The 57671-nt window shown below is 33.5% G+C and carries 47 protein-coding genes and 4 tRNA genes (2 of these 51 cut by a window edge); 33 read left to right on the forward strand and 18 right to left on the reverse strand.

What is annotated here, in order from left to right; genetic code table 11:
- Both AC4FQ3_RS19930 and AC4FQ3_RS19935 read left to right on the forward strand, forming a co-directional pair.
- Window positions 1-76, forward strand: partial view of an NAD(P)H-dependent oxidoreductase gene (locus AC4FQ3_RS19930; RefSeq protein ID WP_491183030.1) — the 3' portion only. The gene continues 506 nt to the left of window position 1, outside the view; the window shows 76 of its 582 coding nt (coding positions 507-582); its start codon lies beyond the left edge, outside the window; its stop codon occupies window positions 74-76.
- A 165-nt stretch (window positions 77-241) separates the two neighbouring features.
- Window positions 242-1933, forward strand: coding sequence for a hypothetical protein (locus tag AC4FQ3_RS19935; RefSeq protein ID WP_491183031.1), 1692 nt, complete (start codon window positions 242-244; stop codon window positions 1931-1933).
- A 74-nt stretch (window positions 1934-2007) separates the two neighbouring features.
- Here the strand turns inward: AC4FQ3_RS19935 and rnhB are convergent, their stop codons facing one another.
- Window positions 2008-2667, reverse strand: a complete 660-nt coding sequence (gene rnhB / locus AC4FQ3_RS19940; protein ID WP_491183032.1) for a ribonuclease HII — start codon at window positions 2665-2667, stop codon at window positions 2008-2010.
- A gap of 170 nt (window positions 2668-2837) precedes the next feature.
- Here rnhB and AC4FQ3_RS19945 point away from each other — a divergent pair, with 170 nt between their 5' ends.
- From AC4FQ3_RS19945 to AC4FQ3_RS19965, 5 genes are all read left to right on the forward strand, one after another.
- Complete coding sequence (locus AC4FQ3_RS19945; RefSeq protein WP_491183033.1) at window positions 2838-4805, forward strand: putative porin; 1968 nt, start codon at window positions 2838-2840, stop codon at window positions 4803-4805.
- A 49-nt stretch (window positions 4806-4854) separates the two neighbouring features.
- Window positions 4855-6216, forward strand: coding sequence for a pyridoxal-phosphate dependent enzyme (locus tag AC4FQ3_RS19950; RefSeq protein ID WP_073397278.1), 1362 nt, complete (start codon window positions 4855-4857; stop codon window positions 6214-6216).
- Window positions 6217-6294: 78 nt separating this feature from the next.
- Window positions 6295-6777 (forward strand): 3'-5' exonuclease, encoded by a 483-nt coding sequence (locus AC4FQ3_RS19955; protein ID WP_073397280.1) that lies wholly within the window; start codon window positions 6295-6297, stop codon window positions 6775-6777.
- 74 nt (window positions 6778-6851) lie between these two features.
- Complete coding sequence (locus AC4FQ3_RS19960; protein ID WP_491183034.1) at window positions 6852-8123, forward strand: DUF2851 family protein; 1272 nt, start codon at window positions 6852-6854, stop codon at window positions 8121-8123.
- A 113-nt stretch (window positions 8124-8236) separates the two neighbouring features.
- A complete protein-coding gene (locus AC4FQ3_RS19965) occupies window positions 8237-8464 on the forward strand; it encodes a PspC family transcriptional regulator (protein WP_042564002.1) in 228 nt (75 codons plus the stop codon).
- Window positions 8465-8533: 69 nt separating this feature from the next.
- Here AC4FQ3_RS19965 and AC4FQ3_RS19970 read toward each other — a convergent pair whose 3' ends face one another.
- Window positions 8534-10003 carry an APC family permease gene (locus AC4FQ3_RS19970; RefSeq protein WP_042564003.1) on the reverse strand — a complete coding sequence of 490 codons (1470 nt, stop codon included), beginning with the start codon at window positions 10001-10003 and terminating at the stop codon, window positions 8534-8536.
- 269 nt (window positions 10004-10272) lie between these two features.
- On the opposite strand from AC4FQ3_RS19970, the gene AC4FQ3_RS19975 reads away from it, so the two are divergent.
- The 19 genes from AC4FQ3_RS19975 (at window position 10273) to AC4FQ3_RS20065 (ending at window position 27930) form a co-directional block, all read left to right on the forward strand.
- The gene (locus AC4FQ3_RS19975; RefSeq protein WP_491183057.1) at window positions 10273-11163 is read left to right on the forward strand and encodes a ComEA family DNA-binding protein; all 891 of its coding nucleotides are present in this window, start codon (window positions 10273-10275) and stop codon (window positions 11161-11163) included.
- A gap of 13 nt (window positions 11164-11176) precedes the next feature.
- Window positions 11177-12319, forward strand: a complete 1143-nt coding sequence (locus tag AC4FQ3_RS19980; protein WP_042564004.1) for an acyl-CoA dehydrogenase family protein — start codon at window positions 11177-11179, stop codon at window positions 12317-12319.
- Window positions 12320-12577: 258 nt separating this feature from the next.
- Window positions 12578-12772 carry a 30S ribosomal protein S21 gene (rpsU, locus tag AC4FQ3_RS19985; protein WP_026985791.1) on the forward strand — a complete coding sequence of 65 codons (195 nt, stop codon included), beginning with the start codon at window positions 12578-12580 and terminating at the stop codon, window positions 12770-12772.
- 149 nt (window positions 12773-12921) lie between these two features.
- Complete coding sequence (locus AC4FQ3_RS19990; RefSeq protein ID WP_491183035.1) at window positions 12922-13815, forward strand: tyrosine-type recombinase/integrase; 894 nt, start codon at window positions 12922-12924, stop codon at window positions 13813-13815.
- 34 nt (window positions 13816-13849) lie between these two features.
- A complete protein-coding gene (gene hpf / locus AC4FQ3_RS19995; RefSeq protein WP_042564006.1) occupies window positions 13850-14152 on the forward strand; it encodes a ribosome hibernation-promoting factor, HPF/YfiA family in 303 nt (100 codons plus the stop codon).
- Window positions 14153-14243: 91 nt separating this feature from the next.
- Window positions 14244-14317, forward strand: a tRNA-Thr gene (locus tag AC4FQ3_RS20000).
- Window positions 14318-14371: 54 nt separating this feature from the next.
- Window positions 14372-14452 (forward strand) — tRNA-Tyr (locus AC4FQ3_RS20005).
- Window positions 14453-14536: 84 nt separating this feature from the next.
- A tRNA-Thr gene (locus AC4FQ3_RS20010) sits at window positions 14537-14608 on the forward strand.
- Window positions 14609-14662: 54 nt separating this feature from the next.
- Window positions 14663-15850 (forward strand): elongation factor Tu, encoded by a 1188-nt coding sequence (gene tuf / locus AC4FQ3_RS20015; RefSeq protein WP_042564007.1) that lies wholly within the window; start codon window positions 14663-14665, stop codon window positions 15848-15850.
- A 60-nt stretch (window positions 15851-15910) separates the two neighbouring features.
- Window positions 15911-15981: transfer RNA gene (locus AC4FQ3_RS20020), tRNA-Trp, on the forward strand.
- An 18-nt stretch (window positions 15982-15999) separates the two neighbouring features.
- On the forward strand, window positions 16000-16197 hold the full coding sequence (gene secE, locus AC4FQ3_RS20025) for a preprotein translocase subunit SecE (protein ID WP_041517377.1): 198 nt from the start codon (window positions 16000-16002) through the stop codon (window positions 16195-16197).
- Window positions 16198-16207: 10 nt separating this feature from the next.
- Window positions 16208-16759: a transcription termination/antitermination protein NusG gene (gene nusG, locus AC4FQ3_RS20030; protein WP_029273444.1), complete on the forward strand. Its 552-nt coding sequence runs from the start codon at window positions 16208-16210 to the stop codon at window positions 16757-16759.
- A gap of 67 nt (window positions 16760-16826) precedes the next feature.
- Window positions 16827-17264 carry a 50S ribosomal protein L11 gene (gene rplK / locus AC4FQ3_RS20035; RefSeq protein WP_029273445.1) on the forward strand — a complete coding sequence of 146 codons (438 nt, stop codon included), beginning with the start codon at window positions 16827-16829 and terminating at the stop codon, window positions 17262-17264.
- 13 nt (window positions 17265-17277) lie between these two features.
- The gene (rplA, locus tag AC4FQ3_RS20040) at window positions 17278-17967 is read left to right on the forward strand and encodes a 50S ribosomal protein L1 (RefSeq protein WP_017496725.1); all 690 of its coding nucleotides are present in this window, start codon (window positions 17278-17280) and stop codon (window positions 17965-17967) included.
- Between the two features lie 22 nt (window positions 17968-17989).
- The gene (gene rplJ / locus AC4FQ3_RS20045; protein ID WP_042564008.1) at window positions 17990-18493 is read left to right on the forward strand and encodes a 50S ribosomal protein L10; all 504 of its coding nucleotides are present in this window, start codon (window positions 17990-17992) and stop codon (window positions 18491-18493) included.
- Between the two features lie 92 nt (window positions 18494-18585).
- On the forward strand, window positions 18586-18957 hold the full coding sequence (gene rplL, locus AC4FQ3_RS20050) for a 50S ribosomal protein L7/L12 (protein WP_007807437.1): 372 nt from the start codon (window positions 18586-18588) through the stop codon (window positions 18955-18957).
- Window positions 18958-19220: 263 nt separating this feature from the next.
- Window positions 19221-23033 carry a DNA-directed RNA polymerase subunit beta gene (gene rpoB, locus AC4FQ3_RS20055; RefSeq protein WP_042564009.1) on the forward strand — a complete coding sequence of 1271 codons (3813 nt, stop codon included), beginning with the start codon at window positions 19221-19223 and terminating at the stop codon, window positions 23031-23033.
- 264 nt (window positions 23034-23297) lie between these two features.
- Entirely contained in the window at window positions 23298-27608 is a 4311-nt protein-coding gene (gene rpoC / locus AC4FQ3_RS20060; RefSeq protein WP_073397289.1) for a DNA-directed RNA polymerase subunit beta', read from the forward strand.
- A 10-nt stretch (window positions 27609-27618) separates the two neighbouring features.
- Window positions 27619-27930 (forward strand): DUF3467 domain-containing protein, encoded by a 312-nt coding sequence (locus tag AC4FQ3_RS20065; protein WP_026985797.1) that lies wholly within the window; start codon window positions 27619-27621, stop codon window positions 27928-27930.
- Between the two features lie 252 nt (window positions 27931-28182).
- On the opposite strand, the gene AC4FQ3_RS20070 is transcribed toward AC4FQ3_RS20065, so the two are convergent.
- Window positions 28183-29775 (reverse strand): peptide chain release factor 3, encoded by a 1593-nt coding sequence (locus AC4FQ3_RS20070; RefSeq protein ID WP_042564011.1) that lies wholly within the window; start codon window positions 29773-29775, stop codon window positions 28183-28185.
- Window positions 29776-29911: 136 nt separating this feature from the next.
- Complete coding sequence (locus AC4FQ3_RS20075) at window positions 29912-31354, reverse strand: alpha-amylase (protein WP_491183036.1); 1443 nt, start codon at window positions 31352-31354, stop codon at window positions 29912-29914.
- A gap of 519 nt (window positions 31355-31873) precedes the next feature.
- On the opposite strand from AC4FQ3_RS20075, the gene AC4FQ3_RS20080 reads away from it, so the two are divergent.
- From AC4FQ3_RS20080 to AC4FQ3_RS20100, 5 genes are all read left to right on the forward strand, one after another.
- Window positions 31874-33307 carry a peptidylprolyl isomerase gene (locus AC4FQ3_RS20080; protein ID WP_042564013.1) on the forward strand — a complete coding sequence of 478 codons (1434 nt, stop codon included), beginning with the start codon at window positions 31874-31876 and terminating at the stop codon, window positions 33305-33307.
- 78 nt (window positions 33308-33385) lie between these two features.
- Window positions 33386-34339 (forward strand): AAA family ATPase, encoded by a 954-nt coding sequence (locus tag AC4FQ3_RS20085; RefSeq protein WP_073397295.1) that lies wholly within the window; start codon window positions 33386-33388, stop codon window positions 34337-34339.
- Between the two features lie 433 nt (window positions 34340-34772).
- Window positions 34773-37544 carry a bifunctional aconitate hydratase 2/2-methylisocitrate dehydratase gene (locus AC4FQ3_RS20090; protein WP_042564015.1) on the forward strand — a complete coding sequence of 924 codons (2772 nt, stop codon included), beginning with the start codon at window positions 34773-34775 and terminating at the stop codon, window positions 37542-37544.
- Between the two features lie 130 nt (window positions 37545-37674).
- A complete protein-coding gene (locus AC4FQ3_RS20095; protein WP_491183037.1) occupies window positions 37675-39939 on the forward strand; it encodes an aconitate hydratase in 2265 nt (754 codons plus the stop codon).
- Window positions 39940-40279: 340 nt separating this feature from the next.
- The gene (locus AC4FQ3_RS20100) at window positions 40280-41419 is read left to right on the forward strand and encodes a C40 family peptidase (protein WP_491183038.1); all 1140 of its coding nucleotides are present in this window, start codon (window positions 40280-40282) and stop codon (window positions 41417-41419) included.
- An 8-nt stretch (window positions 41420-41427) separates the two neighbouring features.
- Here AC4FQ3_RS20100 and AC4FQ3_RS20105 read toward each other — a convergent pair whose 3' ends face one another.
- From AC4FQ3_RS20105 to AC4FQ3_RS20120, 4 genes are all read right to left on the reverse strand, one after another.
- Entirely contained in the window at window positions 41428-41817 is a 390-nt protein-coding gene (locus AC4FQ3_RS20105) for a response regulator (protein ID WP_073397300.1), read from the reverse strand.
- Entirely contained in the window at window positions 41807-43114 is a 1308-nt protein-coding gene (locus tag AC4FQ3_RS20110; protein ID WP_491183039.1) for a sensor histidine kinase, read from the reverse strand. Before AC4FQ3_RS20110 ends, AC4FQ3_RS20105 begins: the two co-directional genes overlap by 11 nt.
- 507 nt (window positions 43115-43621) lie before the next feature.
- Window positions 43622-44014, reverse strand: coding sequence for a DUF5958 family protein (locus AC4FQ3_RS20115; protein ID WP_491183040.1), 393 nt, complete (start codon window positions 44012-44014; stop codon window positions 43622-43624).
- A gap of 4 nt (window positions 44015-44018) precedes the next feature.
- Window positions 44019-44402 carry a hypothetical protein gene (locus tag AC4FQ3_RS20120; protein WP_491183041.1) on the reverse strand — a complete coding sequence of 128 codons (384 nt, stop codon included), beginning with the start codon at window positions 44400-44402 and terminating at the stop codon, window positions 44019-44021.
- 312 nt (window positions 44403-44714) lie between these two features.
- Between AC4FQ3_RS20120 and AC4FQ3_RS20125 the strand changes: the two genes are divergently transcribed.
- Window positions 44715-46127: an APC family permease gene (locus tag AC4FQ3_RS20125; protein ID WP_491183042.1), complete on the forward strand. Its 1413-nt coding sequence runs from the start codon at window positions 44715-44717 to the stop codon at window positions 46125-46127.
- Window positions 46128-46249: 122 nt separating this feature from the next.
- Here the strand turns inward: AC4FQ3_RS20125 and AC4FQ3_RS20130 are convergent, their stop codons facing one another.
- The 7 genes from AC4FQ3_RS20130 to AC4FQ3_RS20160 form a co-directional block, all read right to left on the reverse strand.
- Window positions 46250-47287 (reverse strand): alpha/beta hydrolase, encoded by a 1038-nt coding sequence (locus AC4FQ3_RS20130; protein WP_491183043.1) that lies wholly within the window; start codon window positions 47285-47287, stop codon window positions 46250-46252.
- Between the two features lie 249 nt (window positions 47288-47536).
- Entirely contained in the window at window positions 47537-47941 is a 405-nt protein-coding gene (locus AC4FQ3_RS20135) for an MFS transporter (protein ID WP_073397308.1), read from the reverse strand.
- A gap of 222 nt (window positions 47942-48163) precedes the next feature.
- Window positions 48164-48625 carry a DUF1810 domain-containing protein gene (locus AC4FQ3_RS20140; RefSeq protein ID WP_042564026.1) on the reverse strand — a complete coding sequence of 154 codons (462 nt, stop codon included), beginning with the start codon at window positions 48623-48625 and terminating at the stop codon, window positions 48164-48166.
- A 93-nt stretch (window positions 48626-48718) separates the two neighbouring features.
- On the reverse strand, window positions 48719-49396 hold the full coding sequence (locus AC4FQ3_RS20145) for an alpha-ketoglutarate-dependent dioxygenase AlkB family protein (protein ID WP_073397310.1): 678 nt from the start codon (window positions 49394-49396) through the stop codon (window positions 48719-48721).
- Between the two features lie 36 nt (window positions 49397-49432).
- Window positions 49433-50812 carry an exonuclease domain-containing protein gene (locus AC4FQ3_RS20150; RefSeq protein WP_491183044.1) on the reverse strand — a complete coding sequence of 460 codons (1380 nt, stop codon included), beginning with the start codon at window positions 50810-50812 and terminating at the stop codon, window positions 49433-49435.
- A 40-nt stretch (window positions 50813-50852) separates the two neighbouring features.
- The gene (locus AC4FQ3_RS20155) at window positions 50853-52112 is read right to left on the reverse strand and encodes a Y-family DNA polymerase (protein ID WP_491183045.1); all 1260 of its coding nucleotides are present in this window, start codon (window positions 52110-52112) and stop codon (window positions 50853-50855) included.
- A gap of 99 nt (window positions 52113-52211) precedes the next feature.
- A complete protein-coding gene (locus AC4FQ3_RS20160) occupies window positions 52212-52661 on the reverse strand; it encodes a LexA family protein (RefSeq protein WP_082036927.1) in 450 nt (149 codons plus the stop codon).
- A 97-nt stretch (window positions 52662-52758) separates the two neighbouring features.
- Between AC4FQ3_RS20160 and AC4FQ3_RS20165 the strand changes: the two genes are divergently transcribed.
- Window positions 52759-53532: an XRE family transcriptional regulator gene (locus AC4FQ3_RS20165; RefSeq protein ID WP_302094934.1), complete on the forward strand. Its 774-nt coding sequence runs from the start codon at window positions 52759-52761 to the stop codon at window positions 53530-53532.
- 66 nt (window positions 53533-53598) lie between these two features.
- Here the strand turns inward: AC4FQ3_RS20165 and AC4FQ3_RS20170 are convergent, their stop codons facing one another.
- The 3 genes from AC4FQ3_RS20170 to AC4FQ3_RS20180 form a co-directional block, all read right to left on the reverse strand.
- On the reverse strand, window positions 53599-55320 hold the full coding sequence (locus AC4FQ3_RS20170; RefSeq protein WP_491183046.1) for a HAMP domain-containing sensor histidine kinase: 1722 nt from the start codon (window positions 55318-55320) through the stop codon (window positions 53599-53601).
- A gap of 200 nt (window positions 55321-55520) precedes the next feature.
- Entirely contained in the window at window positions 55521-56648 is a 1128-nt protein-coding gene (locus AC4FQ3_RS20175; protein ID WP_491183047.1) for a sensor protein KdpD, read from the reverse strand.
- Window positions 56649-56803: 155 nt separating this feature from the next.
- Window positions 56804-57671, reverse strand: the 3' portion of a protein-coding gene (locus tag AC4FQ3_RS20180) for a porin (RefSeq protein ID WP_491183048.1). It continues 221 nt past the right edge of the window; only the last 868 of its 1089 coding nucleotides appear in the window; the start codon falls outside the window, past its right edge; it ends in the stop codon at window positions 56804-56806.

Below are 57671 nucleotides of genomic sequence, written 5' to 3' on the forward strand. Positions count from 1 at the left end.
AGCAGATCGCGCTTCTTCAGAAAATATTTCAGAATGGGAAAATCACATAAAATTAGTTCTAAATAAAAAAAACTAATATGGCATAACTCTATAATCGAATTATAGTTTGCTTTACTTTTTTATAACATTAAATAAAAAAAATCAGGTATTTTCACTTGTTAAAATACCTGTTAAAATGTTTTTATTTACAAGCTTAAAAAGTCATTGAAAAATGAATTTATAACCTTGTAAATAGAAAATTATGAAAAAAACATTACTTATTACATTATCACTATTTGGCATAACTTGTTTCGCTCAGGGAACACCGGAGGACTTAGCTCAAGCTAAAATAGATATTACAAAACGATCTAAAGATTTTGAAGCAAAAAATATAGAATTTTTAGCGAAAGAAAAAGATTGGAATGACTATTTAACTAAAATCTCTGCGAATATGGATCCTTCAAAAACGAGTGAACTTCCTGTTAAACTGAAAGAGGTTCAAGATAAAAGAAAAAAACTTAATGATAGTTATCTTTTATATGAGACTTATAAAAAAGTATATATAGATAAAGGAATTCCTGAACAAACAATTGAGGACCTATTTAAATATAAGTATACTGTTCCAGATCCAATTGTAACTTCCAACAATGTAGATGAACCTAAAACTTATCTGTATTTTGGAAAAGATCAAATTTTGCAGGAATCTGAATTAACGAAGAACAAAGAAGTAAATGAAATTCTTAAAACTGTTCTAAAACAAAAAAGTGAATCTTATTTGGGTGATGTCATAATTCCGAAAGAAAATCAACAATTTGCATTTTATTATAATAATTTTGATGTAAAAAGCGGGAGATATTATAAATTTAAAAGAGTTACATTCGAAATTCAGGAAGGTTTTTTTACTGATATAAAGGTTTTTGTATTTGATGAAAATGGATCTGAGTTAATATTTGAGAATAGAGTTCCAATAAGTATATTGAGATATTCTACTCAAGCTCCAAAGAACTTCTTGTTTTTTAGGCATCCTGCTAATCAAAATGGTATTGTTAATTTTAAAGAAACTGAGAAATTAAGAATCCGATTGTCTGATGTATTAATGTATGTATCAAGACCTGGCTATAATTTTATCCCCAATGATGTAACTTTTGATTTTCCTACCAAAAAAGAAAATGGGGATTTTTTGAATAAAGATAACCCGGTTAAATATGAGATAAAAGAAGATACCAGTTTGCAAAATGTTGTAGAGTTAAGAGCTTACACGGATTTTCTAGGATTATTTGCAGATTCTCCTAATGGTGTTGTACAGCTTCAGGGAAAAGGAGACTTTTATGTGTTTCCTTTTAGTATACCATGCATAATATGGGATTTAAAATTTTTTGACAAAATATCACCGTACGTTAATTTTTCAAGAATAGATGCAGATTCAAGAGCGGTTGAAACAACGATACTTCCGGACTCAAATATTGGAATTAAGAACAGTTTGGATTTATTGCAAAAAGCCTATTTAGAAATGGGGACAAAAGTGAATATTGCTAGTTTAAAATTTGATAAAGAATATCCATTTCGTACCATTTTTTATTTTCCGGTGAGGTATCAAATTTCGGATGTAAAAATAAACAATGAACTTACAAATGTTCAAGGGCTTGGAATAGGTGGAGGGGTTACATTCGAATTTAAGCGTTTTAATAATTTTGGATTTATTTATTCTGTTGAATATTCTAAATATAGATATATAAATTTTAATACAATTGAAAATTTTGAAGCACCGAGAGCTTTTAATGTGTTTAGAAATGAAGCGGAAGTTTATTACCATCCTGATAAAGAAAAGAAACAAGCTATCTTCTTAAGATTTAGAACTTTTAATAATACCGATACTAATGAGGCTTTTTATCAATTGCAATTTGGTTACCGTTTTTCTATAGGAATTTCGGATGTGAAGGCTAAAACTCAATAATTATTTATCAATTCAAAATAAATATACCAGCATAAGCAATTAGGTTTGTGCTGGTAATTTGATTTATAAGTAAGCTAAAATTCTAGTTCCAATTGATCCGGCAAAAGTCTGAAACTCATTCGGTGGTATTTTGTAGTTCCGTATTTTCTAATAGCGTCCCGGTGTTCTCTGGTAGGATATCCTTTATTTTGTTTCCAGTTGTACATCGGGAATTCTTCATGAATTAAGTCCATGTATTCATCACGATAGGTTTTGGCTAAAACAGAAGCGGCTGCAATACTAACAAATTTTGAGTCTCCTTTTATAATACTTTGGTTCGGAATTGATTTTAATAAATCTATTTCATCTTTCGAAAATTGTTTTCCAAAAGTATTCTTTAAACCCAGTTTTGCATTAAGCGATCTGTTTCCATCCACAATAATATATTCCGGACGCTGGTTTAATTTTAAAATGCATTCCTGCATTCCTTTCATTGATGCATTTAGAATATTGATTTCATCAATTTCTTCTGCATGAAGATGTGTTACAGAATAGCAAACTGCATGTTTCTCGATAATAGGTTTTAAGTGAAACCTTATTTTTTCAGACAATTGTTTACTGTCATTTAAAAATTCATGCTCAAAATCTACCGGTAAAATTATGGCAGCAGCAGTAACAGGGCCAGCCAGACAACCACGGCCAGCTTCATCTGTACCAGTTTCTAAAATAAATCCGGAGAAATTTTTTGCAAGCATTTATTTAAATTTTCAAAACACAATATTATAAAATTTTTGCCGAAAATTTTCGTTCTTTAACTTATTGAAAAAGCAGTGGTATAAATTGAAGTGTTTTTTTATTTATACGTTTTTATCTTTTACCTTTGCCTGACAAATTTTGCCAAAATAATTATATATAAAGCTATCAAATGAGAATATTCTTTTTTCTATATCTATTAGTCGTACCCGCCTTATTGTTTTCTCAAGAAAAAAATGCGTCTAAAAGCAATTTAGATATGAATACAAAATACACCAGTATTACTGATACGCTGAAAAAGAAACAAGCAAAAATTGCTAAAATCGAACAGTATCAAATTTATACTTTAGAACATGATACTACTTATGCGGATACTTCTTTAACACTAAAAAGTGCTTATAAACAAAATTATCTTCGCAGGGACAATTTTGGGCTTTTGGAATTTCCCAACATTGGACAACCTTATAATACTTTACAATACAGTTTAACTGATTTTTCACCTTATCCTGAAATCGGTTTTAAAGCAAAACACTTTAGTTATCTTGAAGTTAGTGACATTAGATATTATTCGGTTGCGACACCTTTTACAGAGTTGTTTTTTAATACGACTATTAATAAAGGTCAGAACGTAGATTCGTTTATCACGCTGAACACTTCCGAAAATCTAAATTTTTCTATTGCCTACAGAGGTTTACGTTCTGAGGGTAATTATATTAATCAATTGGTAAGTACCGGAAATTTTCGTTTTACAACAAGTTATTTTACTACAGATAAAAGATATATCCTAAATGCTCATGTTACTTTTCAGGATATTTCAAATGAAGAAAATGGCGGTATAACAACACCGGAAGATTTTGAAAGCGGAGATGCTGATTTTAAGAACCGTCAAAGATTACAGGTTTATTTAACCGATGCAAAATCGTTTTTAAAAGGAAAGCGATTGTTTTTTGATCATGCTTTTAGAGTGAATCCAACACAAGGGAATAATAATTTATATGTAACGCATCAATTTAATTACGAAGATAAATTTTTCGAATATAATCAGCCAACAGTTCTTTCTACTGTTGATGGTGCAGAGGTAGCAAGATTTGGAGACGCTTATGTTGCAAGCGCAATTAATGATCAGACGCGTTTTGAAAAACTGTACAACAAAGCGGGACTTGCTTACGAAAATTCACTTCTGGGGAAATTTAATTTTTTCATAGATGATTACAGATCTAATTATGAGTATAATAGAATTATAATAAATGCTGATGGTTCCAGAATTCCTGATAATTTATTTCTTCAGTTTAATAATGTTGGTGGACAATATGAATACCAAAAAAACAAATGGAATGGTCGATTTTTATATTCAAGATCAATTACAAATGAATCACTTTCTGATTTAGATGCCAAATTAAGATACAATTTAAACGATAAAATTCAGTTTGATTTTAGATATCGAAACATCAATAAACTGCCAAATAATAACTATAATTTATACCAAAGCAGTTTTATACAATATAATTGGTCGCATGATTTCAAAAATGAAAAAATTAATTCGCTTAGTGCCAGTATTTATACGCCTTGGTTAAATGCCGAAGCTCAATATACTGTCTTAAAAGATCATTTATATTTTGAAGATGTATCTACAGATGCTCAGATAGCTGCGCAAACCCAAATTGTAAACCCGGCTCAATACGGAAATGTAATTAATTATCTTTCTGTTAAAGCCAACAAGGAATTCAAATTCGGAGCTTTTGGATTTGATAATACATTTTTATATCAAAAAGTTGATCAGTCTGATTTGATTTTAAACGTACCTGATTTCGTAACCAGAAATACACTTTATTATTCCAGTTACTTTTTCAAAAAAGCATTGTTTATGCAAACAGGATTAACTTTTAATTATTTTACCAGTTATTACGGTAATGATTATAATCCTGTTGTTGGAGAATTTTTTGTTCAGACAGATAAAAAAATTGGAGGTTATGCCAACTTTGATTACTACATAAATTTCAGAATCAGACAAACAAGATTTTACTTTAAGGCAGAACATTTTAACGCTGCTTTTTCTGGATACAATTATTATTCAGCGCCTAATAATCCATATCGTGATTTCACTATCCGATTTGGTTTAGTTTGGAATTTCTTCCAATAAATTATACTCTTTACTTTACTTAAACCAAATAATTTAAATTCACGAAAAAATGGACTTTTCAAATAATATTTTAGAAACAATTGGTAATACACCATTAGTAAAACTCAACAAAATTGTTGCTGAAATTGATGCGTTAGTACTAGCAAAAGTCGAAACTTTTAATCCGGGAAATTCTGTAAAAGACAGAATGGCCGTAAAAATGATTGAAGATGCTGAAGCTGATGGTCGTTTAAAACCCGGAGGAACTATTATTGAAGGAACTTCTGGAAATACCGGAATGGGATTGGCACTTGTAGCCATTATAAAAGGATACAAATTGATTTGTGTAATATCAGACAAACAATCTAAAGAGAAAATGGATATTTTGCGTGCTGTTGGCGCCAAAGTAGTAGTTTGTCCAACAGATGTTGAACCTACAGATCCTCGTTCTTATTATTCAGTTTCAAAACGATTGGCTGAAGAAACACCAAATTCATGGTATGTAAATCAATACGATAATATGTCGAATTCATTGGCACATTATGAACAAACCGGACCGGAAATCTGGAAACAAACCGATGGAAAAATTACTCATTTTGTTGTGGGAGTTGGAACTGGAGGAACAATCTCTGGTGTTGGAAAATATTTGAAAGAGAAAAATCCAAATATCAAAATTTGGGGAATTGACACTTATGGTTCTGTATTTAAAAAATATCATGAGACCGGAATTTTTGATGAAAACGAAATTTACTCTTATATAACAGAAGGTATTGGAGAAGATATTTTACCAAAAAATGTTGACTTTTCTTTAATTGACGGATTTACAAAAGTAACAGATAAGGATGCTGCCGTTTATACAAGAAAGATAGCAATGGAAGAAGCCATCTTTGTTGGAAACTCTGCCGGAGCTTGTATAAAAGGATTGTTACAGCTTAAAGAACATTTTAAACCTGATGATGTTGTTGTGGTGCTTTTTCACGATTCTGGAAGCCGTTATGTTGGTAAAATGTTTAATGATGACTGGATGCGTGAGCGTGGTTTCTTAGAAGAAAACGTGACAAAAGCCGAAGATGTTATCAAGGACCATATTGATAAAGAATTAATCGTTGTTCGTACAGAAGAATTGGTTTCGCACGCTATCGAACGTATGCGTAAATATAAAATTTCACAAATTCCGGTAGTAGATATTAACGGATTTGTTGGTTCTGTCGACGAAACAGATTTATTTAGAAGTTATGTTGCCGACAAAAATGTTGCCGAAAAACCGATCAAAGAAGTAATGGGGAAACCTTTTCCAATCGTAAAATTAGGAACTACGATCGAAGAAGTATCTAAGTTATTTACGAAAGAAAATGATGCTGTTTTGGTTGATTTAGGAAATGGAAAGCATCATATTATAACAAAATATGATATTATCGGGTCTATAAAATAAGATTCGTTTTAATAACTTTATCTGTCCATAAATCTAGTTTAATAAATTAGATTTATGGATTTTTTATCTCATTTTATAATGAATTTTACTGCTATAGATTTTGAAACTGCCACAGGTTATCATCCTTGCTCTGTTGGAATTGTTACTGTTGAAAACGGAATAATTACAGATGAGTTTGTGACTTTGATTAAGCCGCCAAATAATGAGTATAATCCGTTTACGATTCGCGTTCATGGCATATATCCGCGTGATACAATAAATGCTAAATCATTTCGCCAGGTTTTCCCTGAAATTGAAAAGCGATTGAAAAATAGAGTAGTGGTAGCACATAACGAAAGTTTTGACCGCAATGTTTTGATGAAAACAATGGCACTTTGTGGTTTGCAATATGAAGATTTAAATATTGCTGAGAAATGGGAATGTACAGTTAAGATATATAAAGCAAAAGGACTTAAACCTACTAAATTAAGTGATTGCTGTCGCGAAATGAATATTCAGTTAAACCATCATGAAGCACTTTCTGATGCTCGGGCCTGTGCGAAATTATATATGTTGCGATAAACAATATATTTTGTAAGATTAATATTATTTTATTTAATTTTGAGCTTTTATAAATTTAATATAAAAGCCAATAAATGAAAGAAGATTTTCTTCATTATCTCTGGAAATTCAAGAAGTTTGAAACCTTGAATTTAATAACAACTCAGAAAGAACAAATTACTATAATTAAAACCGGGGATTATTTAGAGCTTTCAGGCCCCGATTTTTTTAATGCCCAAATTATAATTGGAAAACAAAAATGGGCAGGAAATGTTGAGATCCATTTAAAATCCTCCGATTGGTATGTTCATGGCCACGAAAAAGATGCTGCTTATGAAAATGTTATTTTACATGTAGTTTGGGAACATGATACCGAAATTTTTGGAAAAAATAATAGAGAAATTCCTGTTTTGGTTTTAAAAGAGTATGTCTCTTCAGAAACTGTAAATAATTATCAATCATTAATGAGTCCAAAGTCATGGATATCCTGCGAAAAACAAATTGCACAAATAGATGATTTTGTTTTTAAGAATTGGCAGGAACGATTGTTTTTTGAGCGATTAGAACGCAAATCAAAATTTATTTATGATTTACTCGAAGAAACAAATCAGGATTGGGAAGCAGTTTTGTTTTGCCTCTTGGCTAAAAATTTTGGACTCAATACAAATGGAAATGCATTTTTGCAAATAGCCAAAAAACTTCCATTTTCAATTATTCGAAAAGAGAGTTTCGAAGTTGAAAATCTAGAGGCTTTACTTTTAGGAACCTCGGGTTTATTAGATGCAGAGAAAGAAGATGTGTATTTTAAGGATTTGAAAATTAGATATTTTTATCTTCTGTATAAATATCAATTAGATAAAGCTTATACAGATCCAGTGGAGTTTTTTAAACATCGTCCGGATAATTTTCCAACAATAAGACTTTCACAATTAGCAAGTTTGTATCACAAACATCAAAATTTATTTTCTAAGATTATTGCTTTAAAATCTGTCAAAAGCATATATGAGTTGTTAAACGTTTCAGCGAGTTTATATTGGCAAAATCATTATCAGTTTGATAAAGAAAGCCCGAAGAAATCAAAACCATTATCAAAATCATTTATTGATTTACTAATTATTAATACCATTATTCCTATTCAGTTTGCATATTCGAACATTATGGGAGAATCGTTTTCTGAAGATTTAATAGCATTATTAAATGAAGTTTCTCCGGAAAAGAACTCTATCATCGAAAAGTTTGAATCTTTTGGCATTTCTTCTAAAAATGCGTTTGACACACAAACATTGATTCAGCTTAAAAATGAATACTGTAATCAAAAAGCTTGTTTGAGATGCGCGGTAGGGATGGAGTTGCTGAGAAATAATTAGAGAATTAGAAAATGTGCCAATGAGATAATTTTGTACTTTTGTATATAGCCCTAAGCGAAGCCTCGGTATTTGTCATTCCGAGCGAAGTCGAGGTATAAATCTAAAATCTAAACATGTCAGCAATTTTAAGACTTAAATTTTTCTTTGAAAAATATGGATTCCATGTTTCATCGCGATTAGCAGATAAACTCGGAATGCGTGTTACGAGCGTACGATTGTTTTTTATCTATATTTCGTTTGTAACAGCAGGATTAGGTTTTGGTATTTATCTGACTTTAGCCTTTTGGATTCGTTTAAAAGATTTAATTCGCGCCAAACGAACTTCTGTTTTTGACTTGTAATTTTAAAAATTGGATATAAAAAAAGCCCCTTATTTTAATAAATAAGGGGCTTTTCAATTTTGTGTTTTTTTATTCTATTTCTTCTGGTCTGTTTAGTTTTGCTCGTTTTTTACTGTAAGCAAAATAAACAATAATACCTATAGCTAACCATCCTAGTGAAAGTAATTGAGCATCTAAACTCAAATTAATCATTAAGTACGTGTTGATTGAAATACCACAAATTGCGATTATTGGAAGAGCTGGAACTTTAAATGTTCTTGTTAATTGAGGTTGTTTTACTCTTAGAATCCAAACAGCAATACAAACCATTGTAAAAGCAAATAAGGTACCAAAACTTGTCATATCTGCTAATCTGTTAATTGGTGTAAAAGCTGCAACTACAGCAATAATACCACCTAAGATAATTAAATTAGTTTTTGGTGTTCCTGAAATTGGATTTACTTTAGAGAATACAGCAGGAATTAAACCATCTTTAGACATACCAAGGAAAATTCTTGATTGTCCCATAATCATTACCATTAATACAGAAATCAATCCAATAGTTGCAGCAACTGTAATAATAAAACCAGCCCATGGTTGCCCCGCAATATCAAATGCGTAAGCTACTGGTGCTTTTATAGCTTCCGGATATTTTCCTAGTGGATTAAAGTCTTGATAATTCATCATTCCTGTTAAAACTAAAGAAACAAGAATATATAATGTAGTACAAATTAATAACGAAGCAATAATTGCAAACGGTACATCTTTTTTAGGATTAATAGCTTCACCAGCTTGTGTTGAAACGGCATCAAAACCTACATAAGCAAAGAAAATTGCAGCAGCTCCAGAAACAATTCCCGCTATTCCATATGCATTGTGAGTAGTTTCTTTTTCGATGATTTTAGTAGCCTCAGGAATAAATGGATGCCAGTTAGCAGTATTAATAAAGAAAAGACCGGCAATGATTACAAATATAACAGCAGAAACTTTAAGAATAACAATCATATTGTTTGCTTTTGCTGCGCTTTTTGTACCTTTAATAAGTAACGAAATAACTAAAATCACGATTAAAAAAGCAGGTAAATTCATTGAAAAACCTTCACCAGTATAACTTGCCGGGTCTGTTGTGAGCCAGTCGGGAAGTTTAATGTGAAACATTTTAAGTAATTTATTGAAATATCCAGACCATGAAACAGCTACGGTCATTGATCCCATCGCATACTCAAGGATTAGCCCCCAACCAATAATCCAGGCAAAAATTTCTCCAATTGTACCATAAGCATACGCATAAGCTGAACCCTCAACTGGTAAAATTGACGCAAACTCAGAATAACAAAGAGCTGCAAAAACGCAGGCAACACCTGCAATAATGAAAGAAAGTGCTAAAGCAGGACCAGCATGATAATATGCACCGGTACCAGTTAGAACAAAAATTCCTCCACCAATAATAGCTCCAACTCCAATGGCTGTAAGGCTCCATTTTCCCAGAACTCTTTTTAAATCACTTTTTTTCATATCCGCTTCAAAAGCCGATATCGGTTTAACTCTCCAAATTGACATATTATAATAGTGGTTTATTGTTATTAAGCTCCAAATGTATCGTTTTTTATAAAAAATAAAAACAATTATATAAGTTTAAGTTATAAAATGTTTAAAATTAATACAGGATCATCCGAAATTCAGTTCCAATAACTCTATTTTGTCAACTTACTTTGATAAAAAATACATTATGCATTTTTTTATAAATTATAAAAATTTAGTATTTTTCTTATAATTTAGCTCTTTTTTGACTTAATTTTGACTTTTAAAAATTGAAAAGTTATCAAATGATTAATTTTAAAGCTCTACAGCATCATTTTAAGTTTACTAATCAACAACGTTTAGGGATTTTTTTGCTTTTAGGCATCATTGTAATACTACAAATGATTTATTTTTTTGTCAATTTTTCTATTCAGGAGAAAACCTTCTCTCCCGAAGAAGAACAATGGCTTTCTTTACAATCAGAAATAGATTCTCTAAAAGTAGAAAAATATAAAGCAGTTGGGAAAGTGTATACTTTTAATCCAAATTTTATTTCAGATTATAAAGGGTATAAACTCGGAATGTCAGTTCAGGAAATAGATCGATTGTTGGCCTTTCGGAAAGAAAATAAATATGTGAATTCAGCCAAAGAATTTCAGGAAATAACTAAAATTTCAGATTCATTGTTAAATGTTATTTCACCACTCTTTAAATTTCCGAATTGGATTCAGAATAAAAAATCATTTAAAACAGATAGAGTAGAATATGTTCACAAAGAATATCCTAAAAAGGAAAAGATAATTTTATCGGATATTAATGAAGCAAGTCAGGAAGATTTAATGAAAATATTTGGCATTGGAGAAGCTTTGTCACTTCGAATATTAAAGCAAAAAGAAATTTTAGGAGGTTTTATTTCCATGGAACAGATGAAAGATGTTTGGGGACTTTCACCAGAAGTTCTTTTCGAATTAAATACACATTTTAAAATTGTAACGGTCCCAAATTTTAAGAAAATTGCAGTAAATGATGCTTCTTTGAAAGAGTTGGCGCAGTTTCCGTATTTCAGATATGCATTGGCAAAACAGATAATCACATATCGCAGTATGAACGGAAATTTTAAAAATATTGAGGATTTAGCAAAAATTAAAGATTTTCCTGTTGAAAAAGCAAAAATAATTAGTTTATATTTGGAGTTCTAAAAATAACATCGAAATGAATTTTGAATATAATGAAACGCAATCAATGATTGCTCAGTCTATAAAAGAGTTTGCAGAAAAAAACATTAGACCTAATATAATGGAATGGGATGAAGCGCAAATTTTTCCTGTCGATTTATTTAAAAAATTAGGTGAAATGGGTTTTATGGGTGTTTTGGTTCCTGAAGAATATGGAGGGTCCGGATTAGGTTATCATGAATATATTACTGTAGTTGAGGAAATTTCTAAAGTAGATCCTTCAATTGGACTTTCTGTTGCGGCCCATAATTCATTATGTACCAATCATATTTTGACTTTCGGAAATGAAGAACAAAAGAAAAAATGGCTGCCTAAATTGGCAACTGCAGAATATATTGGTGCTTGGGGCTTAACAGAGCATAATACAGGATCTGATGCCGGAGGAATGAATACAACTGCGGTTAAAGATGGTGATTCGTGGATTGTAAATGGTGCAAAAAACTTTATAACACATGCAATTTCGGGAGATATTGCCGTTGTAATTGTTCGTACAGGAGAAAAAGGGGATTCTAAAGGAATGACTGCTTTTGTTTTTGAAAAAGGAATGCCCGGATTTACTTCAGGTAAAAAAGAAAATAAATTAGGAATGCGAGCCAGTGAAACTGCCGAATTAGTTTTTGACAACTGTCGTGTGCCCGATGCAAATAGATTAGGTGAAGTTGGGCAAGGGTTTGTTCAGGCTATGAAAATATTAGATGGGGGTCGAATTTCAATTGGAGCCTTATCATTGGGGATTTCAAAAGGAGCTTATGAAGCAGCATTGAAATACTCAAAAGAAAGACATCAGTTTGGGCAGCCAATCAGTAGTTTTCAGGGGATTTCATTTAAATTAGCCGATATGGCAACTGAAATCGAAGCTTCAGAATTGTTATTGCATAAAGCTGCTTTTTTAAAACAAAAACATAAGCCGGTTACAACGCTTGGAGCAATGGCAAAAATGTATGCTTCTGAAGCCTGTGTGAAAATTGCAAATGAAGCAGTTCAGATTCACGGCGGATATGGATATACAAAAGATTTTCCGGTAGAGAAATTTTACAGAGATTCTAAATTGTGCACTATAGGCGAAGGAACTACAGAAATTCAGAAACTTGTAATTTCAAGGAATTTGCTAAAGGAGTAAGATACTTAAGTTGGGCGTGCCTATAAAACAAAAAGCCATTTGGCAACCGTTGAAAGGCTTTTTGTTTTATAGTCGGGCTTTCCACTACAATCTTTTTTGTTTTTAAAGAAAAAACAAAAAAGGATTTCCGTTGCAATCCCTCACGCATACAGTGTTTTTTTAGAAATTTCAGGTGTGTAAAAATAATTACAATTTATAACTCATAATTCATAATTAATAATTACTTTTGCAACCTTAACGAGAGGAGGTGTCTATATTATGTTAATTATACCAATTAAAGACGGAGAAAATATCGATAGAGCATTAAAGCGCTATAAAAGAAAATTTGATAAAACAGGAACTGTTCGTCAACTAAGAGCACGTACTGCTTTTATTAAGCCTTCTGTTATCAAAAGAGCTCAAATTCAAAAAGCTGCTTACATTCAAAACATGAGAGATGGTTTAGAAAGTTAGTATTACGCTTTTCAAAAATAATTACCGTTAGTTATCAAATTTTGATACTAACGGTTTTTTTATGCTTAATTTTGAGGTAAATAAGATTTGAAGATATTATATATAGGTGTAATATTGGGTTTTTGTGTAAAGTAAAAGAGTGTATTCTTATGAAATCAAATAAAGAAGCGTTTCGTGATTATCTTCAATTCGAAAAAAAATATTCTCCCCATACTGTTAATGCTTATTTAAATGATGTGATGTTTTTTGAAGATTTCAATAAAACTCATTTTGAGCAGGATAATATTGATCAGGTAAATTACAGTCAAATCAGAAGCTGGATTGTTTCTTTGGTTGATCAGAATGTTTCTAATGTTTCTGTCAATAGAAAAATGGCTTCGTTAAAGTCTTTTTATAAATTTCTTTTAAAGACAAAGCAAATAGATATAAATCCGATGCTAAAGCATAAAGCTTTGAAAACTCCCAAAATTGTCCAGATTCCTTTTTCAGAAAAAGAGCTTACAGATTTAATTCAGGAAGTAGATAATCCGGTAGGATTTGAAGAAATAAGGGATAAGCTTATTGTTGAGATGTTTTATACAACCGGAATGAGGAGGGCAGAGCTGATAAATTTAATGCTGCGCAATGTAGATTTGTCTTCCAGTGTTATTAAGGTTTTAGGAAAAAGAAATAAAGAACGTATTATTCCGCTTTTACCTGTTATTGTTGATCAGCTTAAATTGTATTTAAATGAGCGAGCTTTAGTTGAGGACATCGTTGATGGTGAATATTTTTTTATTTCAAAAAAAGGGTTAAAATTGAGCGAATCTTTTGTGTATCGATTAATAAATTCTTACTTTAGTAAAGTCTCTGAGAAGGTGAAAAAAAGCCCGCATGTGCTTCGGCATACTTTTGCAACTCATCTTTTAAATAATGGAGCAGATTTAAATTCAGTTAAAGAATTATTAGGACATTCGAGTTTAGCGTCTACGCAAGTTTATACTCATAATAGTTTAGCGGAGCTTAAGAAAGTGTATACTAATGCGCATCCGAGAAATAAATAGTAATTCTTAAATGTTTAACCCTAAAATTAGTATTATGAAGGTAGATGTTCATGCCGTTAACTTTACTGTTGACAGAAAGTTGGTTGATTTTATTCAGGAGAGAATGGATAAATTAGAAAAATATTACGATCGAGTTGTCTCGGCCGACGTTTTTTTAAAAGTGGAAAGAACAAGTGACAAGGAGAATAAGGCGGTAGAGATTAAGATTAATGTTCCTGGGGATGAATTTTTGGTTAAAAAACAATGCAAAACATTCGAAGAAGCAGTAGAGCTTTCGGCAGAATCTTTAGAACGTTTGCTGGTAAAAAGGAAAGAAAAAATAAGAGCACACATATAATTGAAAATTTTTTTCAAAAAATGTTTTGATACAAAGATAAAATAGCTACATTTGCAGTCCGTTAGAAATAGCGGACTTTTTTATTGATATTGCCAGCGTAGCTCAGTTGGCTAGAGCAGCTGATTTGTAATCAGCAGGTCGTGGGTTCGAGTCCCTCCGCCGGCTCTAAATATTTCAAATGCGATTTGAAATTGTTCATGCAATTATTGATAAAAAAAAGGGGAGATACTCAAGCGGCCAACGAGGGCAGACTGTAAATCTGCTGTGTGAACTTCGCAGGTTCGAATCCTGCTCTCCCCACAAAAAAAAGTTTAGAATTCAGATTGTTGGTTTTAGATTGTTAAAGTCTAAATTCTTAAATCTACAGTCTAAAATCAGAACTCTGCCGGTGTAGCTCAGGGGTAGAGTGCTTCCTTGGTAAGGAAGAGGTCTCGGGTTCAATTCCCGACATTGGCTCAAGTAAGTAGGAAATTGAAATTAATATATAACTAAGATTAAAAATTAAGTAAAATGGCAAAGGAGAATTTTAATCGTTCCAAACCGCACTTAAACATAGGTACAATTGGACACGTGGATCACGGAAAAACTACATTAACTGCAGCAATTACAAAAGTATTGTCTGATGCTGGTTACTGTCAAGCAAAATCGTTTGATCAAATCGATAACGCTCCAGAGGAGAAAGAAAGAGGTATTACTATTAATACATCACACGTAGAGTATGAAACAGCTAACCGTCACTACGCTCACGTTGACTGTCCAGGTCACGCGGATTACGTAAAGAACATGGTTACTGGTGCTGCTCAAATGGACGGAGCTATCTTAGTAGTTGCTGCTACAGATGGTCCAATGCCACAAACTCGTGAGCACATCCTTTTAGGTCGTCAGGTTGGTATTCCAAGAATCGTTGTTTTCATGAACAAAGTGGATATGGTTGATGATGCTGAATTGTTAGAGCTTGTTGAAATGGAAATTAGAGATTTATTATCTTTCTACGAATATGATGGAGATAATGGTCCTGTAGTTCAAGGTTCTGCTTTAGGGGGATTGAATAATGATCCTGCTTGGGTACCAAAAATCATTGAATTAATGGCAGCTGTTGATGCTTGGATCGAAGAGCCAGTGCGTGACGTAGCTAAACCATTCTTGATGCCGGTTGAAGATGTATTTACAATTACTGGTCGTGGAACTGTTGCTACAGGTCGTATCGAAACAGGTATTGCTAATACAGGAGATCCAGTTGAAATCATTGGTATGGGAGCTGATAAATTAACTTCTACTATTACAGGAGTTGAGATGTTCCGTAAAATCCTTGATAGAGGTGAAGCTGGAGATAACGTAGGTTTATTGTTAAGAGGTATTGATAAAGAATCTATCAAAAGAGGAATGGTTATCATTAAGCCAGGATCAGTAAAACCACACGCTACTTTCAAAGCTGAGGTTTATATCTTGAAAAAAGAAGAAGGTGGACGTCATACTCCATTCCATAATAACTACCGTCCACAGTTCTACGTACGTACAACTGACGTAACAGGAGTTATTACTTTACCAGAAGGAGTAGAGATGGTAATGCCAGGAGATAACTTAACTATCAATGTTTCTTTATTAAGCCCAATCGCAATGAGCGTAGGTTTACGTTTCGCTATCCGTGAAGGTGGTAGAACAGTAGGAGCTGGTCAGGTTACTGAAATCGTAGGATAATCCTATAAATAATTATAAAAAGCCAGTTGTTTTCTTAACTGAAATCACTGGCTTTTAATTACGGGCGTAGTTCAAGGGTAGAATAGCGGTCTCCAAAACCGTTGATGGGGGTTCGAATCCCTCCGCCCGTGCAATATAAAATATATCAAATGACAAAAGTTACTAATTATTTATCAGAGGCTTTCGAAGAGTTAAAGTCAAATGTTACTTGGCCTGCTTGGGCTGAGGTTCAAAAATTGACAATTGTTGTGGCTGTATTTTCAGTTCTATTCGCTTTGGCAACATGGGGAGTAGATGAATTTTTTGCAAAAGCTTTGGCTGGATTTTTTAACTGGTTAAAAGGATAATTTTTTTGTGATGGCAGATAATAATGTAAAAAAATGGTATGTGGTTAGAGCTGTAAGCGGACAGGAAAACAAAGTCAAAGCTTACATCGAAACCGAGATTGCCAGATTAGGTATGGGTGATTATGTTTCCCAAGTTTTAGTGCCTACAGAAAAAGTAGTTACTGTAAAAGAGGGAAAGAAAATGTCTAAGGATAAAGTTTATTTTCCTGGATATGTTATGATCGAAGCCAATTTAGTTGGTGAGATACCTCATATTATCAAGTCTATTACTAGTGTTATTGGATTTTTAGGTGAGATCAAAGGAGGAGAACCTGTTCCTTTGAGACTTTCTGAAGTAAATAGAATGTTAGGTAAAGTGGATGAGTTGGCTGTTAATACAGATACTCGTGCTATTCCTTTCAACTTAGGAGAAACTGTTAAAGTGATCGACGGTCCATTTAACGGATTTAACGGAACAGTTGAAAAAATCAATGAAGAAAAGCGTAAACTTGAAGTTATGGTTAAGATTTTCGGAAGAAAAACACCATTAGAATTAAGTTTTATGCAAGTTGAAAAAGTATAATTTTTTGTTACATATATAATAACCATTGTAATCGCTTCCATTGATTGCAGTGTTAAATTTTTTAAAAATGGCTAAAGAAATTAGTAAGGTAGTTAAACTACAAGTTAAGGGAGGTGCTGCGAATCCGTCGCCACCGGTTGGACCTGCTTTAGGAGCTGCTGGGGTAAACATCATGGAGTTTTGTAAGCAATTTAATGCTAGAACTCAGGATAAACCTGGCAAAATATGCCCAGTGCAAATCACTGTGTATAAAGACAAATCATTCGATTTTGTTGTTAAGACTCCTCCAGCAGCGGTTCAGTTAATGGAAGCTGCAAAGCTAAAATCTGGTTCTGGTGAGCCTAATCGTAAAAAAGTAGCTAGTGTTACTTGGGAACAAATTAGAGCAATTGCTGATGACAAAATGCCTGACTTAAATGCATTCACTATTGAGGCTGCAATGAGTATGGTTGCTGGAACAGCTAGATCTATGGGTATAACTGTATCAGGAGAAGCTCCTTTTTAATTAAGAAAAAGACATGGCAAAATTAACAAAAAAGCAAAAAGAGGCTGCTTCAAAAATTGAAAAGAACAAACTATATTCTCTTAAAGATGCTGCGGCATTATTAAAAGTAGTTGCTTCTGCAAAATTTGATGAGTCTGTTGATATCGCAGTTCGTTTGGGTGTAGATCCAAGAAAAGCGAATCAAATGGTTAGAGGTGTAGTTACATTACCTCACGGAACAGGTAAAGACGTTAAAGTATTAGCATTGGTTACTCCAGATAAAGAAGCGGAAGCTAAAGAAGCTGGGGCTGATTATGTTGGTCTTGATGATTATTTACAAAAAATTAAAGATGGTTGGACAGATGTTGATGTTATCATCACTATGCCGGCTGTTATGGGTAAATTAGGTCCATTAGGGCGTATTTTAGGACCTAGAGGTTTAATGCCAAACCCTAAAACAGGTACTGTAACTATGGATGTTGCAAAAGCTGTTGCAGAGGTTAAAGCTGGTAAAATTGACTTTAAAGTTGATAAAACTGGTATCGTTCACGCAGGAATTGGTAAAGTTTCTTTTGGAGCTGAGCAAATTGTTGACAACGCACACGAAATTATTCAAACATTAATAAAACTTAAGCCAACTGCTGCTAAAGGTACCTACATTAAAGGTATTCACCTTACAAGCACTATGAGTCCTGCAATTGCATTGGATCCAAAAGCAGTATAATTGGTAGTTAAAAATTTTTAGTATGACTAGAGAAGAAAAATCAATCGCGATTGAAAATTTAACTGCGCAGTTAGCTGGTACAAATATCATTTATGTATCTGATATTTCTGGATTAAACGCAGAGACAACTTCAAACTTACGTAGAGCTTGTTTTAAAGCTGGTATCAAATTAGAAGTTGTAAAGAACACTTTGCTTGCAAAAGCAATGGAAGCTTCTGCCAATGATTATGGTGATTTACCTTCAGTATTGACTGGTAATAGTGCTATATTTATTTCTGATGTAGCTAATGCTCCTGGAAAAATCATTAAAGATTTCCGTAAGAAATCTGATAAACCAGTTTTAAAAGGTGCTTTCATTAATAATGAAATTTATATTGGAGATAATCAATTAGATGCATTAGCAACTATTAAATCTAAAGAAGAACTTCTTGGAGAACTTATTGGATTATTGCAATCACCAGCACAAAGAATTATCTCTGCTTTACAAAACAAATTCGCTGGTAGCGAAGAAGAAGCGGAAGCATAATAATTATTGTAAGGAATTTAATTTCCTTGCAGCTTAAATAAGCGCACAATAAATAAATTATATTTTACAAATCATTTTAAACGATAGAAAAAATGGCAGATTTGAAACAATTCGCAGAACAATTAGTTAACTTAACAGTTAAAGAAGTTAACGAATTAGCAACAATATTAAAAGACGAGTATGGTATCGAGCCTGCTGCTGCAGCTGTAGTAGTTGCTGCTGGTGGTGGAGAAGGTGCTGCTGAAGAAGCGCAAACTGAATTTACAGTTGTATTAAAAGAAGCTGGTGCTTCTAAATTAGCAGTTGTAAAATTAGTTAAAGAACTTACAGGTTTAGGTCTTAAAGAAGCTAAAGATGTAGTTGACGGTGCTCCAAGTAACGTTAAAGAAGGTGTTTCTAAAGAAGAGGCTGAAGGTCTTAAAAAATCATTAGAAGAAGCTGGAGCTGTAGTTGAACTTAAATAAGTTCACTCGGTTTTAAGAACTAGGTTTAGGTCTTGAGTTAACTCAATGGCCTAAACCATTTTTCGTATAATAAAATATATCAAGTTTTATTATTCAAATAGTTTAAAATACGAAAAAGTTTTTGATCAATACGAAGAAAAAAATTAAGCTAAATTTTACCGGTTTATTTTTAAAGATGTATTGATTATAATAAGAAAGTATAGATTAAACAGTGTGTGTTTACACAAAAAATTACTTTTTTTTAATCAAAATTTTGTCCATTGATGATAACAAATCAGACTGAAAGATTGAATTTTGCCTCTACAAAAAATATCCCTGACTATCCGGATTTCCTAGATGTTCAGGTTAAATCTTTTAAAGATTTCTTTCAATTAGAAACGAAATCTGACGAAAGAGGCAACGAAGGGTTATACAACACCTTCATGGAAAACTTTCCAATCACAGATACAAGAAACAACTTTGTATTGGAATTCCTAGATTATTTTGTTGATCCGCCACGTTATACAATTCAAGAATGTATAGAGAGAGGTCTTACGTATAGTGTGCCTTTAAAAGCAAGGTTGAAACTATACTGTACTGATCCAGAACACGAAGATTTTGAAACAATTGTACAAGATGTTTATCTTGGAACAATACCTTATATGACTCCAAGTGGTACCTTTGTTATTAATGGTGCCGAGCGTGTAGTAGTGTCACAATTACACCGTTCTCCTGGGGTTTTCTTTGGACAGTCATTCCATGCAAATGGAACAAAACTATATTCTGCCAGAGTAATTCCTTTTAAAGGATCTTGGATAGAATTTTCTACAGATATCAACAGCGTAATGTATGCTTATATCGATAGAAAGAAAAAATTACCGGTAACAACTTTATTCCGTGCAATTGGGTTTGAAAGAGACAAGGATATCCTTGAAATTTTCGACCTTGCTGAAGAAATTAAAGTTTCTAAAACTGGTATTAAGAAATATATTGGAAGAAGACTTGCTGCCCGTGTTTTAAACACTTGGCACGAGGATTTCGTTGATGAAGATACCGGTGAGGTAGTTTCTATCGAACGTAACGAAATCATCCTTGATAGAGATACTATTATCGACAAAGATAATGTTGAAGAAATCATCGATTCTAACGTTAAATCTATTTTGTTACACAAAGAGGATAATAATCAGGCAGATTATGCTATTATCCACAATACGTTACAAAAAGATCCAACAAACTCTGAAAAAGAAGCTGTAGAGCACATTTACCGTCAGTTGCGTAACGCTGAACCGCCTGATGAGGAAACTGCTCGTGGTATTATAGATAAATTGTTCTTCTCTGATCAACGTTATAACTTAGGTGAAGTTGGTCGTTACAGAATGAACAAAAAACTTGGTTTGGATATCCCAATGGAAAAGCAAGTGCTTACCAAAGAAGATATCATTACCATTGTAAAATATTTGATCGAATTGATCAACTCTAAAGCAGAGATTGATGATATTGATCACTTATCAAACCGTCGTGTTAGAACAGTTGGAGAACAATTGTCTCAACAATTCGGTGTTGGTTTAGCACGTATGGCTAGAACTATTCGTGAGAGAATGAACGTTAGAGATAACGAGGTGTTTACACCAATTGATTTGATTAATGCTAAAACATTATCATCAGTTATCAACTCTTTCTTTGGTACTAACCAGTTATCTCAATTTATGGATCAAACGAATCCATTAGCTGAGATTACGCACAAGAGAAGACTTTCTGCACTTGGACCAGGTGGACTTTCGAGAGAAAGAGCTGGTTTCGAGGTTCGTGACGTTCACTATACACACTATGGTCGTTTATGTCCGATTGAAACTCCTGAGGGACCAAACATTGGTTTGATTTCATCTCTTGGTGTTTATGCAAAAGTTAACGGAATGGGATTCATTGAAACTCCATACCGTAAAGTAACTAATGGTGTAGTTGATTTAGAAAGCACTCCAATTTACTTAAGTGCTGAAGAAGAAGAAGGAAAAATGATTGCTCAGGCAAACATTGAAATGGATGAAAATGGTAAAATTACAGCTAGCAATGTTATTGCTCGTGAGGAAGGTGACTTCCCGGTTGTTGAACCATCAGTAGTTCATTATACAGACGTTGCTCCTAACCAGATTGCTTCGATTTCGGCTTCATTGATTCCTTTCTTGGAACATGATGATGCGAACCGTGCATTGATGGGATCGAACATGATGCGTCAGGCAGTTCCTTTGATCCGCCCTGAAGCACCAATTGTAGGTACAGGTTTAGAGCGTCAGGTAGCTTCAGATTCAAGAGTATTAATCAATGCTGAAGGGCATGGAACTGTTGAATATGTTGATGCTAATATCATTACTATTAAATACGATCGTACAGAAGACGAGAGAATGGTTAGTTTTGATGCAGATGAGAAAACATACAACTTAATTAAATTTAGAAAAACCAATCAAGGTACAAGTATCAACTTGAAACCAATCGTAAGAAAAGGTGACAGAGTTATTCCTGGACAAGTATTATCAGAAGGATATGCTACTCAAAATGGTGAATTAGCTTTAGGTAGAAACTTAAAAGTTGCGTTCATGCCATGGAAAGGGTATAACTTTGAGGATGCGATTGTAATTTCTGAAAAAGTAGTTCGTGATGATATTTTTACTTCTATCCACGTTGATGATTATTCATTAGAGGTTAGAGATACTAAGTTAGGAAATGAAGAGTTAACAAACGATATTCCTAACGTTTCTGAAGAAGCTACTAAAGATTTAGATGAAAACGGTATGATCAGAATTGGAGCAGAGGTTAAGCCTGGCGACATTTTGATCGGAAAAATTACACCAAAAGGGGAATCAGATCCTACTCCGGAAGAGAAATTGCTTCGTGCAATCTTCGGGGACAAAGCAGGTGATGTAAAAGATGCTTCATTGAAAGCTTCTCCATCTTTACACGGTGTAGTTCTTGACAAAAAATTATTTGCAAGAGCCGTAAAAGATAAACGTAAACGTACTCAGGATAAAGATGCTTTAGGCGCTTTAGAAATGGAATTTGAAACTAAATTTGTTGAATTGAAAGACAGATTGGTTGAAAAATTATTCTTGATCGTTAACGGAAAAACATCTCAAGGTGTAATGAATGATTTGGGTGAAGAAGTTTTACCAAAAGGTAAAAAATATACTCAAAAAATGCTTTACGCAGTAGAAGATTTTGCTCACTTAAGCAAAGGTCAATGGGTTGCTGATGATGCTACTAATAAAATGGTTAATGATTTGATTCATAACTATAAAATTAAGCTGAACGATTTACAAGGATCTTTAAGAAGAGAAAAATTCACTATTACAGTTGGAGATGAATTACCATCTGGAATTTTGAAATTAGCGAAAATTTATATCGCTAAAAAACGTAAACTGAAAGTAGGGGATAAAATGGCAGGACGTCACGGTAACAAAGGTATTGTTGCAAGAATCGTTCGTCATGAAGATATGCCTTTCCTTGAAGACGGAACACCGGTAGATATCGTATTGAATCCACTTGGGGTACCTTCACGTATGAACATTGGTCAGATTTATGAAACTGTTCTTGGTTGGGCTGGACAAAATTTAGGTAGAAAATTTGCTACTCCAATTTTTGATGGTGCTTCTTTAGATCAAATTAATGAATTAACTGATGAAGCTGGAGTACCACGTTTCGGACATACACATCTTTATGATGGTGGTACTGGAGAGCGTTTCCATCAAGCTGCAACTGTGGGTGTAATTTACATGCTTAAATTAGGACACATGGTTGATGATAAGATGCACGCACGTTCTATCGGACCATACTCGTTGATCACTCAACAACCACTTGGAGGTAAAGCTCAATTTGGAGGTCAGCGTTTTGGAGAGATGGAGGTTTGGGCACTTGAAGCTTATGGAGCATCAAGTACACTTCGTGAAATCTTAACTGTTAAGTCGGATGACGTTATTGGTAGAGCGAAAACTTACGAAGCTATCGTTAAGGGTGAGTCTATGCCAGAGCCAGGATTACCTGAATCATTCAATGTATTAATGCATGAATTGAAAGGTCTTGGACTTGACATTCGTTTAGAAGAATAATAAGTATTAGGAAGTTTTCAGTCCCGATTTTTGTCGGGGCTGATTACTCATTTATAGAAGTTTTTAGGATTTATACCCGTAACCCGTTCCGATTTTTTATATAAACCCTAAGAGTTTTATAATTAGCACTTCAAAATAATTAAGGTTTGAAGTTTAGAGAAGTAACCCGAGGTAGTAGTTTACTGATTTGCTTTCGCTTAAAGTGGAAAAATTCAGAAATCTAAAATCAATTTTTTAATTGCAAATAAATCAATAGTAAAAACTATGATGAATAATAGAAATAATAATAAAGATAAAAATCCAGTTAAAAGATTTAATAAAATCTCAATTGGATTGGCTTCACCAGAATCTATCTTGAAAGAATCAAGAGGAGAGGTTTTGAAACCAGAAACTATCAACTACAGAACTCACAAACCAGAGCGTGACGGACTTTTCTGCGAAAGAATCTTCGGACCTGTTAAGGATTTCGAATGTGCTTGTGGTAAATATAAAAGAATTCGTTACAAAGGTATCATCTGTGACCGTTGTGGTGTTGAAGTTACAGAGAAAAAAGTACGTCGTGACAGAGTAGGACACATCAATCTTGTTGTGCCAATTGCTCACATTTGGTATTTCCGTTCTCTTCCAAACAAAATTGGTTATATCCTTGGTCTTCCATCTAAGAAATTAGATATGATCATTTACTACGAAAGATACGTAGTAATCCAGGCTGGTATTGCTAAAAATGCAGATGGAGAATCATTACAAAGATTAGATTTCTTAACTGAAGAAGAATATTTGAATATTTTAGATACTCTTCCACAAGAAAACCAATATTTAGATGATATGGATCCTAATAAATTTGTTGCCAAAATGGGAGCAGAATGTATTATGGATTTATTGGCTCGTATTGACTTAGATGCTTTATCTTATGAATTAAGACATAGTGCTAATAACGAAACATCTAAACAACGTAAAACTGAAGCTTTAAAAAGATTGCAAGTTGTTGAGTCATTCCGTGAGTCTAACTTAAACCGCGAAAATCGTCCTGAGTGGATGATTATGAAAGTGGTTCCTGTTATTCCACCAGAATTACGCCCGCTTGTTCCACTTGATGGAGGTCGTTTTGCAACTTCAGATTTAAATGACTTATACCGTCGTGTAATCATCCGTAATAACCGTTTGAAAAGATTAATGGAGATTAAAGCTCCTGAAGTTATCTTAAGAAACGAAAAACGTATGTTACAAGAATCTGTAGATTCATTATTTGATAACACTCGTAAAGCTTCTGCTGTTAAAACAGAATCTAACAGACCATTAAAATCATTATCTGATTCCTTAAAAGGTAAGCAAGGACGTTTCCGTCAAAACTTACTTGGAAAACGTGTGGATTATTCTGCTCGTTCGGTAATTGTTGTTGGTCCTGAATTAAAATTATTTGAATGTGGATTGCCAAAAGATATGGCATCTGAGTTATACAAACCTTTCGTAATCCGTAAATTGATTGAAAGAGGTATTGTTAAAACAGTAAAATCTGCTAAGAAAATTATAGACAAAAAAGAGCCTGTAGTTTGGGATATCCTTGAAAATGTAATTAAAGGTCACCCAGTATTGCTTAACCGTGCTCCTACGTTACACAGACTTGGTATTCAAGCTTTCCAACCAAAATTAATTGAAGGAAAAGCAATCCAATTGCACCCATTAGTATGTACGGCTTTCAACGCCGATTTTGATGGGGATCAGATGGCAGTTCACTTGCCATTAGGACCAGAGGCTATTTTAGAAGCACAATTATTAATGTTGGCTTCTCACAATATCTTGAACCCTGCAAATGGTGCTCCAATTACTGTACCTTCTCAGGATATGGTCTTGGGTCTATATTATATGACCAAAGAACGTATCTCGACACCAGAACATGTAATTTTAGGTCAAGACTTAACTTTCTATTCTGCTGAAGAAGTAAACATTGCATTAAACGAAGGAAGATTAGAATTGAATGCTCGTGTAAGAATCAGAGCAAAAGATTTTAATGACGCTGGAGAATTAGTGTATAAGATTATTCAAACAACTGCAGGACGTGTATTATTTAATGAAGTAGTACCGGAAGCAGCTGGATATATCAATGATGTATTGACTAAGAAAAACCTTAGAGATATTATCGGACACATTTTAAGTGTGACTGATGTACCTACAACGGCAGCTTTCTTGGATAATATGAAAGATATGGGTTATAAATTTGCATTTAGAGGAGGTTTATCTTTCTCTCTTGGTGATATTAGAATCCCAGAACAAAAAACTAAATTAATTGCAGATGCCAGAGAGCAAGTTGAAGGTATTTCTGTGAATTATAACATGGGTCTTATTACCAATAACGAACGTTACAACCAAGTTATTGACGTATGGACTTCAGCAAATGCTCAGTTAACAGAATTAGCAATGAAAAATATTAGAGAAGACCAACAAGGTTTCAACTCTGTATATATGATGCTTGACTCTGGAGCGAGGGGTTCTAAGGAACAGATTCGTCAGTTAACTGGTATGCGTGGTTTGATGGCTAAGCCTAAAAAATCTACTGCTGGTGGTGGAGAAATTATTGAAAACCCGATTCTTTCTAACTTTAAGGAAGGTCTTTCGATCCTTGAGTACTTCATTTCTACTCACGGTGCTCGTAAAGGACTTGCGGATACGGCTCTTAAAACTGCCGATGCCGGATACTTAACAAGAAGACTTCATGACGTTTCGCAAGATGTTATTGTTAACATCGAAGATTGTGGAACTTTAAGAGGTGTTGAAGTTTCTGCTTTGAAGAAAAATGAGGAAATCGTTGAATCATTAGGAGAAAGAATTTTAGGACGTGTTGCATTGCAAGATGTTATAAATCCACTTACTAATGAAGTAATGGTTCAATCAGGTCAACAAATTACTGAGGCAATCATGAGAACTATCGAAGCTTCTCCGATTGAAAGAGTAGAGGTTAGATCTCCATTAACTTGTGAGGCTTTAAAAGGTATTTGTGCTAAATGTTACGGTAGAAACTTAGCTACCGGAAAAATGACACAAAGAGGTGAAGCTGTAGGAGTTATTGCAGCTCAGTCTATTGGTGAGCCAGGTACACAGTTAACACTTCGTACGTTCCACGTTGGAGGGGTTGCCGGAGGTATTTCTGAAGAATCTAGTATTGTTACAAGATTCAACGGTAGACTTGAGATTGAAGATTTAAAAACTGTTAAAGGTGAAGATAGTGAAGGTAATGCGGTTGATATCGTAGTATCACGTTCAACTGAATTAAAATTAGTTGACGAGAAAACTGGAATCGTTTTAAATACACATAACATTCCTTACGGTTCTAGTATCTTTGTTAAAGATGGAGAAACTGTTACTAAAGGATCTGTGATCTGTAAATGGGATCCATATAATGGTGTAATTGTTTCTGAATTTACCGGTAAGATTGCTTACGAAGATTTAGAGCAAGGACAATCGTTCATGGTTGAAATCGATGAGCAAACAGGATTCCAGGAAAAAGTAATTTCTGAAGCTAGAAATAAAAAATTAATTCCAACTTTATTGGTTTACGGTAAAGAAGGTGAATTGATTCGTTCGTATAACTTACCAGTAGGAGCTCACCTTATGGTTGAGAACGGTGAGAAAATTAAAGCAGGTAAAGTATTAGTAAAAATTCCACGTCGTTCTTCTAAAGCAGGCGATATCACGGGAGGTTTACCAAGAATTACTGAGTTGCTTGAAGCTCGTAACCCTTCAAACCCTGCAGTTGTTTCTGAAATTGACGGTGTTGTTTCTTTTGGAAAAATCAAAAGAGGTAACCGTGAAATTGTTATCGAATCTAAATTTGGTGAGATTAAAAAGTATTTAGTTAAACTTTCTAGTCAAATCTTAGTTCAGGAAAATGACTTTGTAAGAGCAGGAGTACCATTGTCTGACGGTGCAATTACACCAGATGATATTTTAAGAATTCAGGGACCAGCTGCTGTTCAACAGTATTTGGTAAATGAAATTCAAGAGGTATACCGTTTACAAGGGGTGAAAATTAACGATAAGCACTTTGAGGTAGTTATTCGTCAAATGATGCGTAAAGTTAGAGTTCAGGATCCGGGAGACACATTGTTCTTAGAAGATCAATTAATTCACACTAAAGATTTCATCGTTCAAAACGATAAATTATATGGTATGAAAGTAGTTGAAGATGCTGGAGATTCAGCTGTATTGAAACCAGGTCAGATTATTTCTCCTCGTGATTTACGTGATGAAAATTCATTATTGAAACGTACTGATAAAAATCTTGTTGTGGCAAGAGACGTAATTACTGCAACTGCAACGCCAGTTTTACAAGGTATTACAAGAGCTTCGCTACAAACTAAATCATTCATTTCTGCTGCTTCTTTCCAGGAAACAACAAAAGTACTTAACGAAGCTGCTGTAGCTGGTAAAGTAGATGATTTAGAAGGATTAAAAGAAAATGTAATTGTTGGACACAGAATTCCTGCGGGAACTGGTATGAGAGAATACGATAATACTATCGTAGGATCTAAAGACGATTACAATGAAATGATGGCTAATAAAGAAGAATATATTTATTAATTAGGAAACTATGAGTAATCCGAAACAACAACAAGAACAAATTAATATCGAGTTAGATGAAACTATCGCAGAAGGAATTTATTCTAATCTTGCGATTATAAATCACTCATCATCAGAGTTTGTTTTAGATTTTGTGAGCATTATGCCGGGTATTCCTAAAGCCAAGGTAAAGTCAAGAATTGTCCTGACACCACAACATGCTAAAAGATTATTAAAAGCAATTGGTGAAAACATTCATCGTTTTGAAGTAGCTCACGGCGAGATCAAAGACACTGAACAAGCTCCAATACCGCTTAATTTTGGTCCTGCGGGACAAGCATAATATAAAAAGCCCCAGAAATGGGGCTTTTTTTTGTTGAAATTGAAACATAAAAATCTGTAGTTTGTCCGATTTTATTTCACTTAATCGAGTATATTTCTTTATGCAATTTTAATGTAATAAATTAGACACTCCGTAATTAGGATAAAAGTAATTTTAGAATATAATGACTTAGTAAGGTTGATTTAATTCAGATTAAAAAAAAGCGCTAATATTTAAATTAGCGCTTTTTTTATTATTTTTTGGAAGTGAAAATTAATCAAACTCTGAAGTAAAGAATAATTTTACAGTTGGATATTTATTTTGAGTCATCTGAATTGTAAAGTCAGAATCGGCTAAAAATACCAATTGACCGTATTTATCATGTGCTAAGAATTTTTGTTTAATACGTTTAAATTCTTTGAATTCATCATTTTTAGCATCATCAGGTTTTACCCAACATGCTTTATGAACAGGGAAATTTTCGTAAGTACATTTTGCACCATATTCATGCTCTAAACGATATTGAATAACTTCATACTGAAGCGCTCCAACTGTACCAATAACTTTACGATTGTTCATTTCTAGAGTAAACAACTGTGCAACACCTTCATCCATTAACTGATCAACACCTTTGTCAAGCTGTTTTGCTTTCATTGGGTCAGCATTGTTGATGTATCTAAAGTGTTCCGGAGAGAAACTTGGAATTCCTTTAAAACTCATGATTTCGCCTTCGGTTAAAGTATCTCCAATTTTAAAATTTCCGGTATCATGTAAACCTACAATATCACCTGGATATGAAATGTCTACAATTTCTTTTTTCTCAGCAAAGAAAGCATTAGGACTTGAGAATTTTAAATTTTTCTTTTGACGAACGTGATAATAAGGCTTGTTTCTTTCGAAAGTTCCCGAAACAATTTTAATGAAAGCTAAACGGTCTCTATGTTTTGGATCCATATTAGCATGGATTTTAAATACAAAACCTGTCATTTTTTCTTCTTTTGGATCAACCAAACGAGTTTCAGAATCTTTTGCTCTTGGAGAAGGAGCGATTGTTACGAAACAATCTAGCAATTCACGAACTCCAAAGTTATTTAATGCCGATCCAAAAAATACTGGCTGAATTTTTCCGTCTAAATAATCCTGACGCTCAAATTTCGGATAAACTTCATCGATTAATTCTAATTCTTCACGAAGTTTGTCAGCTGCTTTTTGACCAACGATTTTATCTAATTCAGGATTGTTTTGAACATCAGAGAAAGCGATCGTTTCTTCGATATTTTTACGGCTGTCACCGCTAAAAAGATTGATATTTTCTTCCCATAAATTATAAATCCCCTGAAAGTCATAGCCCATTCCGATAGGAAAACTCAAAGGAGTAACTTTTAATCCCAATTTTTGTTCCACTTCGTCCATTAGGTCAAAAGCATCTTTTCCTTCACGGTCTAATTTATTGATGAAAACAATCATCGGAATGTTACGCATTCTACAAACGGCAACTAATTTCTCCGTTTGTTCCTCAACCCCTTTTGCAACGTCAATTACAACAATAACACTATCAACTGCGGTTAAAGTTCTAAAAGTATCTTCGGCAAAATCCTTGTGTCCCGGAGTATCAAGAATGTTGATTTTTTTGTCTTTATAATTAAAAGCAAGTACAGATGTTGAAACCGAAATCCCTCTTTGGCGTTCGATTTCCATAAAGTCACTCGTTGCTCCTTTTTTAATTTTATTATTTTTTACAGCACCAGCTTCCTGAATTGCCCCTCCAAATAACAATAATTTCTCAGTTAAAGTCGTTTTACCGGCATCGGGATGCGATATAATTCCAAATGTTCTTCTGCGTTGTATTTCTTTTAAAAAGCTCATATTTTGTATAAATAGGTTGCAAAAGTACTATTAATTACCGCTTAATAAAAATATTCACTTCTTAATTTGGGAAGTGTTTCTTTTAAAGAAAAAAATAAGGCTGTTATTATAACAGCCTTACATTAGTCATTTTAAATTACTGATTAATTGACCAAACTGAATATCCTTTTGGAGGACATTGTATTTTTACCCATTTGTCTGCTTGAGTAGTTGGATACCAGGTTGAGTTTCCGGTAAAATCTTTAATTTGAGTATTTGCCCAATTAGTTTCAACCCATCTTTCTTGCCAGGAAGATGAATTATTGATATAAACCACTAATCCCGGATTTCCGTTGTATCCATTTCTTCTGGCAACATATTCATCATTATCAGAATATAAAATTGAAGTTGTACCAGTTGCTTTGTTGTTATGAATCCAGATCAGATTGTTTAATTTGCTCTTATCCAGCCATTCCTCATAATCTCTATAGAAAATTGTTGGATATCCTTCATGCGTTAAAATATAAGAATACGCCAATAATTTATTTGAAATTTCATCCGTATCATGATTGGTTACAAAAGTTACCGCTTTATATGGATTTCTTTTCCACATCATATCGTCATTTAAAAGAGCCAGATTATTTCCGTCAAAAGCATCATTCATTTTGTAGTAACAAGCAAAATCAAATACAGAACTATTAGCATTATTCGCCCAGTCATTTAATATGTTTACATTAGAATCCCATAATTCACCTACAGAAAATCCACCTACATTTGCATTCCAGTCCCTAACAACCCAAGAGCCAAAACCTTTAACGTAGTCAAATCTCCAGCCATCAAATTTCATCGTATTTTTGTAATATTTACCAACGCCATCAGCTCTCAGCCACAACCAATCTTTCACATTAGGGGCAGCGTGGCATAAATCTGGAAATCCGCCAAAGCTTCCTTCATCATTATTGCCAAAACTATTTTTATAAAAATCATTATAAGTACGTTTAAATTTTCCAGAAGCAACTCCGGTAAAATTTGTCCAGGTATTTGTTCCCGTAAAAGGATTCGCTTCTGATTGGCCACCGCTATTGTGATTAATTACGATATCAGCATATACTTTCATGTTTTCAGTGTGTGCTTTTGTAATCAGGCTTACCAATTCAGTTTTAGAACCAAATCGGGTTTCGATAGTTCCATTTTGGCTATAATCTCCAAAATCGAAATAATCCGTTGGATCATATCCCATAGAAAATGCTCCGTTTTGCGCCTTTGAGGCAGGAGGAAGCCATACAGATCCAATTCCGGCATTAGACCAGTCGGTTAATTTAGTCGTAACAGTATTCCACCAGTTTCCGCCAGCTGGAACATCCCAATAAAAAGCCTGCATCATAACGCCTCCACCAGGATTATCAACATATTTGCCTGTTAGAGATGATTTGGTTTCTCCTGTACTAAAAGGTTTTCCGTCATGATGTGTTACATTGATGATTTTGAATTCTTTACTCGCTGCACTTGCGCCATTTTCAGATGTTTCAATGTCAGAACAAGCACAAAACAATGCAGTAATTGCAACAAAGCAATAAAATTTCACAAAAGGTTTTTTCATAATAATGATTTGGTTAAGGTTAGATTAATAAAGTTGTAATTGTATCGGATATTAATGGTAAAAGTGAATTATTCTTAATTTTATCACATGTAAAATATTAATTACTCATCTAAAGTATGTAAATTTTGTTATGTTGTAAATTATAGGAAAATATTTATATTACGAAAACGTTGTAGTGTTGAAAACTTTTAATTGTAGGAGTAAAAAATTTAAACAATTCCGTCATAAATAAAACCACAATTATATCGATATGAGCTTTATTATTTGGAGATTGTATTTTGAAGTATTTCTGCTGATAAACAACTTCTTATTAATTGAATTTACGAGCTATCCCATAATTTTTTGTTAATAGTATTGCTGATAGTTGTATTATGTAATTGAATTGTTATTTTTGTTCGTTATAAGTTAGAAGAAACTAGAAGTTAATTATTTAATGTTTCAGAATGAATTTTTGAAAGAGAAATAAATGAATTGGTAGTTTAAATAAAGTCTAAAAGCATTCAAATTAAATTTAAAATAATGTTATTAAAAAAAATTCAGCTAAAAACAATTGATTACAAATTTGGGTTAACAATATGTTTTTTACTTTTTTTCAACTCATTTATTTCAGCACAGGAAATTATTCCGGATGTTGTTGTAGCAGAAAAACCAGTTGAAGCTCCTTCTGGACAGAAGCAAAAAATTGACGGTATTATTGCAACTGTTGGAGATTATATTGTTTTAGATTCTGATATTGATAAAGGATATTTAGAAATTACCAGTCAGGGAGGTTCTACAAAAGATATTACAAGATGCCAAATGCTTGGTAAACTTTTAGAGGATAAATTATATGCGCATCAGGCTATTCAGGATAGTATTATTGTAAGCGATGCTGAAGTAAGAGGAATGATGGAAGAGCGTCTAAACTATATGATGCAGCAAGTTGGAGACATAAACAAGGTTGTAGCTTATTATAAGAAAAACTCTGTAGAAGAATTCAAAACTTACTTTGCTGATATCTTAAAAGAGCAAAAGTTAGCTTCTGAAATGCAGAAAAAAATTATTGATGCAGTTGAGATTACACCAGAAGAAGTTCGTAATTTCTTTAAAAAAATACCAAAAGATGAATTGCCAACTTTTGGAGCAGAAATGGAAGTAGCACAAATTGTTGTAGAACCAAAAGTTTCAAAAGAAGACGAGCAAAAGGTTATTGACCGATTAAATGGTATTAGAAAAGATGTATTAGACGGATCTAGTTTTGCTACCAAAGCAGTTTTATATTCACAAGACCCGGGATCATCTTCTAGCGGAGGTTTTTATAAAATGACAAGAAAAACACCTTTTGTAAAAGAGTTTAAAGATGTTGCTTTTAGTTTGGCAGAAGGAGAAATTTCGGAACCATTTAAAACTAATTTTGGATATCATATTATTATGGTAGATAAAATAAAAGGACAGGAAGTTGAATTACGTCATATTTTAATAGCTCCAACTGTTTCTGAAGATGCTTTGAAAGAAGCTAAAGAAAGAATCATAAATATTAGAAAAAAGATTGAAAGTAAAGAAATTTCTTTTGCTGATGCAGCCAGAACAGAATCTGATGAAAAAGAAACTAGAGCAAATGGTGGTACTTTAGTAAATCCTAATACACAAGACACACGTTTTGAATTGACTAAAATGGATCCGACATTATACAGTCAGGTTTCGAATTTAAAGGATGCTGAAATTTCTCAGCCACTTTTAAACACAGATGAAAAAGGTAAAAAAACATATAAGTTAATTACTGTTACCAACAGAATTGAAGAGCATACGGCGGATTATGCTAAAGATTATACTAAAATTAAAGAATTAGCATTAAAAGAAAAACAAATCAATGCCATTGCTAAATGGTTTGACGAAAAAATAAAAGATACCTATATCAAAATTATTGGAGAGTACAGAGATTGTACTTTTACAAACAATTGGTTGAAAAAATAATTTTTATTAAATAAATAAAAAGAGTTAGTTTTATGATTTCATAGTACTAACTCTTTTTAATTTTAAATACATTCATAAATGTCTGACGTAACAGCAATTCATAATTTAGTTCAAAAACGTAACGAATTAAAAACCGAAATAGCAAAAATAATTGTAGGGCAGGACGCCGTTGTAGATCAAATTTTACTTTGTATATTTTCGGGTGGACATGCTCTTTTGATAGGTGTGCCGGGATTAGCAAAAACATTATTAATAAATACTTTGTCTCAGGCATTAGGTTTAGATTTTAAAAGAATTCAATTTACGCCGGATTTAATGCCGTCAGATATTTTAGGAAGTGAAATTTTAGATGAAAACAGAAGGTTTAAATTTATAAAAGGACCCGTTTTTTCTAATATTATCCTGGCTGATGAGATTAATAGAACACCGCCAAAAACACAAGCAGCTTTGCTTGAAGCAATGCAGGAACGTTCTGTTACAATCGCTGGTGAAAATCATAAATTAGATTTACCTTATTTTGTATTAGCAACTCAAAACCCAATTGAGCAAGAAGGAACTTACCCGTTGCCGGAAGCCCAGTTAGACCGTTTTATGTTTGCTATAAAATTAGAATATCCTAGTTTTGAAGAAGAAGTACAAGTCGTAAAACGTACAACTTCTGATGCTAAAACAACTATAAATCCATTATTTACAGCGCAGGAAATTATCGATTTTCAACATTTAATCCGCAGAATTCCGGTAGCAGATAATGTTATTGAATATGCTGTATCTTTAGTAAGTAAAACACGTCCGGATAATAAGTTGACAAATGATTTTGTTAGAAATTATTTAGATTGGGGAGCGGGACCAAGAGCATCTCAAAATTTAATTTTGGCAGCAAAAGCACATGCCGCTTTTAATGGTAAATTTTCACCTGATATTGAAGATGTAAAAGCAGTTGCAATTGGTATTTTACGCCACAGAATTATTAAAAACTACAAAGCTGATGCTGAAGGAATAACTGAAGAAATTATTATTCAGAAATTATTATAAAAGGAACAAAGTTTGCGAAAAGCCTAACATTAAATTGTTAGGTTTTTTTTGTTTGATTTGGAAATTTATATCGTAAAATAATCTTTAATAAAACTTCGATAAAATTCTATTTCAATATCATTGAAAAAGTGAATTTGATGTCAACTATAACGATGTAAATTCTAATTTAGAAAGATTCTTTACTTAAAACAGGCTCAAAATAGGGTTTGTTTATAACAACAAATTTCGACTTTGTTAAAGAAAAGATTTTAAAATATCAATAATTCATTTTTTTATTTCAAAATTGATATTTTCGCAATAACAAGCTATCAAAATCGTTTTTTAACAATAATAATTTTTGAAAAGGCGACTTCTATTATATTTTTTTTAATTCTCGGCTTTAATAGCTAAATTTGCGAACAAAAAAATAAAAATACCTAGAAATACCTCTACTATGAACATTTATAAGGATTACATCCAAGAAATTGAAGAAAGAAAAGGTCAAGGGCTTCACCCGAAACCAATTGATGGTGCTGAATTATTAAGCGAAATCATTGAACAAATTAAAGATTTGAATAATGAATACAGAGAAGATTCTCTTAAGTTCTTTATTTATAATGTTGTACCGGGAACGACGAGCGCAGCTGGTCTGAAGGCTAAATTTCTAAAAGAAATCATTCTTGGTCAATCCATAGTAAAAGAAATAACACCTGCTTTTGCTTTTGAGTTATTATCACACATGAAAGGTGGGCCTTCAATTGAGGTGTTGCTTGATTTAGCCCTTGGTAATGATGCTGCTATAGCAAAAGAAGCAGCAAACGTTCTTAAAACGCAAGTTTACCTTTATGAGGCAGATACAGACCGTTTAAAAGAAGCATTTAAAAATGAAAATCCAATTGCCAGAGAAATTCTGGAAAGCTACGCAAAGGCAGAGTTTTTTACTTCATTACCAGAAGTAGTTGAAGAAATTAAAGTAGTTACATATATTGCTGGTGAAGGAGATATTTCTACAGATTTATTATCTCCGGGTAATCAGGCTCACTCTCGTTCTGACCGTGAACTTCACGGTAAATGTATGATTACTCCTCAGGCACAAGACGAAATCAAGATGCTGCAAGCTCAGTATCCTGATGCAAGTGTGATGTTAATTGCAGAGAAAGGTACAATGGGTGTAGGTTCGTCAAGAATGTCAGGTGTAAATAACGTGGCACTTTGGACAGGTAAACAAGCAAGTCCATACGTTCCATTTATTAATATTGCTCCAATCGTTGCAGGAACAAATGGTATTTCTCCAATTTTTCTAACAACTGTTGATGTTACAGGTGGTATTGGTTTAGATCTTAAAAACTGGGTAAAAAAGCTTGACGCAAATGGTGATATTATTCGTAATGAGAATAATGAGCCTATTTTAGAAGAAGCTTATTCTGTTGCTACAGGAACTGTATTAACAATAAATACAAAAACTAAGAAGCTTTATAATGGCGATAAAGAGTTAATTGATATTTCAAAGGCATTCACACCTCAGAAAATGGAATTCATTAAAGCTGGAGGGTCATATGCAATTGTATTTGGTAAAAAACTTCAAACATTAGCAGCGAAAGTTCTTGATATTGAAGCACCACTTGTATTTGCTCCATCAAAAGAGATTTCTATTGAAGGGCAAGGTCTTACAGCTGTGGAAAAAATCTTTAACAGAAATGCTGTTGGTATCACTCCGGGTAAAGTATTACACGCTGGTTCTGATGTTCGTGTAGAAGTTAATATCGTAGGTTCACAAGATACGACCGGTCTTATGACTGCTCAGGAATTGGAGTCTATGGCTGCTACAGTTATTTCGCCAATCGTTGATGGTGCTTACCAATCTGGTTGTCACACAGCTTCAGTATGGGATAAAAAAGCTCAGGCAAATATTCCAAAATTGATGAAATTTATGAATGATTTCGGTTTAATCACGGCACGTGACCCGAAAGCCATTTATCATTCAATGACAGATGTAATTCATAAAGTTTTAAACGATATTACAATAGACGAGTGGGCTATCATTATTGGTGGTGACTCTCATACAAGAATGTCAAAAGGTGTTGCTTTTGGTGCTGACTCAGGAACAGTTGCTCTTGCACTTGCAACAGGAGAGGCTTCAATGCCAATTCCAGAATCTGTAAAAGTTACTTTTATTGGAGAAATGAAAGGTTATATGGACTTCCGTGATGTAGTTCATTCAACACAATCTCAAATGCTTAAGAAATTTGGTGGTGAAAACGTATTCCAAGGAAGAATTATTGAAGTTCATCTTGGAACTCTTACTGCTGACCAGGCATTTACGTTTACAGACTGGACTGCGGAAATGAAAGCAAAAGCTTCTATCTGTATTTCTGAAGATGATACTTTGATTGATTCACTGGAGATTGCAAAAGGAAGAATCCAGATTATGATCGATAAAGGGATGGATAATCACAAACAAGTTCTTCAAGGATTGATCAATAAAGCAGATAAGAGAATTTCTGAAATTAAGTCTGCTGAAAAACCAGCCTTAACTCCAGATGCAAATGCTAAGTATTATGCTGAAGTAGTTGTGGATCTTGATCAAATTGTAGAGCCAATGATTGCCGATCCGGACGTTAACAATGTTGATGTTTCTAAAAGATATACGCACGATACTATCAGACCTCTTTCTTTTTATGGAGGAGTGAAAAAAGTAGATCTTGGATTTATCGGTTCTTGTATGGTTCACAAAGGAGATATGAAAATCCTTGCTCAAATGCTTAAAAATATAGAAGATTTACATGGTAAAGTTGAGTTTAAAGCACCGCTTGTAGTAGCGCCTCCAACTTATAACATTGTAGATGAGCTTAAAGCTGAAGGTGACTGGGAAGTTTTACAAAAATACTCTGGTTTCGAATTTGACGATAATGCGCCTAAAGGAGCTGCACGTACTGAATACGAAAACATGTTGTACCTAGAACGTCCTGGATGTAACCTTTGTATGGGTAATCAGGAAAAAGCTGCAAAAGGAGATACTGTAATGGCAACTTCTACACGTTTGTTCCAAGGAAGAGTCGTAGAAGATACTGAGGGTAAAAAAGGAGAATCATTGCTTTCTTCTACACCGGTAGTAGTTTTGTCTACAATTCTTGGTAGAACTCCTACAATGGATGAATATACAGCTGCAGTAGAAGGTATTAGTTTGACTAAGTTTGCGCCTTCTAGCAAGCAACTAGTGATGTAATATATAGCATTAGTTATAATCATTATATATAAAAAGCCCGAGTGATAAACTCGGGCTTTTTCTTTTCTGGCTCCTCTATTTTTTGTACCTTGTCGTGTTCAAAATAAAAAAAACAAAACAATTATAACTTATGGCTTTTGATATTGAAATGATAAAAAAAGTGTATGAGAACATGCCCGGTCGTGTTGATAAAGCACGCGAGATTGTTGGTCGTCCACTTACTTTAACGGAGAAAATTTTGTACAATCACCTTTGGGATGGAAATCCAACGAAGGCGTTTGGAAGAGGTGTTGATTATGTTGATTTTGCACCGGACCGTGTTGCTTGTCAAGATGCAACAGCTCAAATGGCATTATTACAATTTATGCATGCCGGAAAGAAAACAGTTGCTGTTCCTACAACAGTTCACTGTGATCACTTGATTCAGGCAAAAGTTGATGCTGCAACCGATTTGGCCAGAGCAAAAACACAAAGTAACGAAGTTTTCGATTTCTTATCGTCAGTTTCTAATAAATACGGAATTGGTTTTTGGAAGCCAGGAGCCGGAATTATTCACCAGGTAGTACTTGAAAATTACGCTTTCCCAGGCGGAATGATGATTGGTACCGATTCTCATACTGTAAATGCAGGTGGTTTAGGAATGGTAGCAATTGGCGTTGGTGGTGCTGATGCTGTAGATGTTATGTCTGGTATGGCTTGGGAATTAAAATTCCCTAAATTAATTGGAGTAAAACTAACAGGTAAATTATCAGGATGGACTGCTCCTAAAGATGTCATCCTTAAAGTGGCTGGTATACTTACTGTAAAAGGTGGTACTGGTGCAATCGTTGAATATTTTGGTGAAGGTGCAACTTCTATGTCTTGTACAGGAAAAGGTACGATTTGTAATATGGGTGCTGAAATTGGAGCTACAACTTCAACTTTTGGTTATGATGATTCTATGAGTCGTTACCTTCGTTCTACAGGCAGATCTGATGTTGCTGATGCTGCAGATAAAGTAGCTCCTTACTTAACAGGAGATCCCGAAGTTTATGCTAACCCGGAAAAATATTTTGATCAGTTAATCGAAATCAATTTATCAGAATTAGAGCCACATTTAAATGGTCCTTTTACGCCGGATTTGGCAACTCCAATTTCTAAAATGAAAGAAGAAGCAATCAAAAATAACTGGCCGTTACAAATACAGGTTGGTTTAATTGGTTCTTGTACAAACTCTTCTTACGAAGATATTGCTCGTGCTGCTTCTTTGGCAAAACAAGTAAGTGCTAAAAACTTAAAAACCAAATCTCAATTTACAATTACTCCGGGTTCTGAAGTAGTTCGTTATACAATTGAGAGAGATGGATTTATCGATACTTTCGAAAAAATTGGGGCTACCGTTTTTGCTAACGCCTGCGGACCATGTATTGGTATGTGGGACAGAGACGGAGCAGAGAAAGAAGAAAGAAATACAATCGTTCACTCTTTTAACCGTAACTTCTCAAAGCGTGCAGATGGTAATCCAAATACTTTAGCTTTCGTAGGTTCTCCTGAATTGGTAACTGCAATGGCTATAGCTGGTGATTTAGGCTTCAATCCATTAACAGATACTTTGATCAATGAAGATGGAGAAGAAGTAAGACTTGAAGCGCCAACAGGAGACGAATTGCCTCCAAGAGGTTTTGATGCCGAAGATCCTGGATTCCAGGCTCCGGCTGAAGATGGTTCAGGTGTTCAGGTTGTGGTAGATCCTGCATCAGAACGTTTGCAGTTATTAGCTCCTTTTGATGCTTGGGATGGTAAAAATATTACAGGTGCTAAATTGTTGATCAAAGCATTTGGAAAATGTACTACAGATCACATTTCTATGGCTGGACCATGGTTGCGTTTCCGTGGACATTTGGATAATATTTCTAACAATATGTTGATCGGTGCTGTAAATGCATTCAATCAAAAAACAAATTCTGTTAGAAATCAGTTAACAGGAGAGTATGATGCAGTTCCTGCTGTAGCTCGTGCATACAAAGCTGCAGGAGTTCCATCAATCGTTGTGGGAGACCACAATTATGGTGAAGGTTCTTCTCGTGAGCATGCTGCTATGGAGCCACGTTTCTTAGGTGTTAAAGCGGTATTAGTAAAATCGTTTGCACGTATTCATGAAACAAACCTTAAAAAACAAGGGCTTTTAGGATTAACTTTTGCTAATGAAGCAGATTACGATAAAATTCAGGAAAACGATACAATTAACTTTACTGATTTAACTGAGTTCGCTCCTGGAAAACCATTAACGTTAGAGTTTCTTCATACAGATGGTTCTAAAGATATTATCTTGGCAAACCATACTTACAATGCAGGTCAGATTGGCTGGTTCGTTGCGGGGTCAGCATTAAATTTAATTGCTGCCGGAAAAGCTTAATCGATATGATTTAATTATGCTAAAAACGCTCTGTGAAAACAGGGCGTTTTTTATTTCAGGTAAGCTACAGTATGAAATTTAATAAAAAATAATTATATTTGCAGGATAAAACTTATATATTTTGATTTAATAACGAATTTTATATGTTTTGTTTAATGTAGTGATTTTGAGTTTATTACTTTTAAATCGATTGAATTTTGTTAATTTGAACTTAATATGTTGTTAAAAAAGACGTTTTTTTTGCATAAAAATGTTAAATTCGCCTTATTAGTAAAAGAATCGTTCTTTTTTTGAGTTTATAAAATGAACTACAAAATTTAAAAAAAATTCCCCCCAAGAAATGAATTTTAAGTTAGTCGTCATAATGTTGTTTTTAAGTTTAAGTGTTTTTTCACAGGAAAAATATATTAAGCACACTATTTCTAAGGGTGATAATATCACTACAATTGCAAAAAAGTACGGAGTAAAACCTAAAGCTATTATAGATGCAAATCCTAATGCTCATAAAATTTTAAAGCTAAACTCGGTTTTGCTAATTCCCAATACAAATCAAACTACTGTAGCAACAACAAATGAAGTTGCTGTAAATAATAATACTCCTGGAACACATGAAGTTTTGGCTAAAGAAACGCTGTGGGGAATATCCAAAAAATACAATATTTCAGTCGAAGATTTAAAAAAATCCAATCCGCTTCTGGAAACAGAAGGCTTAAAAATTGGGCAGCAAATTATTATTCCATCCAATTCAGTTGCAGTTTCGCAAAAACCAGTTGATGATCTTAAAATTGTAACAGATGTTGAAGTGGTTGTAGAAGTTCAGCCAAAAGAAACTAAATACGCAATTGCAAAAAGATATGGATTGACAGTGGCTGAATTAGAAAGACAAAATCCATTTATTAAAGGGAAATTACCGGTTGGTTATGTTTTGAAAATCAGAACTTCAAAAGAAAAAGCAGATGCTGCTGCAGCTTTGGTTTCTCCACAAGAAATAAAAGAGACAATAACACCATCGTCAGAAACACAAATTGCAGAAAACACACCTCCGGCAATTCAAACTGATTCAACGAGTACAATTATAAAGGTGAGTAATCATTCTGAATTAGTCGATCAATTAATTGTAAACGCTACAGAAAATATCGGGACGCGATATCGATCGGGCGGTACTACAAAAGCAGGTTTTGATTGTTCAGGTTTAATGATTTCGACTTTTAGTAATTTTGATATTAAATTGCCCCGAAGTTCAATAGAGCAATCCCGCATTGGAATGAAAGTTACTACTGATGAAGCCCAAAAAGGCGATTTGATTTTCTTTAAAACAAATGGAAGAAGACAAATTAATCATGTTGGAATGGTAGTAGAAGTTGTTGATGGTGAAATTAAATTTGTTCACTCTTCAACTCATGGCGGTGTAATGATTTCGTCAACAAAAGAACCATATTACCAACGAGCTTTTTCACAAGTAAACAGAGTTTTGCAATAAAAGAGAAATTAATTAAAATGTAATTTCTTTTTGAAATCCTCGATTGGAAAAGGTTTATTTAAAAATTCAGTTACATAGTTATTCTCTTTGATTTTTTTTATTTCGTCAGAATCCAGAGTTGACGAAAGTACATAAATCTGATTTTCTTTTTTAAATTCGTCACTTAGCTTATCGTATTCTTCCAAAAAATCAAAACCGTTCATTATTGGCATCTGTATATCCAATAGAATAATTAAAGTTTGGTTTAAGTCCTGATGGTTGTATAGCCACTCCAAACCTTCTCTGCCATTGTTAGTGATGTTTATGTCACTATCAAGAGATTTTTTTATAAGCTGTTTGATGACGAGCTGATCGATCAGGTTGTCTTCAATTAATAAAAATACAGGTTTAAGATCCATGACAGTTAGGGATTGTTACAATAAATTTACTTCCAATATTGTTTTCAGACAAAACATAAATATTTCCTCTAATATTTTCAACGGCTTCTTTTACAATGTATAACCCCAGTCCTGATCCTTTGTTTTTGTTTGTTCCAAAATACATTTCAAAAATGTGGTCTTTAAATTCATCTTTAATTCCAATTCCGTTGTCAGATATTTCAATTTTATTACAACCATCAGCAATGTAGGTTTTAATAGCAATAAACATTTGCTGTTTGGTATTGTCGGCATATTTAATGGCATTTGAAAGTAGGTTGAAGATAATAATTTTTAAGCGTAAACTATCACTCTGAATTTCATCTACCAATAATTCTTTTGTAATGGATATTTGGCTGGCATTTTCAAAATGCATTAATTGTGAGATTGCTTCATCAAATATTTCCTGTAAGCTAACAGGTTCCATGATGATTTGTTTTCGCTTATTTTTAGAATAATCAATAATGTCACTAATAAATTGGTCTTGTCTGGCCAGACTCGTATGCATTAAAGTCAAATATTCCCTAATTTGGTTAAGGTTGTCTTCTTCCTGAGTAATTTTGATTAATCCTTTTAAAGAGGTTATAGGAGATCTCAAATCATGTGATGCACTGTAAACAAAATGATCGAGTTCGTGATTAACCAATATTAAATTTTCATTTTTAACTTCTATTTCTTTTTTAGAAACTATTAGGCGTTTTACCATTATCGAATAATAAAGGCAAACGCTGCAAATGATAATCAGAATAAAAAACACATTAGTAAAGATTAGTAAGTCTTTTATTTTTCGTGTTCCTTCGCCTAATGTATTCGAAAAGTTACGTTCGTTAATGGTGAGTTTATCACTTATTATGCTAATTTGCTGAAGGAATTTTTGTTGGTCGGTAGCGGTTAATATGTCATGTTTTATTTTGGCATTAATTTGTTCTCCTATAATAAATAATTTGAAGATTAATTTGTCACCCTGTTCCCATTCGTTAATGGCTTTGGCTAAAAATGAAACATCTTTAAAATTCACAAATAACCAAACAAGATCGTCTAAATCTTCCTGGTGATTTCTGCCAATAAGTAAGGCTTTGCGGGCAATTGCATTATCTCCGGCTTTTAGTAGTGTAACTCTGGCGGTTCCATCACCTTGCGGAACTTTTAGTTCTTCAAGATATAATTTCCATTGATTTTTGTCTTTAGTGTATAAATAGGTAATTAAATGGCGGGAAGCATCTTTTTGTCCTTTTGAATAATGTGATTCACCATTTACATAAGCTCTGGTTGCAGACAATGTTTTGATGGTGAAAAAGTTAATACAAATTAATAAAGCACAACAAACAAAAACTATTAAAATAAGTATGAAAACATTTGCAAAACGCAACTTCTTAAAAAATTGGGATTTAGACATAGTTTTCGAATTTGTTGGTTGATAATCTGATTCTAATTTTTGGTTGTCTTTTGTGGAAAAAAGATATTCCTTGATAATAATCTTTGGAGCGAGATTATTGTAATTATTAAACAAATGTTAATAAAAATAAATAAATTTTAACATCAGTATATCGCTTAATTCAAAATTAGTAAAAAAATATTACGGTTTTACAAACAGCTTGTTTTTTCTGGTTAATTTATTTTTTAAACGGATTAATTTTTAATGTATTGATTTTTAGTATTTTGTATGTGTTTTAGCGGCTATTGCTTAAAATTTGAAATAAATTCATTATTACTCTGGCGGAAAAGGGAGTGCCAAATAAGAAAAAGTTTTTGTTTAACTAATAGAGTAAAAAATAGATGCTTTTATTTATTCAATTTGATGCCAAAAATGGGCACAACCATTTTTACATTCTGTATTTCTTCTTTCTGCATCAGTAATTTTAAAGACCCAAAGCAAAGCGGTGATTGTCTTTTTATTTTCAATTTTGGGAAGTGTAAACAATTTGTTAAATGCAATTCTTGTAGAATAGTTTTTTAGAATTACAATTGGAGTATAAGTTGGTTTTAAAGGAATGGTATTTATTGCCTTTTGATAAGTTTCTGAATTATAATCTGTTTTATTCGGAATAGCATTAAATATGTAGTTTTTTAAAGTTGTAAAAAGCTCTTCAAAGTTATATTGTTCATTTTCTAATAAAAATTTTAATCCTTCATTAAAGTCAATTTTATCCTGAGCAACCTGATTGATTATTTCTTCCATTTTGTTATTGAAACTTTTTAAAAATATAACTATCAATAATAAAGGGCAAAATTACTACTCCAATTATTATTATAAAAGTATATACATAATCAATTTTGTGTTTTGGAAATTTTCCAATTTCCGGTTCTCTTTTAAATATTTTGAAGTACAGCGTTCTGGTTATTTTTTGAATAATTAAAAAGATAAAAAGCATTTGCGAACCGAAATAACTTAGATTTCTCATTTCATTATTGGAGTTATCTTCAATTAGAATTCCGGCAATGATCAATAAGATTGAAATTGAAATCCAAATTAGGAATATCTTTTGTTGATTTAATTTTTCGATTTGAAATCCCACAATAACTATTGGAATTATAAAAATTATATAAAGCAGAATGTCAATATTCATTTTTGGTGTTTGTTCTAATTATTAATTCTCTTTTTATTTCTCAAATGTAAACAATTGAATAATTATAATTTTGGCAAAGAACCGTAAACATAATTATTATCTAAAAACTTCTAATGAAATGAGGTTTGCGTGAGGGATAGAGGCGGTATCCTTTTGTGAAGTGAAACGGAACAAAAGATATAGCCGATCCCGAAGTTTCGGGACGACCCGGAGGGACACGCCCAAAATATTTTTGCAGCATCTAAAATCTATAAACTAAAATCTAGAATTTCAGAAAAAAGTATATCTTTAACCAACCCAAAAAACAAAATAATGCAAGAAGAAAACCAGGAAAATTTTAAAAGAGAACTCGGATTACTAGATGGAACCATGCTTGTTGTGGGTTCTATGATTGGCTCAGGAATATTTATTGTAAGCGCCGATATCGCCAGACAAGTAGGATCTGCAGGATGGTTAACGCTGATTTGGCTTATTTCCGGATTAATTACGATTATTGCTGCTGTAAGTTATGGCGAACTAAGTGCAATGTTCCCTAAAGCAGGCGGACAATACGTGTATCTAAAAGAAGCTTATAACAAACTGATTGCCTTTTTATACGGCTGGAGCTTTTTTGCGGTTATTCAAACCGGTACGATTGCTGCCGTTGGTGTGGCTTTTTCGAAATTTGCAGCTTATCTTTATGAACCATTAAGTGATGAAAATATACTTTTCGAATTAGGTTCTTTTAAATTGAATGCCGCACAAATTGTTTCGATTTTGACAATTGTTTTATTGACTTATATTAATAGTCGCGGTGTTAAAAACGGAAAAATTCTTCAAACTGTTCTTACGATTATCAAAATTTTATCATTAGTAGGTTTAATCGTTTTTGGATTAACACTTGCAGCAAAAGCTTCTGTTTGGGATGCCAATTGGGCGGATGCCTGGACAACACGCTCTTATAATGCAGAAAGTGGTTCTTGGCTGCCAATTAGCGGTACGGCTTTGATTACAGGAATTTCTGCTGCGATGGTAGGATCCTTATTTTCAAGTGATGCCTGGAACGGAGTAACTTTTATTGCAGGAGAAATTAAGAATCCGAAACGCAACGTTGGTTTTAGTTTGTTTCTTGGAACTTTTATTGTAACAATTATTTATGTTTTAACAAATTTGATGTATTTGGCTGTAATTCCACTAGATGAAATCGCAACAGCAAAATCTGATAGGGTAGCAGTAGTGGCCTCTCAATATATTTTTGGAAATATTGGAACGTTGATTATTGCAATTATGATTATGATTTCGACTTTTGCCTGCAACAACGGATTAATTATGGCGGGCGCACGAGTATATTATACGATGGCAAACGACGGTTTATTCTTTAAAAAAGCGGCAGTTCTGAACAAAGCAAGCGTTCCTGAATGGGCATTATGGGCGCAATGTATCTGGGCTTCGGCTTTGTGTCTAACAGGAAAATATGGAGATTTATTAGACTTTGTAATCATCATTGTTTTGATTTTTTACATCCTAACAATTTACGGAATCTTTATTTTACGTAAAAAAATGCCGGATGCAGAAAGACCATATAAAGCCTTTGGATATCCGTTTTTACCAATGTTGTATATCGTGATTGCAACTGCAATTTGTATTTCATTATTAATTACAAAATTTTCAACCTGTGGTTGGGGAATTTTAATTATGTTAATCGGAATTCCGGTTTATTATTTTACAAAACCAAAAGAGAGTTAAAGAAAGATGCTAAGGTTCTAAGTTGCTGAGATTCTAAGGATTTTTTCTATCGAGAAAATTAGAAAAACAAAGCGCCTTGAAACAAGGCGCTTTGTTTTTTATAAATATGTCTGCTGATACAATTATTTTAAATATTTGGTAAGTTCGGCAGCAGCCTGAAGAAACAAAGTTTTAGTTTGCGGAATCTCGGCTAAACCATTCAATAAACCAAAATCATGAATTACATCATTGTAACGAATTGTTGTTACAACTACTCCGGCATCGCTCAGTTTACGCCCGTAAGCTTCGCCTTCATCTCTTAAAATATCATTTTCGGCAACCTGAATCAAAGTTGGTGGCAAACCTTTTAACTGCGCTAAACTAGCTTGTAAAGGCGAAGCGTAAATTTCATTTCTTTTTGATGGATCAACATATTGGTCCCACATCCATTGCATCAAAGTGCTGGTTAGAAAGCGCTGTTTTCCATACAATTTATAAGACTCCGTTTCAAAATTTGCATCGGTTACGGGCCAGAATAAAATTTGAACTTTAAACAATGGCGTTCCTTTTTCTTTTGCCATTAAAGCACTTGCAGTGGCTAAATTTCCGCCGGCGCTATTACCTACAATTCCCAATTTGCTTCCGTCAACATTTATTTCATCTCCATGTGCAGCGATCCATTTTGCTGCTGCATAAACTTCATTTACAGGTTGTGGATATTTAACTTCTGGCGAAAGTGAATAGTTTACAAAAACACCAACATAACCGGTAAGTACACTTAAATCGCGAACCATACGCTTGTGTGTGGGATAATCACCCAAAACCCAGCCTCCGCCATGAATGAACATGAAAACGGGTAGTTTTCCTTTTGCTCCTTTTGGGCGAACAATGTTGAGCTTTATTTTATATCCATCGGCAGTAATTTCTTTTTCAGATTCATCGATTCCTGATAAATCAACTTTAAATGCATTTTGTGCACCAACAAGTACATTTCGGGCATCGGCAACCGGAAGTGATTCTAATGGTGCTCCTCCCGAATTTAGTGGTTTCAAAAAATCTTTTACCGCAGGTGTCAAATGCGGATCTGTGGCGTAATCAACTTGTGCATAGCTTTTCATAGTGGTATTTGCTAAAATAATAAACAGGGTTAATACTATTTTTTGATAGTCAAAATTTTTCATCGTAAAGTGGTTTTAAGATTAATTTTTTATAAGAAACCAATATATATGCCACAGCGAAGAAATGCTGAAAGAGTAGTGATTATGCTTGTTTTTAGCTTATTTGAAGTACTATATTTCGCTAATTTATTTTAGTTTAGTGAAATTTCGTTAGGAGAAATTGTGAAACAGTAAAATGTAAAAAAGAGAGATTGTGAAGTTGTTTTTCCTGGTGAATTTGTGTAAAAGGTTGCTTTTTTTGCGGTAAAATTACTATTCTGAAAAATCGTTAGTAATTTTTTCTTCTGTTGGTCTCAAAAAGATAAGATATATTATAACAAGTATTCCAAATATTAAAAAATCAGGTTTCAGAATTAATATTATAAAAGCAACACCTTCAAGAATTGCCCAGCGAATAATCGAAGCCGTTTGATAAACAGGTAATTTATCTTCAAGTTTCAAATTTCGATCTACTTGTTTTAATTGTGATTTAAATAGAAAATTAGCCATGATAATGGCTAAAAAAGGTATAATAGCAAATACAATCGACGAAGAATCGATAGTGGGAATTGTTTTTAATTTTTCAACTGAAATTTCTCCTATTACAAAATAAGCAACTATTAATCCTGCACAAAGTGCAAAATGTATTATCTGGAGAGTTTTGATTTTTTCGGTCATTTTGGTTGATTTAAGAGATTGATTTAGTAACTACTAATATAGAATTAATTATGGTGCAAAATAATCAATTATTAAAAGAGAAAAAACAACAGGGAATCTTAGGATTTGGCGTGAAATAAAAATCTCGCAAACTCATTAGAATCGCAAAGAAAATAAACTTTGCGCCTTAGCGAATTTGCGAGCAGAAAACCATTCGTAGTGAACTTTGTCTAAACTTTTCGGTTAAAAAACAGTAGATTCAATAGAAGGTTTTATAGTTGAATTAATAATGGTCAAAGTAAGTGGGTCTTCTTCTCCGGAAAAGAACGCATCCAGTATTTCCTTAAATATTGGATTTGTATTTTCTGCCAAAGAAAAAAGAGTCATTGACGAACGAAGTTTTCGAGCGTCCAGATCTCCAAAAATACCATCTGCTGATTTTCTTTTAAAAGTCAATAGCAACTCTGATATTTCTATAAGATGTTTTCCTAAAATAGGATGTTCTAAAAATGCAGAAGCCTCTTTTAGATCATTAATGGCATAATAATTTGCAGTATCGCTGGTGCCCAATCCTTTTAATTGAGGAAAAATGAACCACATCCAGTGTGTCTCTTTTTTTCCTTTTTTGATTTCAGAAAAAGCAGTAAGATAAAGTTTATTTTGTGCATCTAAAAAACGCATTAAATCATTGTTTGAGTAAGCCATTTTGGTATTATATATATGAAAAAAAGGGTGCGAAAGTACTAAAAAAAATACGGTATGCCTAATAAAAGGTTCATACTGTGAGTGTTTTAACTTTTAGAGGAGGAATTTTTGTACACTATTTCTAGTGTGAAAATGTTGTACGTTATCTTCTTTTCGATAAATTCTTCTAAAAGTCAAATTGATTCTGGGTAACACATTTCGGGCTGTTTTGGGAACCTCGTGTTGCCAAAAACTGTTGGTTGTTCCTGCCATTAACAGAAAAGAACCATGATGTAAAGGAATCTCGACCTGCGGAATATCTTTTCTAAATTTATGACGCAGTCTGAACATTCTCGTCTCTCCAAAAGTCACCGAAGCAATAATCGGATTTTGTCCCGTATTGTGTTCTTTATCACTATGCCACCCCACGCCATCTTTGCCGTTTCGATATAAATTGAGTAATACGGCATTAAAATCAAGCTGCGTTTCTTTTTCCACCCGGCTTCTGATTGTCAGCAATTCATAAGTCCAGTCAAGCCCATTCGGACTTGATCCGTGATTGTCTTTGTCTTCATACCAGGCAATCATTCTTGGTGCAGTATAAGTTTTATCATAGATTTCCATTTCATATTCTCTCCATTTGGTTTGATGAAGCAGTTTTTCATAAAAACGATCAGATTCTTCTTTAGTGAAGAAATTATCAATCAAAATTAGTTCTGTGTCAGGCAGATTATATACAATTTTACCACGATTTCCAGTAGTAAATAATTCGGTATCGTTAAATAGTGTCATAAGTCAATGTTTAAGTTTATAGCTCTATTTTAAAATTTATTTTAAGAAGTGCTTGCTGAAAAAAACCTTCCGTGGATATTTTTCGGCATAAGCATAAATTAAATGTGTTATATATTGATTGCTCTTATAAGGGGTTATATAATCTTTTATATCTGATGGTTCAGTAATTGTAATATCAGATGCTATGTAGCCCATTCCGTAAAAATGTCCATTTTCAACCCAAATAAAACTGCGCTCATCTGCCGATCTGCCTTTGTCTATAATAGCAAAAGTGGGTCTGTTGCTTAATAAAAATTCAATGGCATTTTCAACCTGATCGTTATGAATCGTCACATCAGGCAATATTTTAATGTCTTGGTTCGGAAAAAATTCGGCTTCTTCCTGTTTAGAATATTTGCAAAATCGTTGATCGATTTCAAACTGTTCGGCCAGATTTCGCAATATATTTATTGCGTCATACAGACTATTAAATTCATGAATGCAAACCTGAAATTTGTTTAGTTTTCCAACTGCCAGATATTTGTATCCACTCCGGGCTTCATATTGGTAAAGTCCATATTTTGCCTCAAAACGTTTTAATGCTCTGTTGTATGTTGGCCAAAGTGTTTTAATTTCTGTGCATTCTAAAAGCAAAGCCATTAGTTCGTTGCCACAAACTTCAAAAGAAATACTGTAGATATCACGTAAGAAGTTTTGCCTTTGCGGATTAATTTTATGACCGCTAAAATGCGAAGCCACACGTTTTTTTAAGTTGATGGCTTTTCCAACATAAATAACCTTTTTCATCTGATTATAAAAATAATAAACACCAGGTTTTTCAGGCAATTGATTAAAATCGTCAGGCGGAAGATTAGGAGGCAAACGTTGATCTTGTGCTGTTTTCTTGATCATTTTCTCGATTTCACCTTCATAATCCCATTCCAGTAATCGGGAAAATAATATTGCTGTTGCATCAGCATCACCGCCGGCACGATGTCGGTTTTCTAAAGATATATCTAATGAATTGCAAAGATTTCCCAAACTGTAAGATCCCAATCCGGGTCTAATCTTTCTGGTCGCGCGAACGGTACACAATTTCCTCGCAGTCCACTTAAACCCCGCTTGTTCAAGTTGATGGCGTACGAAAGAATAATCAAAATTGACATTGTGTGCAACAAAAACGCGATCAGTAAGCATTTCCAGTACTTTCTCTGCAATATCATCAAATATAGGAGCGTTAGCCACCATTTCGTTATTAATACCGGTTAAGCCAAAAATAGAAATCGGTATTTCTTTTTCAGGATTAACAAGCGTTTCAAAACGTTCGATTACGTTGGTTCCGTCATGAATAATGATGGCAATTTCTGTAATGCGGCTGCCACTGGCGTTTCCACCTGTGGTTTCGATATCTACTATGGCATATTCCAGCTTTTTCATCTCTATTATATAGCGTAAAACCTATTTTTTCTGTTGTTTATTAAACATTAACTGTAATAACATCTTTGAGTAAAGTAGAAAATTTGGGAGATAACCTGTTCTGCCTCATTTTCCATTGGCGTCCCAAAGACTGCACGCCAAATTTAATTTTGTTATTACCATAACTTCGGTTCATTTGATCAATCACCTTCATTAAAGGTTCATGTTTAGGATTTGAAGTTTCGAATAAATTAAGCTGCGTTTCACTATTGGGTGTTAAACCCATTACAATTACACCCGCTTTTTTATAACGATATCCTTTTTTAAAAATAGCTTTAAATCCTTTTTGCGCAGCCTCATTAAGCTCTATTGTTGAATTGGTTGGAAAATCAGTTGTAATGGTAATACTTCGCGAATAATGTGATGGCTCGTTCTTTAAAAAACTAGTTTGAATAAAAACAGTTACCATATTGCAATGACAATCCTGACGCCTTAATTTCTCTGCACAAGAAGCTGTAAACGTGCTGATTCGTTCTGAGATTTCTTCATAAGTAGTATACTTTTTTTCAAAAGATCTCGTCGTAGCAATCATTTTTCGGTCTGTGGCATCTTCTAAGCCCAAAGTTGGTTTTCCTTCTAATTCATGTTTCAATCGAAGTCCTACTACAGACATTTCTTTTCTTACCCAGGCATCCGGAAATTGGGTAAATTCATAAGCTGTGTTGATTTTTTTTAATTTAAGTCGTTTGGCGTGTTTTCTTCCAATGCCCCAGACATCTTCAATTTTAGTCCACTTTAATGCTTTAATCCTTTTTTCTTCAGAGTCAATACAATAAACACCTTGCGTACGATCTGCAAATTTTCGGGCAATTTTATTCGCCATTTTTGCCAAAGCTTTCGTAGGCGCAAAACCTATACTAACAGGAATGCCTGTGCCTTGGGTCACTTCTTTCCGCATTTTTAAACCAAGCGTATTCAGATCAAATAAATCGTAACCTGAAAATTTAAGGAAAGCTTCATCAATACTGTAAATTTCGATTTCGGGAGTATAAGTCTGAAGCAAATTCATTACCCGATTGCTCATATCGCCATATAACGGATAATTAGAAGAATAAACAAAAATATTTTTTTCCTTAAAAACAGATTCATACTTAAAAGCAGGAATAGCCATTGGTATGCCCAAAGCCCTGGCTTCGTCAGAACGCGAAATAACACAACCATCATTGTTAGAGAGAATAACGATAGGTTTTCCCCTTAAACGTGGATCAAATACTCTTTGACAAGAAGCATAAAAATTGTTACAATCAACTAAAGCAAACATTTCTAAACGTGTTTTTTATTTCTTATTCTGTCACCCTGAGCGAAGTCGAAGAGCTTCATTGTGTAAAAGGTCTTCGACTTCGCTCAGACTGACAATAACTCAAAAAGATTTAATACTATGAATCACAATTCCCCAAATTACAAAGTTGTTTTCCGGAGTTACTTTTATAGGCTGATAATCTTCATTTTCGGCAATAAGCCAGATGATGTCTTTTTCTATTCTGATACGCTTTACAGTAAATTCGCCATCAATTTGGCAAACAGCAATTTTATTGTTTTGCGGTTCCAGACTTTTGTCAATAATCAATAAATCACCATCACTGATACCGGCATTTTTCATAGAATGGCCTTTTACCCTTGCAAAATAAGTGGTGTATTTATGTTTAATGAATTCTTTGTTGAGATCAATCGATAATTCGATAAAATCATCAGCAGGCGAAGGAAAACCGGCGCTAATCCCAACGTCAAAAAATGGCAAATTTACTTCTGAACTTACATCCGGAATGTAGAATTCTATTGATTTCGTGGTATTTATATTCATCAATTTCATAATCACTTCAAAAATTTATTTTTTGCACATCACAAAATTAGTACAGATGATAACATTTTTTTGTATATTTGCTGTTCCAAATTATAACAAATTAATTATGTCCTTATTTTCAGATAATATCAGAGCATTGAGGGTTAAGCATAAAATATCGCAGGAGAAATTAGCTGAAAACCTTAGAATTACCCGTGGTAGATACGTTAAATACGAAGATGGAACTTCAGAAGCACCGTATGATATCTTAAAGCAGATTGCTTTATATTTTCATATGAGTATCGATTTATTGTTGTCTGTCGACATACGTAAAATCAATATAGAAAACTTGATAAAATTAGAAGGCAATCGACTTATTTTACCCATACAAGTAGATAGTTTTGGGGAGAACTATATTGAAATTGTTTCTCAAAAAGCAAAAGCAGGATATCTTAATGGATATGCTGATCCGGAATATATCGAGAGTCTGCAACAAGTTTCACTTCCATTTTTAGGACCGGGAAAACACCGCGGATTTCCTGTAGAAGGAGATTCGATGCCGCCACACGAAGACGGTTCTATCATCATTGGCCGTTATGTAGAAAGGCTGGGAGAGGTTATGGATGGGAAAACCTATATACTGATTACCAAAAATGAAGGAATGGTTTACAAGCGTCTCAATAAGAATAAAAAGAATACTTTAGTTTTGGAATCAGACAATCGTTTTTATCCGAATTATGAAGTAAAAGCCTCAGATATTTTAGAAATCTGGGAATACGAATGCAATATCGGACGCAGTGATAAACGACACGAGCAAACAGAATCGCAAAGTATGAAAGATTTGCTTTTGGAGGTAAAAAGAGAGGTTATGGAGATTAAAAATAATACTTCGAATGCATAATTTTTTTCGCCACGAATTCACGAATTATTTTAAATCAAAATTCGTGAATTCGTGGCGAAAAAAAATCTAAACTTTCAACGAAAACCAAAACGTACTTCCCAAACCTAAATTACTTTCTACGCCAATTATCCCATTTTGCGCTTCAATAAATTCTTTGCTAATCGCTAAACCCAATCCTGTTCCTGATTTCTGGCTTCCCGGAATCTGGAAATATTTGTCGAAAACTTTGTCTTTATATCTTGCGTCAATTCCTTTTCCGGTATCAATAACCTGAAATACAATCTGATCGTTTTCATTTTTTAATTTGATAAGAATTGTACTTTTTTCAGATGAATACGTAATAGCGTTCGATAAATAATTAATCAAAACCCAGCCTGTTTTTTCGCTGTCGGCCTTTACATCCTGCAAGTTTTCATCGGCATCAATAATAAGTTTGATTTGTTTTTGTTCTGCCTGAACTTTTACCGCTTCAACAGCATAATTTACAATCGCATACGGATTGCTTTTTTCGATATTCAACTGAATATTTCCGGTTTCCAATTGTGATAAGTTGAGTAATTCACCAGTAATTTTCAATAACCTTTGGCTATCATCTTTAATACTTTCAACCAATTGTTTTTGGTCGTCGTTCATATCACCGGTTTTAGCATTTTGAAGCAATTGCAAACTCAGTTTTATAGACGCAATTGGTGTTTTTAATTCGTGCGAAACCGTGGCAATAAAATTGGTTTTGGCAAAATCTAATTCTTTAAATAAGGTAATATTTCGCAGAATAATAACATCGCCAATATTAATTTCTTTTTCCTCACCCGTTGGCGTTATCGTGATATTGATTGTCTCTTTATCGAAATAACTTTCTTTTCCGTTAGCAAAAATTTTCAAAGGTTTCTTTTTCTGCGAATCAGAATCTAATTCTTTTAAAATTAAGGAACGCATTAAATCATTCGATAAAGCGAGGGCAGAAGCCGATTTCCCCATGACATCTTCCAATTTTAGACCAATAATTTTCAAGGCTTCATCATTGGCAAACAAAATAATTCCTTCATTATCCAAACCAATAATAGGATCGTGCATATTATTAATAAGCGTTTCCAGTCGTTTTTTCTCAAAGAAAAGTTTGTACAAATTACTATTATTATATTCCTGAAGCTTTTGCGCCATGGTATTAAAAGATTTTGCCAAATCTCCATATTCGTTGTGATTGGTAAAATGTACACGTTCTGAATAATTTTTATTGGCAATTTCCTTAATACTCAGCGTTAATTCTTTAATTGGGTTGGCAATGTTATGAGGTAAATTGATCAGCAAATTAAAGGCGATTAAAAAACACAAAGTTCCCACAATGGCAATCCATAAATTGGCAGTTTCGGCGGTATGTTTGGCGATATCGCTTTTCTGTTTTATGGCATTCATATTGAGTTTCATGATCTCAAAAATATCCTGTCGAATTTGCATTTTTAAACTTTCATCAGAGCTGTTTTTTTCTAAAAGAGCAAAGTTTTTCTTTAGACTATCGGTACCTTTTTTCTCTCCGGCTTCGGTAACATTTTTCGTTTGGTTTAAGAGATTTTCTTTAAAAGTAACAATCGCATTTTCTTTATTAGCGTTAATTTCGTCTAATGCCAAAAGCATATTTCTGGAATATTCCAGCGTATTATAATTTGCTTTCAAAATATTCTCTGTATCTTTTTTTATCGAAAAAATATAAAAAGCACTTACCAATGTGAGTATAATTATTAATAAAAATAATAACCCAACTCCCAGATTCAATTTAGTTTTAATTCTCATGATGTTTGTTTAAAAACATTTATTTTTTTGAACCATATAAGTAATATAAGAAAATATAAGAAGATGCATAATTAAGTAAAGAAGACAAAACTTTGCGTCTCTGCGACTTTGCGAGCAAAAAAATTCAGCGAACTTTGCGGTTAATTTTCACACACCCTAATTTAAATGAACTTATATAACTTATATGGTTTAGAAATTTTTTACGATAAAATAACCAGGTCAACATTTGATAATGAAAGCCGATTTAACAAACGCCTGAAAATTGTTGTAGACAAAATTACTTTAAATAAATTCAAATGTGGTTTTCCGATGCAGACAGTTGTAATTTGTTTTTCTTCTACCGCAATTACAATTGCATCGGCAATATTTTTATGTTCCAATTTAATGACTTCTGCACCTAATTGTACTGCGAGTTTAAAATTATTAATCAAATGGCGTTGTTTGTCTAATGCGATTTTGGTGCTGCTTTCTTTAGGCGTTTCGACATACAAAACATACCAGGATCCGTTGTAATAACTTGCCAAACGTGCCGCTTTTCTAATAACAATTTTTGCTGTTTTATCGTTACTGCTAATGCACGCCAACAATTTTTCGTGTTTTAAAGCGTGCAGTTGAGGTACTTCGTTTTCAACTTTTCGAACTACCTGACTTGCAACTTCTTTCAAAGCCAATTCACGCAATTGAAGAATTTGTTCCGATTTAAAAAAGTTGGTTAAAGCTGTCTGAATTTTATCTGCCGTATAAATTTTTCCTTCCTTCAAACGCGCAATCAAATCTTCAGAAGTCAAATCGATATTGACAACTTCATCTGCCAATCGCAAAACATTATCCGGAATCCGCTCCTGAACGTCAATTCCTGTAATACGTTTTACATCCTCATTCAAACTCTCAATATGCTGAATATTCACAGCCGAAATCACATTAATTCCCGCTTCCAGAATCTCCAAAACATCCTGCCAGCGTTTTTCATTTTTGCTTCCTTCAATATTTGTGTGCGCCAATTCATCGACAATAACAACTTCGGGTCTTAAGTTAATTATTGCCTGCACATCAAGTTCTTCAAGCTGTTTTCCTTTATAGAAAATGGTTCGCCGCGGAATCACGGGCAAACCAGATAAAAGTTCATGCGTTTCTTTTCGCATATGCGTTTCGATGTAACCAATTTTCACATCAATTCCGTTTTTCAACAGCGAATGCGCTTCCTGCAGCATACGGTACGTTTTACCCACACCGGCGCTCATCCCAATGTAGACCTTAAACTTTCCTTTTCTCGATTTCTGAATTAAATCCAGAAAGTGTTGTGCGTTATTTTCTTTTTCTTCTTTCATGTTTTTTGCCACGAAGGCGCTAAGTCACAAAGTTTTTTATTTTACCATTAAGATATTAAGTTAATAAAGGCAAAGCTTAATTTTCTCAACATAGCTCATTAAGACAAAGCTTAACTTTCTTAATATCTTAATGGTAAAAAAATCAATTTTAATGTTTAAAAGCTAATCGCCAACGAAGTCGTTACAAACGTATTTGTATCCGTTGGAACGTTATTTTTTGTGAAGATTTCATCTTTACTCGAAAGATTTCTTGCTTCTAATCTAAACATTACATTATCAGTAACTAAGTAATCAAAGTTAGCTGAAAATCCGTAAGTTTTAAATCCGTTTGGCGTTTCTGTCCCGATAGCTATCGGGATAATAACACCTTTTTCATCACTATAATATTCACCTCGCGCTGCTAATTGAATTTTATCCGTTGGTTTATATTGCAAAATCAAAACCGGTGAAAACCAAGTATCATATTTGTCACTATTCTTAGCCGATTGTTGCGAACCAACATCAACACCAGCCGTAATATTTGTTTTATCTGTTACCTTAAATTGCCCGTAAAAATTGTTGAAATAACGCCATTTTTTGTCAATATCAGGTTGTTCATTTCCAACATACGTACTCCAGTTCAAAACCACTTTATCTGTTGGTTTATAAGTAATTTGCGTTCCAAAAGCAGGCGTTTGATTCCCCTCAATTTTCTGAATTCGCTGCCAGCCGTTCAAATACATTCCGGCCAAATACCACGCACCAGATTCTGATGTGTAGCCAATTTTTACTCCCGCTTCATAATACGGAGAGTTTTCAGCCAGAATACTTCGGGTTAAAGTCTGGCAATCTTTTCCAATCGCACTTTCAAAACCAATGTGTGAAGGCATAATTCCCGCATCAATCCATAAATTATGACTTTGCGAAATCTTCACTCCAACATTAGCTTCATAAACATTTTTCAATAAATCCTGCTCTGCCGACATATTATATTGGGCATAAGTTCCTGCCATTAAAGCAAAGTTCCCGCGAATATTGTCTTTT

The organism is Flavobacterium sp. AK-345 (assembly GCF_058310175.1).

What these genes read in the sequence shown, in the direction of transcription:
- nusG (WP_029273444.1), top strand. Translation starts at nt 16,208, where the DNA reads ATGGCAGATAATAATGTAAAAAAATGGTATGTGGTTAGAGCTGTAAGC.
- AC4FQ3_RS20095 (WP_491183037.1), top strand. Translation starts at nt 37,675, where the DNA reads ATGGCTTTTGATATTGAAATGATAAAAAAAGTGTATGAGAACATGCCC.
- AC4FQ3_RS20115 (WP_491183040.1), bottom strand. Translation starts at nt 44,014, where the DNA reads ATGGAAGAAATAATCAATCAGGTTGCTCAGGATAAAATTGACTTTAAT.
- AC4FQ3_RS20085 (WP_073397295.1), top strand. Translation starts at nt 33,386, where the DNA reads ATGTCTGACGTAACAGCAATTCATAATTTAGTTCAAAAACGTAACGAA.
- rpoB (WP_042564009.1), top strand. Translation starts at nt 19,221, where the DNA reads ATGATAACAAATCAGACTGAAAGATTGAATTTTGCCTCTACAAAAAAT.
- rplA (WP_017496725.1), top strand. Translation starts at nt 17,278, where the DNA reads ATGGCAAAATTAACAAAAAAGCAAAAAGAGGCTGCTTCAAAAATTGAA.
- AC4FQ3_RS20100 (WP_491183038.1), top strand. Translation starts at nt 40,280, where the DNA reads ATGAATTTTAAGTTAGTCGTCATAATGTTGTTTTTAAGTTTAAGTGTT.
- AC4FQ3_RS19960 (WP_491183034.1), top strand. Translation starts at nt 6,852, where the DNA reads ATGAAAGAAGATTTTCTTCATTATCTCTGGAAATTCAAGAAGTTTGAA.
- AC4FQ3_RS19990 (WP_491183035.1), top strand. Translation starts at nt 12,922, where the DNA reads ATGAAATCAAATAAAGAAGCGTTTCGTGATTATCTTCAATTCGAAAAA.
- AC4FQ3_RS20075 (WP_491183036.1), bottom strand. Translation starts at nt 31,354, where the DNA reads ATGAAAAAACCTTTTGTGAAATTTTATTGCTTTGTTGCAATTACTGCA.
- rplL (WP_007807437.1), top strand. Translation starts at nt 18,586, where the DNA reads ATGGCAGATTTGAAACAATTCGCAGAACAATTAGTTAACTTAACAGTT.
- rnhB (WP_491183032.1), bottom strand. Translation starts at nt 2,667, where the DNA reads ATGCTTGCAAAAAATTTCTCCGGATTTATTTTAGAAACTGGTACAGAT.
- AC4FQ3_RS19950 (WP_073397278.1), top strand. Translation starts at nt 4,855, where the DNA reads ATGGACTTTTCAAATAATATTTTAGAAACAATTGGTAATACACCATTA.
- AC4FQ3_RS20125 (WP_491183042.1), top strand. Translation starts at nt 44,715, where the DNA reads ATGCAAGAAGAAAACCAGGAAAATTTTAAAAGAGAACTCGGATTACTA.
- AC4FQ3_RS19965 (WP_042564002.1), top strand. Translation starts at nt 8,237, where the DNA reads ATGTCAGCAATTTTAAGACTTAAATTTTTCTTTGAAAAATATGGATTC.
- AC4FQ3_RS20090 (WP_042564015.1), top strand. Translation starts at nt 34,773, where the DNA reads ATGAACATTTATAAGGATTACATCCAAGAAATTGAAGAAAGAAAAGGT.
- AC4FQ3_RS20165 (WP_302094934.1), top strand. Translation starts at nt 52,759, where the DNA reads ATGTCCTTATTTTCAGATAATATCAGAGCATTGAGGGTTAAGCATAAA.
- AC4FQ3_RS20065 (WP_026985797.1), top strand. Translation starts at nt 27,619, where the DNA reads ATGAGTAATCCGAAACAACAACAAGAACAAATTAATATCGAGTTAGAT.
- AC4FQ3_RS20170 (WP_491183046.1), bottom strand. Translation starts at nt 55,320, where the DNA reads ATGAGAATTAAAACTAAATTGAATCTGGGAGTTGGGTTATTATTTTTA.
- secE (WP_041517377.1), top strand. Translation starts at nt 16,000, where the DNA reads ATGACAAAAGTTACTAATTATTTATCAGAGGCTTTCGAAGAGTTAAAG.
- AC4FQ3_RS20070 (WP_042564011.1), bottom strand. Translation starts at nt 29,775, where the DNA reads ATGAGCTTTTTAAAAGAAATACAACGCAGAAGAACATTTGGAATTATA.
- AC4FQ3_RS20130 (WP_491183043.1), bottom strand. Translation starts at nt 47,287, where the DNA reads ATGAAAAATTTTGACTATCAAAAAATAGTATTAACCCTGTTTATTATT.
- AC4FQ3_RS20175 (WP_491183047.1), bottom strand. Translation starts at nt 56,648, where the DNA reads ATGAAAGAAGAAAAAGAAAATAACGCACAACACTTTCTGGATTTAATT.
- AC4FQ3_RS20155 (WP_491183045.1), bottom strand. Translation starts at nt 52,112, where the DNA reads ATGTTTGCTTTAGTTGATTGTAACAATTTTTATGCTTCTTGTCAAAGA.
- AC4FQ3_RS20160 (WP_082036927.1), bottom strand. Translation starts at nt 52,661, where the DNA reads ATGAAATTGATGAATATAAATACCACGAAATCAATAGAATTCTACATT.
- AC4FQ3_RS20080 (WP_042564013.1), top strand. Translation starts at nt 31,874, where the DNA reads ATGTTATTAAAAAAAATTCAGCTAAAAACAATTGATTACAAATTTGGG.
- AC4FQ3_RS20105 (WP_073397300.1), bottom strand. Translation starts at nt 41,817, where the DNA reads ATGGATCTTAAACCTGTATTTTTATTAATTGAAGACAACCTGATCGAT.
- rplK (WP_029273445.1), top strand. Translation starts at nt 16,827, where the DNA reads ATGGCTAAAGAAATTAGTAAGGTAGTTAAACTACAAGTTAAGGGAGGT.
- hpf (WP_042564006.1), top strand. Translation starts at nt 13,850, where the DNA reads ATGAAGGTAGATGTTCATGCCGTTAACTTTACTGTTGACAGAAAGTTG.
- AC4FQ3_RS19970 (WP_042564003.1), bottom strand. Translation starts at nt 10,003, where the DNA reads ATGTCAATTTGGAGAGTTAAACCGATATCGGCTTTTGAAGCGGATATG.
- AC4FQ3_RS19945 (WP_491183033.1), top strand. Translation starts at nt 2,838, where the DNA reads ATGAGAATATTCTTTTTTCTATATCTATTAGTCGTACCCGCCTTATTG.
- AC4FQ3_RS20120 (WP_491183041.1), bottom strand. Translation starts at nt 44,402, where the DNA reads ATGAATATTGACATTCTGCTTTATATAATTTTTATAATTCCAATAGTT.
- AC4FQ3_RS20145 (WP_073397310.1), bottom strand. Translation starts at nt 49,396, where the DNA reads ATGACACTATTTAACGATACCGAATTATTTACTACTGGAAATCGTGGT.
- AC4FQ3_RS20150 (WP_491183044.1), bottom strand. Translation starts at nt 50,812, where the DNA reads ATGAAAAAGCTGGAATATGCCATAGTAGATATCGAAACCACAGGTGGA.
- AC4FQ3_RS20135 (WP_073397308.1), bottom strand. Translation starts at nt 47,941, where the DNA reads ATGACCGAAAAAATCAAAACTCTCCAGATAATACATTTTGCACTTTGT.
- AC4FQ3_RS19980 (WP_042564004.1), top strand. Translation starts at nt 11,177, where the DNA reads ATGAATTTTGAATATAATGAAACGCAATCAATGATTGCTCAGTCTATA.
- AC4FQ3_RS19955 (WP_073397280.1), top strand. Translation starts at nt 6,295, where the DNA reads ATGAATTTTACTGCTATAGATTTTGAAACTGCCACAGGTTATCATCCT.
- rplJ (WP_042564008.1), top strand. Translation starts at nt 17,990, where the DNA reads ATGACTAGAGAAGAAAAATCAATCGCGATTGAAAATTTAACTGCGCAG.
- tuf (WP_042564007.1), top strand. Translation starts at nt 14,663, where the DNA reads ATGGCAAAGGAGAATTTTAATCGTTCCAAACCGCACTTAAACATAGGT.
- rpoC (WP_073397289.1), top strand. Translation starts at nt 23,298, where the DNA reads ATGATGAATAATAGAAATAATAATAAAGATAAAAATCCAGTTAAAAGA.
- rpsU (WP_026985791.1), top strand. Translation starts at nt 12,578, where the DNA reads ATGTTAATTATACCAATTAAAGACGGAGAAAATATCGATAGAGCATTA.
- AC4FQ3_RS20140 (WP_042564026.1), bottom strand. Translation starts at nt 48,625, where the DNA reads ATGGCTTACTCAAACAATGATTTAATGCGTTTTTTAGATGCACAAAAT.
- AC4FQ3_RS19935 (WP_491183031.1), top strand. Translation starts at nt 242, where the DNA reads ATGAAAAAAACATTACTTATTACATTATCACTATTTGGCATAACTTGT.